The sequence below is a fragment of the Arthrobacter sp. zg-Y919 genome, assembly GCF_030142045.1.
GTDB lineage: Bacteria > Actinomycetota > Actinomycetes > Actinomycetales > Micrococcaceae > Arthrobacter_B.
The window spans coordinates 2570690-2627435 of sequence record NZ_CP126242.1; the positions used below are offsets into that span (position 1 = coordinate 2570690).

At 66.8% G+C, this 56746-nt stretch carries 54 protein-coding genes and 1 tRNA gene (2 of these 55 cut by a window edge); 23 read left to right on the forward strand and 32 right to left on the reverse strand.

Annotated features, from left to right (window positions below):
- Window positions 1–613: the 5' portion of a histidine phosphatase family protein gene (locus tag QNO10_RS12105; RefSeq protein ID WP_229946991.1), read on the reverse strand. The gene continues 50 nt to the left of window position 1, outside the view; 613 of the gene's 663 nt are visible here — the first part of the coding sequence; it begins with the start codon at window positions 611–613; the stop codon falls past the left edge of the window.
- 160 nt (window positions 614–773) lie between these two features.
- Here QNO10_RS12105 and QNO10_RS12110 point away from each other — a divergent pair, with 160 nt between their 5' ends.
- The 3 genes from QNO10_RS12110 to QNO10_RS12120 all read left to right on the forward strand — a co-directional run bounded on the left by QNO10_RS12110 (window position 774) and on the right by QNO10_RS12120 (window position 4182).
- Entirely contained in the window at window positions 774–1313 is a 540-nt protein-coding gene (locus QNO10_RS12110; RefSeq protein WP_229947397.1) for a YceI family protein, read from the forward strand.
- Between the two features lie 190 nt (window positions 1314–1503).
- Window positions 1504–2187, forward strand: coding sequence for a hypothetical protein (locus QNO10_RS12115; protein ID WP_229947445.1), 684 nt, complete (start codon window positions 1504–1506; stop codon window positions 2185–2187).
- Between the two features lie 366 nt (window positions 2188–2553).
- Complete coding sequence (locus tag QNO10_RS12120) at window positions 2554–4182, forward strand: hypothetical protein (protein ID WP_229946989.1); 1629 nt, start codon at window positions 2554–2556, stop codon at window positions 4180–4182.
- An 11-nt stretch (window positions 4183–4193) separates the two neighbouring features.
- Here the strand turns inward: QNO10_RS12120 and QNO10_RS12125 are convergent, their stop codons facing one another.
- Window positions 4194–4952: a redox-sensing transcriptional repressor Rex gene (locus QNO10_RS12125; RefSeq protein WP_229946987.1), complete on the reverse strand. Its 759-nt coding sequence runs from the start codon at window positions 4950–4952 to the stop codon at window positions 4194–4196.
- The gene (locus tag QNO10_RS12130; protein WP_229946984.1) at window positions 4952–5203 is read right to left on the reverse strand and encodes a glutaredoxin family protein; all 252 of its coding nucleotides are present in this window, start codon (window positions 5201–5203) and stop codon (window positions 4952–4954) included. The genes QNO10_RS12125 and QNO10_RS12130 overlap by 1 nt, the downstream gene beginning before the upstream one ends.
- 66 nt (window positions 5204–5269) lie before the next feature.
- On the opposite strand from QNO10_RS12130, the gene QNO10_RS12135 reads away from it, so the two are divergent.
- Window positions 5270–6082, forward strand: a complete 813-nt coding sequence (locus QNO10_RS12135; RefSeq protein ID WP_229946981.1) for an HAD family hydrolase — start codon at window positions 5270–5272, stop codon at window positions 6080–6082.
- A 117-nt stretch (window positions 6083–6199) separates the two neighbouring features.
- Here the strand turns inward: QNO10_RS12135 and QNO10_RS12140 are convergent, their stop codons facing one another.
- The 5 genes from QNO10_RS12140 to QNO10_RS12160 all read right to left on the reverse strand — a co-directional run bounded on the left by QNO10_RS12140 (window position 6200) and on the right by QNO10_RS12160 (window position 10058).
- Window positions 6200–6298, reverse strand: a complete 99-nt coding sequence (locus tag QNO10_RS12140; protein ID WP_003792170.1) for a 30S ribosomal protein bS22 — start codon at window positions 6296–6298, stop codon at window positions 6200–6202.
- 189 nt (window positions 6299–6487) lie between these two features.
- Complete coding sequence (locus tag QNO10_RS12145) at window positions 6488–6700, reverse strand: helix-turn-helix domain-containing protein (protein ID WP_227912631.1); 213 nt, start codon at window positions 6698–6700, stop codon at window positions 6488–6490.
- A gap of 195 nt (window positions 6701–6895) precedes the next feature.
- Window positions 6896–8236, reverse strand: a complete 1341-nt coding sequence (gene gdhA / locus QNO10_RS12150) for an NADP-specific glutamate dehydrogenase (RefSeq protein ID WP_229946976.1) — start codon at window positions 8234–8236, stop codon at window positions 6896–6898.
- Between the two features lie 105 nt (window positions 8237–8341).
- Window positions 8342–8827 (reverse strand): ArsR/SmtB family transcription factor, encoded by a 486-nt coding sequence (locus tag QNO10_RS12155; RefSeq protein ID WP_229946974.1) that lies wholly within the window; start codon window positions 8825–8827, stop codon window positions 8342–8344.
- A gap of 52 nt (window positions 8828–8879) precedes the next feature.
- Entirely contained in the window at window positions 8880–10058 is a 1179-nt protein-coding gene (locus tag QNO10_RS12160; RefSeq protein WP_229946972.1) for an acetoin utilization protein AcuC, read from the reverse strand.
- A 141-nt stretch (window positions 10059–10199) separates the two neighbouring features.
- Between QNO10_RS12160 and QNO10_RS12165 the strand changes: the two genes are divergently transcribed.
- Complete coding sequence (locus tag QNO10_RS12165; protein ID WP_229946969.1) at window positions 10200–11627, forward strand: TrkH family potassium uptake protein; 1428 nt, start codon at window positions 10200–10202, stop codon at window positions 11625–11627.
- The gene (locus QNO10_RS12170) at window positions 11620–12288 is read left to right on the forward strand and encodes a potassium channel family protein (RefSeq protein WP_229946965.1); all 669 of its coding nucleotides are present in this window, start codon (window positions 11620–11622) and stop codon (window positions 12286–12288) included. The genes QNO10_RS12165 and QNO10_RS12170 overlap by 8 nt, the downstream gene beginning before the upstream one ends.
- A 264-nt stretch (window positions 12289–12552) precedes the next feature.
- Here the strand turns inward: QNO10_RS12170 and proC are convergent, their stop codons facing one another.
- From proC to trhO, 7 genes are all read right to left on the reverse strand, one after another.
- Complete coding sequence (proC, locus tag QNO10_RS12175; protein WP_229946963.1) at window positions 12553–13398, reverse strand: pyrroline-5-carboxylate reductase; 846 nt, start codon at window positions 13396–13398, stop codon at window positions 12553–12555.
- A gap of 57 nt (window positions 13399–13455) precedes the next feature.
- Window positions 13456–14301 (reverse strand): sugar phosphate isomerase/epimerase family protein, encoded by an 846-nt coding sequence (locus tag QNO10_RS12180; protein WP_229946961.1) that lies wholly within the window; start codon window positions 14299–14301, stop codon window positions 13456–13458.
- A gap of 1 nt (window position 14302) precedes the next feature.
- Window positions 14303–15313, reverse strand: a complete 1011-nt coding sequence (locus tag QNO10_RS12185) for a Ppx/GppA family phosphatase (protein ID WP_229946959.1) — start codon at window positions 15311–15313, stop codon at window positions 14303–14305.
- A 25-nt stretch (window positions 15314–15338) separates the two neighbouring features.
- A complete protein-coding gene (topA, locus tag QNO10_RS12190; RefSeq protein WP_229946957.1) occupies window positions 15339–18071 on the reverse strand; it encodes a type I DNA topoisomerase in 2733 nt (910 codons plus the stop codon).
- A gap of 169 nt (window positions 18072–18240) precedes the next feature.
- A complete protein-coding gene (locus tag QNO10_RS12195; RefSeq protein ID WP_229946954.1) occupies window positions 18241–19857 on the reverse strand; it encodes a DUF7059 domain-containing protein in 1617 nt (538 codons plus the stop codon).
- 73 nt (window positions 19858–19930) lie between these two features.
- Window positions 19931–21766, reverse strand: a complete 1836-nt coding sequence (locus QNO10_RS12200) for an FAD-binding protein (protein WP_229946952.1) — start codon at window positions 21764–21766, stop codon at window positions 19931–19933.
- Window positions 21767–21934: 168 nt separating this feature from the next.
- Window positions 21935–22828, reverse strand: a complete 894-nt coding sequence (gene trhO, locus QNO10_RS12205; RefSeq protein ID WP_229946950.1) for an oxygen-dependent tRNA uridine(34) hydroxylase TrhO — start codon at window positions 22826–22828, stop codon at window positions 21935–21937.
- 83 nt (window positions 22829–22911) lie between these two features.
- Here trhO and QNO10_RS12210 point away from each other — a divergent pair, with 83 nt between their 5' ends.
- Both QNO10_RS12210 and QNO10_RS12215 read left to right on the forward strand, forming a co-directional pair.
- Entirely contained in the window at window positions 22912–23565 is a 654-nt protein-coding gene (locus QNO10_RS12210) for a GNAT family N-acetyltransferase (protein WP_229946948.1), read from the forward strand.
- A 93-nt stretch (window positions 23566–23658) separates the two neighbouring features.
- Window positions 23659–25998: a DEAD/DEAH box helicase gene (locus QNO10_RS12215; protein ID WP_229946947.1), complete on the forward strand. Its 2340-nt coding sequence runs from the start codon at window positions 23659–23661 to the stop codon at window positions 25996–25998.
- Window positions 25999–26081: 83 nt separating this feature from the next.
- Here QNO10_RS12215 and QNO10_RS12220 read toward each other — a convergent pair whose 3' ends face one another.
- The 7 genes from QNO10_RS12220 to QNO10_RS12255 all read right to left on the reverse strand — a co-directional run bounded on the left by QNO10_RS12220 (window position 26082) and on the right by QNO10_RS12255 (window position 32324).
- Window positions 26082–26573 carry a hypothetical protein gene (locus QNO10_RS12220; RefSeq protein ID WP_229946946.1) on the reverse strand — a complete coding sequence of 164 codons (492 nt, stop codon included), beginning with the start codon at window positions 26571–26573 and terminating at the stop codon, window positions 26082–26084.
- 76 nt (window positions 26574–26649) lie between these two features.
- Complete coding sequence (locus QNO10_RS12225; protein WP_229946944.1) at window positions 26650–27048, reverse strand: TadE family type IV pilus minor pilin; 399 nt, start codon at window positions 27046–27048, stop codon at window positions 26650–26652.
- A 23-nt stretch (window positions 27049–27071) separates the two neighbouring features.
- Window positions 27072–27716, reverse strand: coding sequence for a DUF4244 domain-containing protein (locus tag QNO10_RS14625; RefSeq protein WP_502864952.1), 645 nt, complete (start codon window positions 27714–27716; stop codon window positions 27072–27074).
- 857 nt (window positions 27717–28573) lie between these two features.
- A complete protein-coding gene (locus QNO10_RS12240; RefSeq protein WP_229946942.1) occupies window positions 28574–29368 on the reverse strand; it encodes a hypothetical protein in 795 nt (264 codons plus the stop codon).
- 121 nt (window positions 29369–29489) lie between these two features.
- Entirely contained in the window at window positions 29490–30692 is a 1203-nt protein-coding gene (locus tag QNO10_RS12245; RefSeq protein WP_283995859.1) for a TadA family conjugal transfer-associated ATPase, read from the reverse strand.
- A complete protein-coding gene (ssd, locus tag QNO10_RS12250; RefSeq protein ID WP_229946939.1) occupies window positions 30689–31894 on the reverse strand; it encodes a septum site-determining protein Ssd in 1206 nt (401 codons plus the stop codon). The genes QNO10_RS12245 and ssd overlap by 4 nt, the downstream gene beginning before the upstream one ends.
- Before the next feature lie 157 nt (window positions 31895–32051).
- Window positions 32052–32324: a hypothetical protein gene (locus QNO10_RS12255; protein ID WP_229946933.1), complete on the reverse strand. Its 273-nt coding sequence runs from the start codon at window positions 32322–32324 to the stop codon at window positions 32052–32054.
- Window positions 32325–32442: 118 nt separating this feature from the next.
- Here QNO10_RS12255 and QNO10_RS12260 point away from each other — a divergent pair, with 118 nt between their 5' ends.
- Entirely contained in the window at window positions 32443–34155 is a 1713-nt protein-coding gene (locus tag QNO10_RS12260; protein ID WP_229946931.1) for a bifunctional 3'-5' exonuclease/DNA polymerase, read from the forward strand.
- Window positions 34156–34174: 19 nt separating this feature from the next.
- Here the strand turns inward: QNO10_RS12260 and QNO10_RS12265 are convergent, their stop codons facing one another.
- The 3 genes from QNO10_RS12265 to QNO10_RS12275 are packed head-to-tail and all read right to left on the reverse strand — an operon-like array spanning window position 34175 to window position 36993.
- Window positions 34175–34858, reverse strand: a complete 684-nt coding sequence (locus QNO10_RS12265) for an NUDIX hydrolase (protein WP_229946928.1) — start codon at window positions 34856–34858, stop codon at window positions 34175–34177.
- On the reverse strand, window positions 34855–35652 hold the full coding sequence (nth, locus tag QNO10_RS12270; RefSeq protein WP_229946926.1) for an endonuclease III: 798 nt from the start codon (window positions 35650–35652) through the stop codon (window positions 34855–34857). The genes QNO10_RS12265 and nth overlap by 4 nt, the downstream gene beginning before the upstream one ends.
- Before the next feature lie 54 nt (window positions 35653–35706).
- Entirely contained in the window at window positions 35707–36993 is a 1287-nt protein-coding gene (locus QNO10_RS12275; protein WP_229946922.1) for a hypothetical protein, read from the reverse strand.
- Between the two features lie 300 nt (window positions 36994–37293).
- Here QNO10_RS12275 and acs point away from each other — a divergent pair, with 300 nt between their 5' ends.
- On the forward strand, window positions 37294–39282 hold the full coding sequence (gene acs / locus QNO10_RS12280) for an acetate--CoA ligase (RefSeq protein ID WP_229946919.1): 1989 nt from the start codon (window positions 37294–37296) through the stop codon (window positions 39280–39282).
- A gap of 73 nt (window positions 39283–39355) precedes the next feature.
- Here the strand turns inward: acs and QNO10_RS12285 are convergent, their stop codons facing one another.
- Complete coding sequence (locus tag QNO10_RS12285) at window positions 39356–39778, reverse strand: organic hydroperoxide resistance protein (RefSeq protein ID WP_229946917.1); 423 nt, start codon at window positions 39776–39778, stop codon at window positions 39356–39358.
- Between the two features lie 154 nt (window positions 39779–39932).
- Between QNO10_RS12285 and QNO10_RS12290 the strand changes: the two genes are divergently transcribed.
- From QNO10_RS12290 to QNO10_RS12305, 4 genes are all read left to right on the forward strand, one after another.
- Window positions 39933–40490: a TetR/AcrR family transcriptional regulator gene (locus tag QNO10_RS12290; protein ID WP_229946913.1), complete on the forward strand. Its 558-nt coding sequence runs from the start codon at window positions 39933–39935 to the stop codon at window positions 40488–40490.
- A 91-nt stretch (window positions 40491–40581) separates the two neighbouring features.
- The gene (locus QNO10_RS12295) at window positions 40582–41916 is read left to right on the forward strand and encodes an MFS transporter (RefSeq protein ID WP_229946911.1); all 1335 of its coding nucleotides are present in this window, start codon (window positions 40582–40584) and stop codon (window positions 41914–41916) included.
- A gap of 19 nt (window positions 41917–41935) precedes the next feature.
- Window positions 41936–42397, forward strand: coding sequence for a type II 3-dehydroquinate dehydratase (gene aroQ / locus QNO10_RS12300; protein WP_229946908.1), 462 nt, complete (start codon window positions 41936–41938; stop codon window positions 42395–42397).
- A 1-nt stretch (window position 42398) separates the two neighbouring features.
- Entirely contained in the window at window positions 42399–43379 is a 981-nt protein-coding gene (locus QNO10_RS12305) for a DUF2332 domain-containing protein (RefSeq protein WP_229946905.1), read from the forward strand.
- Between the two features lie 116 nt (window positions 43380–43495).
- On the opposite strand, the gene QNO10_RS12310 is transcribed toward QNO10_RS12305, so the two are convergent.
- Window positions 43496–44677 carry a MarP family serine protease gene (locus QNO10_RS12310; protein ID WP_229946902.1) on the reverse strand — a complete coding sequence of 394 codons (1182 nt, stop codon included), beginning with the start codon at window positions 44675–44677 and terminating at the stop codon, window positions 43496–43498.
- Between the two features lie 222 nt (window positions 44678–44899).
- Here QNO10_RS12310 and QNO10_RS12315 point away from each other — a divergent pair, with 222 nt between their 5' ends.
- Entirely contained in the window at window positions 44900–45577 is a 678-nt protein-coding gene (locus QNO10_RS12315; RefSeq protein WP_146360700.1) for a Crp/Fnr family transcriptional regulator, read from the forward strand.
- Window positions 45578–45668: 91 nt separating this feature from the next.
- Here QNO10_RS12315 and QNO10_RS12320 read toward each other — a convergent pair whose 3' ends face one another.
- From QNO10_RS12320 to sp36, 3 genes are read right to left on the reverse strand one after another with little or no spacing between them, the layout of a single operon-like run.
- Window positions 45669–46580, reverse strand: coding sequence for an NUDIX hydrolase (locus QNO10_RS12320; RefSeq protein ID WP_229946898.1), 912 nt, complete (start codon window positions 46578–46580; stop codon window positions 45669–45671).
- Window positions 46573–47055 carry a RidA family protein gene (locus QNO10_RS12325; RefSeq protein WP_229946880.1) on the reverse strand — a complete coding sequence of 161 codons (483 nt, stop codon included), beginning with the start codon at window positions 47053–47055 and terminating at the stop codon, window positions 46573–46575. Before QNO10_RS12325 ends, QNO10_RS12320 begins: the two co-directional genes overlap by 8 nt.
- Window positions 47052–47252 carry a Sp36 family protein gene (gene sp36 / locus QNO10_RS12330; protein WP_442860227.1) on the reverse strand — a complete coding sequence of 67 codons (201 nt, stop codon included), beginning with the start codon at window positions 47250–47252 and terminating at the stop codon, window positions 47052–47054. The genes QNO10_RS12325 and sp36 overlap by 4 nt, the downstream gene beginning before the upstream one ends.
- Here sp36 and QNO10_RS12335 point away from each other — a divergent pair.
- From QNO10_RS12335 to QNO10_RS12345, 3 genes are all read left to right on the forward strand, one after another.
- The gene (locus QNO10_RS12335) at window positions 47246–49531 is read left to right on the forward strand and encodes a transglycosylase domain-containing protein (RefSeq protein ID WP_229946875.1); all 2286 of its coding nucleotides are present in this window, start codon (window positions 47246–47248) and stop codon (window positions 49529–49531) included. The two genes, sp36 and QNO10_RS12335, sit on opposite strands and share 7 nt — an antisense overlap.
- Window positions 49532–49587: 56 nt before the next feature.
- Window positions 49588–50493, forward strand: coding sequence for a metallophosphoesterase (locus tag QNO10_RS12340; protein WP_229946896.1), 906 nt, complete (start codon window positions 49588–49590; stop codon window positions 50491–50493).
- A gap of 141 nt (window positions 50494–50634) precedes the next feature.
- Window positions 50635–50711 (forward strand) — tRNA-Pro (locus QNO10_RS12345).
- A gap of 70 nt (window positions 50712–50781) precedes the next feature.
- Here the strand turns inward: QNO10_RS12345 and QNO10_RS12350 are convergent.
- A complete protein-coding gene (locus tag QNO10_RS12350; RefSeq protein WP_229946873.1) occupies window positions 50782–51696 on the reverse strand; it encodes a phosphoribosylaminoimidazolesuccinocarboxamide synthase in 915 nt (304 codons plus the stop codon).
- Window positions 51693–53036 (reverse strand): phosphoribosylamine--glycine ligase, encoded by a 1344-nt coding sequence (gene purD / locus QNO10_RS12355; RefSeq protein ID WP_229946870.1) that lies wholly within the window; start codon window positions 53034–53036, stop codon window positions 51693–51695. Before purD ends, QNO10_RS12350 begins: the two co-directional genes overlap by 4 nt.
- Window positions 53037–53316: 280 nt before the next feature.
- On the opposite strand from purD, the gene QNO10_RS12360 reads away from it, so the two are divergent.
- The 5 genes from QNO10_RS12360 to purM all read left to right on the forward strand — a co-directional run.
- Window positions 53317–54321, forward strand: a complete 1005-nt coding sequence (locus QNO10_RS12360) for an asparaginase (protein WP_229946868.1) — start codon at window positions 53317–53319, stop codon at window positions 54319–54321.
- A gap of 4 nt (window positions 54322–54325) precedes the next feature.
- On the forward strand, window positions 54326–54691 hold the full coding sequence (locus QNO10_RS12365; RefSeq protein ID WP_229946865.1) for a sterol carrier family protein: 366 nt from the start codon (window positions 54326–54328) through the stop codon (window positions 54689–54691).
- A 76-nt stretch (window positions 54692–54767) separates the two neighbouring features.
- Window positions 54768–55088: a hypothetical protein gene (locus QNO10_RS12370; RefSeq protein ID WP_229946863.1), complete on the forward strand. Its 321-nt coding sequence runs from the start codon at window positions 54768–54770 to the stop codon at window positions 55086–55088.
- A gap of 50 nt (window positions 55089–55138) precedes the next feature.
- Window positions 55139–56698: an amidophosphoribosyltransferase gene (gene purF, locus QNO10_RS12375; RefSeq protein ID WP_229946860.1), complete on the forward strand. Its 1560-nt coding sequence runs from the start codon at window positions 55139–55141 to the stop codon at window positions 56696–56698.
- On the forward strand, window positions 56695–56746 hold the beginning of the coding sequence (gene purM, locus QNO10_RS12380; RefSeq protein ID WP_229946858.1) for a phosphoribosylformylglycinamidine cyclo-ligase. 1064 nt of this gene lie beyond the right edge of the window; the window shows 52 of its 1116 coding nt (coding positions 1–52); it begins with the start codon at window positions 56695–56697; its stop codon lies beyond the right edge, outside the window. The genes purF and purM overlap by 4 nt, the downstream gene beginning before the upstream one ends.

The window sequence follows — 56746 nt, forward strand, 5'->3', positions numbered from 1 at the left end:
CGGCGTAGCGCACGCCGGTGAGCACGGCGCCGTCGAACTCCAGGGTGGTGATGGAGGTCAGGGTGCACTCACGCTGGCGCGGATCGTGCCAGAGCTTCTTGCCCTCGGCGGCAAGCCGGGTCACCCAGATGGGCAGCTGGTGGCTGACGAGGACCGCTTCGGCATTGTCCCCGCCGAGTTCCACGGCGCGCATCCGTGCGTCGTCGACGGCAGACATTACGCGGGCAACCTGCTTCGCGTAGGGCTCCCCCCAGGAGGGACGCATGGGGTTGCGCAGGAGCGGCCAGTAACGGGGATTGCGCAGCTTGCTCTTGATGCGGGACATCCCTTCAAAACGGTTTTCCGCTTCGATGATCCGCTCATCCGTAGCAATCTGCAGGTTCAGTGCAGCAGCCAAAGGAGCAGCAGTTTCCTGGGCCCGGGTCAGGGGCGAGGCCACGAGGTAGACCAGGTTGGCCCCTTTGCTGCGCTCTTCTGTGAAGTGTTCCGCCACCCGGTCCGCCATCTGGCGTCCGAGGTCGGACAGGTGGAACTCCGGAAGGCGTCCGTACAGGACCTTGTCCGGATTGAAGACTTCACCGTGGCGCACGAGGTGTATGGATGAGCGGGACATGTGTCCCAGTTTCGCAGAGTTGGAGCCAGCAGCTAAATTCCGGAAGCCCACCTCGGGCATTTCACTTGAACCTTTAACCAAACCGTGCAACACTGTATGCAAATGCATGAAACGTGCCGTCGGGGTCCCCCTCCGGCACCGCTACCAGAAGGAGCTCTCCATGATCCCCAGCGGCCTCACCACCGGAACCTGGAATTTCGACGCATCGCACAGTGAAGTTGGCTTCACTGTCCGTCACGCGGGCATCAGCAAGGTCCGCGGCCAGTTCGAAAAGGTAGCGGCAACCCTGACCGTCGGCGAGACCATTGCGGAAACCACCGTCACTGCAGTGATGGCTGCTGACTCCTTCAACTCCAACGACGCCAACCGCGACGCCCACGTCAAGAGCGCGGACTTCTTCGACGCCGAACAGTTCCCGGAGGTGACCTTCACTGCCACGGGCATTGAAGCCTCAGGCTCCACCTACAAGGTCACGGGCGACCTGACGATCAAGGGCATCACCCGCTCCGTGGTCCTGGACACCGAATTCAACGGTGTGGCCGTGGACCCGTTCGGCGCCACCCGCTCGGGCTTCTCCGCCAGCACAGTCATCAGCCGGAAGGACTTCGACCTGACCTGGAACGCTGCCCTGGAAACCGGCGGCGTCCTGGTGGGCGACAAGGTCACCATCAACGTTGATGCGGCGTTCGTAGCAGCGTAGCCAACCCTGGGCAGCCCCGGACCGACTGGTCCGGGGCTGCTTTTTTTCCACCTAGTTTCCCGGAGCCCTGACTCACCCGTGCCTGCCGCGATACGCTGAACACCCGGCTGCGGAGGCGCCCACGGCCAGGTTCGACGCCGGTGGCGCACCCGCCCAGCCGCCTCACGACACCAACACTGAGCAGGCGGACATGACTACACCCGAGAACACACCCGAGCCAGGCCCCGGGCAGAACTACCCGACCAATCCGACCGGCCCCCTGGGCTCCGGTGGACCCATGGGCCCCGGCACCGGACCCGGCACGGGACCCGGCGCTCGTCCCGAGCCCCAGTACGGCCAGTATGCTCCAGGGCCAGACCCCTACGGCCAGCAGGCGGCCCAGCCCGCCTATGCCTATCAGCCTGGAGCAGCCAAACCGGCAAAGGGACCGGCCCCGCGCGAAGTAATCACCGGCTTCTGGCTCATTATCGCTGCGGGCGTCTTGAGCTTTATCAATAACGTCATCACCTCGTTCAGCCTGCCTTCCCTCATGACTTCCGAGGAGCAGGAGGCCTTCTCCGGTGTAGGCGTAGACGAACAGAGCCTGAACTCCTTCCTGGTTTCCTTCGGCATTGTCGTAGCGCTGATGGGCCTGGGCGTTTACGTGCTGATTGCGTTCTTTGTCCGGCGGGGAAAGAACTGGGCCCGCGTCCTGGGAACCGTATTCGCCGCCTTTTCATTGATTGGGATCTTCACCATGCTGGGCGCCTACTTCACGTCGCCGCTGAGCTTGATCTCCCTCGCTTCCAGCCTGGCTGGTATTGCAGGGATTGTGATGCTTTACCTGAAGCCGTCCAACCCGTACTTCCGCACGGCACCGCTGTACCCGTACTGAGTCGACCGCGCAGAAAATGCCCGAAAGTCCCGCCGGTCTCCGGCGGGACTTTCCGCTTACCGGACCAGGTTCGGCACTGGAGGGGTCACACGCGGGTCCAGCCCGCGTAGCGTTGTTTTCTCGCCCGGCGGTGCTTTGATTCGCATGACTGCCGGAGGGTGCCGTTCCGCCGTGAAGGGGATGACCGTGGCAGCACTGCTTCCGAACCCGCAACAACAAAAATCAGGCACGCCGTTGCAGTATCCAGAGCAGTTGACCGAACCGCCGGGATCCGGCCCACCCCTCCCGGATCCGCCGCCCTATCCGCCGTCCGCCGCCGCGGACATCCCATCGGTTATTGCCCCGGGCCGCACTGCTGGCACCCGGATGGCAGCCAGGCACGTTTCGGGCACCGCCCGCGGGGAGCACGCCGTCTATCTTTGGCTCCGGGCCGGTTGGGTGGGCTTCTTCCTCTGGGTTGGAACGGCAATACGCGGCGTCTATGCCTGGCTCCGGACAGGGGTGCAGGGAGTCTATGCCTGGCTGCGCGTCGGCATGCAGGGCCTTTATGGGTGGCTGCGCATCGGCGGGCAGGGCCTTTATGGGTGGCTGCGCTCCGGCATACTCAGCGCTTATCGCAGGGTCCGGGCGGGAGGGCAGGCTGCATCTGAATTCGCACGGACCCGAGCGCACGTAGCGGCCCGCAGCGTGCGGGCGGGGACCGACCGTGTCCTCTCCGGTGCACAGACCGCTTCAGCCCGGGTCCACACCGGAGCGAGAACCACGTCCCGCCGGGCGGTGGCAGGCGCCCACGCTGTCTCCACGCAGGTCCAGACCGGTGCACACGCCGTCTCCACCGGGGTCCAAACCGGTGCACGCGCCGTGTCCACCGGAGCCCGGACGGGCGCCCACGCCGTCTCCACCGGGGCTCAAACAGCCGCGCAAGCCGTCTCCAACGGGGTCCAAACCGGTGCACGCGCCGTGTCCACCGGAGCCCGGACGGGTGCCCACGTTGTATCCACGCAGGTCCAGACGGGCGCCCACGCCGTCTCGACCCGGGCTCAGGCCGGTGCGCGCGCCGTCTCAACCGGGGTCCAAACCGGCGCACGTGCCGTGTCCACCGGAGCCCGGACGGGTGCCCACGCCGTCTCCACGCAGGTCCAGGCAGGAGCACACGCCGTCTCCAACGGGGCTCAAACCGCCGCCCACGCTGTCTCGACCCGGGCTCAGGCCGGAGCCCACGCAGTGTCCAACGGGGCTCAAACCGCCGCGCACGCCGTCTCCAAGGGGGTCCAAACGGGAGCAAGCGCCATCTCCACTCAGGTCCAGGCCGGTGCGCACGCAGTGTCCACCCGGGTCCAGGCCGGCGCCCACGCAGTCTCCACGGCCGCCCACGCCGCGGCTGTCCGTGTCCGTCTCGGAGCCATCCGGGTTGGCGCTGCTGTGCATTCCGCGGCCGTCCGGGTCCGGTCGTTGGCTCATGCCGCTTACGTTTGGGTCCGGGCAGGGGTCCGGGCCGTACAGCGCCGGCTGCCTGCGAACACCGGCAACCCGGTGCCCTCGATCGCGACAGCGTGTACCTTCGTCGCAGGCGCCGGACTGGTGAACCTTGGAAACACTGTCTCAGTCGTTTCGCGTATGCCCGTGCCGGACGCGTTGCCGTCGTCCATTGCCCTTCTCCAGCGGTACGGAGTGACGGGAGCCCAATACGGCAAGGTCCTGGTGGGCATTCAGATTGCTTATGCCCTGGTGGTCCTGGGAATCGCGCTCCTGCTTGCCGTCACTCTCCGCGACAGACGCCGCTGGGCACGGATAGTCACCGCGGTATTGGCGGGCACAGCACTGTTCTACGCCTTGAATGCAGGCACGGGAATGCAGGCCGCTGCGGCCGCCTTGGGAGCGGCAGGAGCGGCCATTACCTTCACGAAGGGGGCGGCTCCCTGGTTCCGCCCACGGCAACGCCTCCAGCCGCTTCCCGTGGACCCGGTCCAGGCCGATTCACCCCAGGACGCTTGAGCGGAGCCCTCCTAGCGGGGCAGGCGGGCGCGGGCTGCGATGTCCGAGACCTGGGAGCGCTGTGCGTGGTAGGCAAGGATCTGCAGTTCGGTTGCCATGTCGACCTTCCGGATCTGGACATTCTCCGGGGCCTGGAGCACCACCGGGGCAAAGCTGAGAATACTGGTGATACCGGATGCCACCAGCCGGTCACAGAGATCCTGGGCAACTTCGGCGGGCACCGAAAGTACCGCCATGTTCGTCTTCGTCTTCGTCAGCACCGTTTCAAGGGACTCCACCGGGCTGATCTTCAACCAACCGACTTCCTGGCCGATCACCATCGGGTCCGCGTCGAACAGTGCCACTACTTCGAATCCCCGGGAGCCGAAACCGGGGTACCCGGCCAGGGCACGGCCCAGGTTGCCGGCACCTACTATGGCCACGCGCCAGTTCTGGGTCAGGCCAAGCGCCGCGGAAATCTGCCCGCTCAAATACAGCACGTCGTACCCCACGCCGCGGGTTCCGTAGGACCCGAGGTAGGACAGATCCTTCCGCAGCTTGGGGGAATTCACGCCGGCCGCTTCGGCCAGTTCGTCCGATGACACCCGCTCGACGCCGTCGGAGAGTAAGGCGGACAGCGCGCGCAGGTAAATGGTCAGACGGGCCAGCGACGCCGGCGGTATATGCCGCTGGGCACCGGTCCCGGACGACGGCGTTCGGGGTGGCTGGGTGCTGTTTTCGGTTTCCCGTTCCGGCGCGGTGCGCTCCGAACCGGCTCCTTCGGGTGCCATCACGCTCCCAACAGGCGCCGCAGCCGGGTTTCGTCGATTGTCCAGAAGTCCCGCTGAACTCCGTCAATGAACAACACCGGGATCTCCTCCCCAAAGCGCGCGGCAAGATCCGGGTGATCTTCGGCGCTGCGCTCCTGCCAGACCATTCCGAGCTCCTCCCCCACACGGTTGAGCACCAGCCGTGCGTCCTCACACAGGTGGCATCCCTGTCGGGTAAGAAGGACAACTTCCGGTCCGGCGGATTCACTCATAGGTCCAAAGTATCCCCAATATGACGGATTTCCGCGCTCGGACCGGGTTTTGCGTAGACTCGGACCATGCCCCGAGCCACTGCAGTGCGAGCCTCCGGAACTCCGGACGCAGAGGGCAAACCCGGAGAAGCTGCGTTTTTCGACGTCGACAATACGCTGATGCGCGGCGCGAGCCTGTTCCACGTGGGCCGGAAGATGTACCAGCGAAAAGTCTTCACGATCCGTGAGGCGGCCGGATTCGCACGCAAGCAGCTGAGGTTCATGCTGCAGGGCGAGAACCTCAAGGATGTCCACTCGGTCCGGGACGCCGCGTTGGCCTTCGCCACCGGGCTCTCTTCGGAGGATGTGCGCACGTTGGGCGAAGAGGTCTATGACGAAATGATCGTGTCAAAGATCTGGCCCGGCACCCGCGCCCTCACCCAACAGCATATGAAATCCGGCCGGCCCGTCTGGCTGGTGACCGGGACCCCGATCGAAGTGGCGTCCGTGATCGCCAGCCGGCTGGAGCTCACCGGTGCCCTCGGCACGGTCAGTGAGGTTACGGACGGCATGTACACCGGACGGCTGGTAGGCGAGTTCCTACACGGACCGGCCAAGGCCGCCGGTGTCCGGGCGCTGGCCGAAAAGGAAGGCCTGGACCTGCAAAGCTGCTGGGCCTACAGCGATTCGTACAACGATGTGCCGCTGCTCAGCCTGGTGGGGCATCCGGTGGCGATCAATCCGGATGGACGGCTGCGCCGGCATGCCCGTGAGCGCAACTGGCCCGTCTACGACTTCCGGTCCGGGCGGAGGGCGGCCACGCTGGGCCTGAAGTCCGCTTCAGCTGCAGGTGCCGCCTACGGCCTGTGGCGGGGATTCACCTGGGTCCGGGCACGCTGACAACAGGGACGCATTCTTAAATACCGGAGCCCGCCTATCCGTGAGGACTGGCGGGCTCTGCCGTAGCGGGACCGGGCGTACAGCCGGGGCCCGCTGGCAACGGTCGCTGAGAAGAAGTTACTTCTTATTGCGACGCTGGTGACGGGTCTTGCGAAGCAGCTTGCGGTGCTTCTTCTTGGCCATACGCTTGCGGCGCTTCTTGATTACTGAACCCACAGAGTCCTCACAAACTTATTAGGAGTCACCGGCGCCCATCCCCTGCTGCCGTGGGCACAGGGGCTGCATGCCGGTAGTTACTGGCGACGATTAAAACGTTCCTTAACAGGGTACAGCTTCGGCGCTGTGGAAATTGACAGCTTCCAACCCGCAGGAATCAAGGGACGCTGCTGCTGCCCCTCCAGAGGTTTAAGCGGTGTCCGAACGCCGGTCGATGACGGCGTCCCGGAGCACTTTCTGAACGGCCGATTCCGGCACACGGTAGGACCGTCCGAAGCGGACCGCCGGCAGTTCGCCGGAGTGGACCAGCCGGTAAACGGTCATTTTGGAGACGCGCATGACGTCGGCGACTTCCGACACCGTCAGAAACCGCACATCCGAGAAGTTTCCCTCGTCTGCCATTTATTCCCGTTCCTTTGCTCATTGCCGCCGCTCCCGCAGCATGGCAGTTAGGAGCACCTGGCTGAAGGACATCGCGTCACCGGCCTCCTGCGACGTGCGTCACTTATGGCCCCGTATGGTCCCTACTGTAGTGGCAGGAGTAACCATAGTGGAAGTTCTTTCTGCCGCTGCAGGCCCGGCAGGGCAAGGCAGCCCCTAAATCACGCCCAGGGCGAGCATCGCATCGGCAACTTTGACGAAGCCGCCGATATTGGCACCCACCACGTAGTCCCCCGGCGAACCATATTCCTCAGCCGTCCGGGCACACCGCTCATGGATATTGACCATGATTTCGCTGAGCCGGCGTTCCGTATGGTCGAAGGACCAGGAATCCCGGCTGGCGTTCTGCTGCATCTCGAGGGCGGAGGTGGCGACGCCGCCGGCGTTGGCGGCCTTGCCCGGTCCGAACAGCACTCCGGCGCTTTGGAACGCGTTGATGGCAGCGGGTGTACAGGGCATGTTCGCCCCTTCCGCAACCGCCCGCACCCCGGACTTGATCAGTGCCAGCGCATCCGCCTCGTCCAGTTCGTTCTGGGTGGCGCAGGGAAGCGCGACGCCGGCCCCCGCGTCCCAGATGGACCCGCCTGCCACATAGTGCACGGAGTGCCCACGGCGTTCGGCGTACTCCGAGATCCGGCCCCGCTCCACTTCCTTGATCTGCCGCAGCAGCGGAACGTCGATGCCCTTTTCATCCACCACGTAGCCCGAGGAATCCGAGCAGGCCACCACTGTGGCGCCGAGCATCTGCGCCTTGTCAATGCCGTTGATGGCCACGTTCCCGGAGCCGGAGACGATCACCCGCTGCCCGTCCAGGCTCATGCCCTTCGTCTTCAGCATTTCCTCGACAAACATCACGGCGCCGTAGCCGGTGGCCTCGGGACGGACCAGGGACCCGCCCCAGCTGACGCCCTTACCGGTGAGCACGCCGGATTCATAGCGGTTCGTAATGCGTTTGTACTGCCCGAAGAGGAATCCGATTTCGCGTCCGCCGACGCCGATGTCCCCGGCCGGAACATCCGTGTACTCGCCGATGTGCCGGTACAGCTCCGTCATGAAGGACTGGCAGAAACGCATCACCTCGGCGTCGGACTTTCCGCGCGGGTCGAAATCCGAGCCGCCTTTACCTCCGCCGATGGGCATGCCCGTCAGGGCGTTCTTGAAGATCTGCTCGAAGCCAAGGAACTTGATGATGCCCAGATACACGGAAGGGTGGAACCTCAGTCCACCCTTATAGGGGCCCAGAGCGGAGTTGAACTCCACCCGGAAACCCCGGTTGATCTGTACCTGGCCTTTGTCGTCCACCCAGGGCACCCGGAAAATGATCTGCCGTTCGGGTTCGCAGATCCGCTGCAGGATGGCCGCTTCGGCAAATTCGGGGTGCTTGCGCAGCACCGGTGCCAGGGAGTCGAAGACTTCCACCACGGCCTGGTGGAATTCCGTCTCGCCGGGATTCCGGCGGAAGACGTCGTCGCGTACGCGCGTCAGGACACGTTCCATGTGCTGCTCCTCAAGGGTTTGGGTTCCCCCTTCAGGACTACGCTAGCCCCGCCGGTACCCGGGAGGCGATGCATGACCGGACCTATGCAGCTGCAGACCGTATTCCTAGGGCCGGCGGCGGCGGAATTTGGGCAGCTGCCCGAACAGGTCCGCCGCACGTTCGGCGGCACGTCCCACCGTGCGGCCGAGGTTCTGCACGCCGGCGTCCACGGGCAGGGGCCGGGTCTCGACGGCGCCAGGCACCAGGGTGCCGGCGGCGACGGCAGCCGCGGTGGCGAGCGGAGGGCCGGCGGAAACGGAAGCCAGCCGGGGCGCGGACTCCGTGAAGGACGGGAGGTCGAACGCCCGCAGCCACAGGACCAGTTCCTCCAGCGGTGCGGTTTCCAGGGAGTAGTAGCGGCGCTGGCCGTCGGCGCGCATGGAGACGAGGCCTGCTTCGCGCAGCACCTTGAGGTGTTTGGAGACCGTGGGCTGACTGACCTCGAGCTCCTCCACCAGTGTCCCTACGGACTTGTCGCCGGTACGTAGAGCGCCGAGGATCTCACGCCGCGTACCTTCCGCGATTACTGCAAACACATCGTCAAAGACCATGGGAATTACCCTATCCGCATATGCGACCGGGAGCATCCCGGCCACACGGGGATCAGTCGAACCACGGGTCGAGCCCGTGCAGCGGGAAAAGCTCCTTGCGGGTGGCCATGACCGTCCGGTCGATTTCGTCGTTCGGGTCGTAGCCCACTTCCCAGGACCGCCACCAGAGGTCGGCACCGTCACCCAGGGTCTCGCCACACTTCACGCCGTGCTTTTCCAGCACATAGTCCCGCCAGGCCGAAGGCAGCGGGGTGGAGGGACGGACCCGCCCGTTGGCAGCCACGGACATCAGCAGGGCCCAGGACCGCGGAACCACGGAGGCCACGTTGTAGCCGCCCCCGCCGGTGGCTATCCAGCGGCCTTCGCACAGCCGTCCTGCCAGGTCACTGATCGTGAGGGCAGCCTGCCGCTGGGCCTCCACGGAAAGCCGCAGGCTGGTCATCGGATCGTCCTTGTGGCTGTCGCAGCCGTGCTGGCTGACGATGACTTCCGGGGCGAAGGCCTCGGTCAGCTGGGGAACCACCGCATGGAACGCCCTCAGCCAGCCGGCGTCGGAGGTGCGTGCCGGCACGGCAACGTTGACAGCAGTACCTTCGGCCTCCTTGCCGCCGGTCTCATTGGCAAACCCCGTCCCGGGAAACAGGGTCAGCCCGCTTTCATGGATGGAAATGGTCATGACCCGCGGGTCGTCCCAGAATATGTTCTGTGTTCCGTCGCCGTGGTGGGCGTCGACGTCGATGTACACCACCCGCTGCACCCCGTTGGCGAGGAGCCGCGCGACGGCGGCCGCGGCGTCGTTGTACACGCAGAATCCGGACGCTTTCTCGTAGCCGGCGTGATGCATGCCGCCGGCGAAGTTCACTGCGTGCGTCGCCTTGCCGGACAGGATGGCGTCCGCCGCGGCCAGGGAGCCGCCGACCAGCCGGGCACTGGCCTCGTGCATGCCGGCGAAGGCAGGGGTGTCCTCCGTGCCCAGTCCCAGCAGTGTGTTGCAGTTCGAGGGGTCGGCACCGGCGGCCTGCACGGCACTGATGTATTCGTAACCATGGACGGTCAGGAGGTCCGCCGCAGAGGCAACATAGGGCTCGGTCAAACGGACGCCTTCGAGCTCGAAGAGCCCCAGTTCGCGTGCCAGCCGGGCCGTCAGATCCAGGCGTGCCGGGCTCATCGGATGCCCTTTGCCAAAGTCGTAAGCCAGCATGGATTCATCCCAGACAATGCACGTCGGCATAATAGGAAGGCTTAGCCCGGAACTGATCATGCAGACAGGCTACGTGATGCGGGCGCTACTCTGATATTGGTGTCCGCGCCCCTCAGCCGGATAAGTGCTACTACTGTGCGGAACCACCGCGGAAAAGAACTGGAACCATCCATGGCATTCCCCCGGCAATCCATGCTCGAGAAGGAGCATAGCGGTCCCGCCATTGTTGCCGGGATCCGCGGCGCCGTGGGCGGAATCCGTGGCGCCGTGGGCGGAGTGGTCAGCGGCCGGCCGGCCCGGCTGGCGCTTTTCGTCTTTAGTCTCGTCATCCTGCTTTTCACCGCTTTGCTGAGCCTTCCGGCGGCGTCCAGCAGCGGCGAAGTCACGCCGCTGCACGACGCCTTCTTTACTGCTGTTTCGGCGGTCTGCGTCACCGGCCTGACGGTGGTTTCCACGGCCACGTACTGGTCTACGTTCGGGCAGGTGCTGATCCTGATCGCCATCCAGGTCGGCGGCCTGGGCATCCTGACCCTGGCCTCGCTGCTGGCCCTGGCCGTGAACAAGCGCCTCGGCGTCCGCGGCAAGCTCATGGCGCAGGAAGGCATGAACACCGGCCGCCTCGGCGAAGTGGGCCACCTGCTGCGCATTGTCTTCAGCACCGCCGTCGTGATTGAGCTGGCCCTGGCCCTGGTCATGGCACCGCGTTTCATGATCCTGGGCGAGTCCCCCGGCCAGGCGGTGTGGCACGCGGTCTTCTATTCCATTTCCGCGTTCAACAACGCCGGTTTCACGCCGCACTCCGACGGTCTGGTGCCGTACGAGGAGGACCTGTGGATCCTGGTGCCGCTCATGTTCGGCGTCTTCATCGGGTCCCTCGGTTTCCCCGTCATCATGGTCCTCCTGCAGACCCGTGCCATGGTCAGCAAATGGAACCTGCACACCAAGCTCACGGTGCTGGTATCCAGCATCCTGCTGGTGGCCGGAGCCGTACTCTGGGGCGCCTTCGAGTGGTTCAACAGCAGCACCATCGGGGACCTGTCCGTGGGGGACAAAATCATCCACTCCATCTTTGCCTCGGTCATGACCCGGTCCGGCGGCTTCAACCTCGTCTCCATGACGGACCTGGACTCCAGCACCCTGCTCATCACCGACATGCTGATGTTCGCCGGCGGCGGCTCCGCCTCCACGGCCGGCGGTATCAAGGTCACCACCATCGCCGTCCTGTTCCTGGCCGTGGTCGCCGAAGCCCGCGGCGACGCCGATGTCCGGGCCTTCGGCCGCACCATCCCCCAAGGCGCCATGCGGGTGGCCATCTCGGTGACCATCCTGGGTGCCACCCTCGTCGCCGTCGCCACCTCCGCGCTCCTGGTCATCACCGATGAATCCCTGGAGCCGGTCCTGTTCGAGGTCATTTCGGCCTTCGCCACAGTGGGACTGAGCACCGGGCTCAGCGAGGCCCTGCCGCCGTCGGGCAAATATGTCCTGTCAATGCTGATGTTCGCCGGACGCGTGGGCACCATTACTCTTGCCGCGGCCCTGGCCGTGCGGCACCGCAACACCCTCTACCACTACCCCGAAGAAAGGCCGATCATTGGCTGACAGACCCCCACACAACGCACCGGTCCTGGTTATCGGGCTGGGCCGCTTCGGTGCGGCCACCGCCGAGCAGCTGGTCCGGCAGGGCCGCGAGGTCCTGGCCGTGGAACGCGATCCGGAACTCGTGCAGAAGGCCTCGGGCATCCTCACGCACGTGATCCAGGCCGACGCGACCAATATCGAGGCGCTCAAGCAGCTCGGCGCCGAAGACTTCTCCGCCGCCGTCGTGGGCGTGGGAACCTCGATCGAATCCAGCGTGCTGATCACCGTGAACCTCGTGGACCTGGGCATCGAGCACCTGTGGGTCAAGGCCATCACCCCGGCACACGGCAAGATCCTCACCCGCATCGGCGCGAACCACGTGATCTATCCGGAGGCCGACGCCGGCCGGCGGGCAGCGCACCTGGTGGGCGGGCGGATGCTGGACTTCATCGAGTTCGACGACGGTTTCGCGATCGTGAAGATGTACCCGCCCAAGGAGACGCAGGGCTTCACCCTGGGTGAGTCCAATGTGCGTGCCAAGTACGGCGTCACCGTGGTGGGCGTGAAGTCCCCGGGCGAGGACTTCACCTACGCTCAGCCGGACACCAAGGTCTCCAGCCGGGACACGCTGATCGTGTCCGGGCACGTGGATCTGCTGGAACGGTTTGCGGCGCGGCCGTAGGGTTTCGGCTCCGGGGCTTTCCGGGTCGCCTGTGGGTCGCCTCCAGGTGTGGCTCCGGCGGCAACGAAATTCCTCGCTCGCAGAGCTCGCTTGGAATATTAAAGCCGCCTCCGCCACGCCTTACGGCGATTCGCACCTGGACGCTTCGTCAGCAGCGGCGAGACGGAGCTGGTGCGGTCAGCCGCCGTCGGCCAGACGCAATAGCGCGCGGGACGGGTGCTACGCCCGGCTGGACGCAAGAGTGGGCCGGTTAGGTCCGTATGCCTACGCGGTCAGCTGCTCGGTGATTTCCTGTGCCCGGGCCGCAGCCGCACGGGCGCCGGATTCGATAATGCCCGGCAGGTTGAGTTCGTCGAAGGTGCGGATGGCCGCTTCGGTGGTGCCGTTCGGGCTGGTCACGCTGCGCCGGAGGGTGGGAGCGTCGGCGTCGGGCTCGGCCAGCATGTATCCGGCTCCGGCCACCGTCTCGCGGGCCAGCAGGGCCGAGAGGTCCGGGTCCAGGCCCAGTTCCACGCCGGCACGGGCCATGGCCTCGGCCATGTAGAACGCGTACGCGGGGCCGGAGCCGCTGACGGCGGAAACGGCGTCGACCTGTTCCTCGGGTACCTCCACCACGGTGCCCGTTGCCGAGAGGATCCGGCGAGCCAGGTCCATGGCTTCCGGTCCCGCAGAGTGTCCGGCGGAAATGGACGTGACGCCGCGGCCCAGGCGGGACGGGGTGTTCGGCATCGAGCGGATCACGGGCTGGCCTTCGGGCAGCAGCGATTCCATCAGGGCCAGCGGTACGGCTGCCGCCACGCTGAGCACCACGGCGCCGCGGGGCAGGTCCGCCGCGATTTCCCGCAGCAGGTCCGCAACTCCCACGGGCTTGACGCCTACGATGACGAGGTCGGCACCGGCCACCGCTTTCCGGTTGGCCTCCGGGTCCGCGTTCCCGGCCAGGACGGTAATCCCGTGGGCTGCGCGGAGTTCTTCGGCCCGCTCGGTGCGCCGGACGGTGGCGGTAACCTGCCCGGGCTCAAGGCCGCCAGCGAGGATCCCGCCAAGGATCGCTTCGTTCATCGAGCCGCAGCCAAGGAAAGTCAGTCGGGGATTCTGTGCCGTGTCCATGATTTCGATTCTGTCATGCTGTGCATGCGGATGGTCCGGCGGGCCTGCCAGGACCCTTTACTGGACGTCGCGGCCCGACAGCACAGCCTTGGGCCGCAGATGCTCCCGTGCGAATTCCAGGGTCTGCTTCAGCTGCTCCTCGCGCTCCCCCGCTCCCCGTGCCTTCCGGGTGCTGACCTCCACGGCCACCACCCCGCTGAAACCGGAATCAACCAGGTAGGAGAGCGCCTCGCCGCACCGCTGGGTGCCTTCACCCGGAAGCAGGTGTTCGTCCTTGCCGTTCGGGGTGCCGTCGGTCAGGTGGACGTGGCGGAGCCGTGGCCCGAGCTTGCGGATCTGTTCAAAGGAATCCATGCCGGCGATGGCGGCATGGGAAAAGTCCCAGGTGATGTTTTCGTAGGGTTGCGGCACCGGGTCCCAGTGCGGCAGGTAGGCCTTCGCCTCACGTCCGCGGACCCGCCACGGGTACATGTTCTCCACCGCAATGGTGACCCCGTACTGTTCAGCGATGTCCTCCACGCCCTCGGCGAAGTTCTCCGCGTAACCGGTCTGCCAGCGGAACGGCGGGTGCGTGACGACGGTGGAGGCTCCCACCTCAGCAGCCATCGCCGCGGACAACTCAATCTTCGTCCAGGCCTTGCCCCAGACCTGCTGGGTCAGGAGCAGGGTGGGAGCGTGGATGGCGAGGATCGGCTGCTGATACCGGTCGCTCAGGTCCTTCAAGGCATCCGGGTCCTGGCTGACCTGGCTGTTGGTCACCATGACTTCCACGCCGTCATACCCCAGGTCATGGGCCATGGCGAAGGTGTCGTGAACGGACAGTGGGTACACGGAGGAACTGGACAGCGCCACCGGGATGGCGGCGGAATGTCCGGTCTGCGGCTCTGATAGGGACGTCGACATGTCAGCTTCCATTGAGGGAGGGACCCGCTTCCACGAGGAATTCTTCCCCCTCGACGGGACCGCGGGGCAGGTCACCGGTTGTCTCAAAACGCAGGGTATCGAATCGGCGCAGGATCAAGCCCTCACGCAGCGCCCAGGGGCAGATCTTCAGGACCGGCACGTCGAAGGCCTCCATGGCAGCCTGCGCCACCAGGGCTCCCGCAAGCATCTGCGGAGCCCGCAGCGCCGAGACGCCGTCCAGGTCGGCGCGGTCCCGTGCACTCATGGCGCCCAGCCGCTTGGTCCAGAGGGAAAGGTCCTCCAGGGTCAGCACGCGGGGCACGAACGGACCGGCGGCCGACGGCGCGGCGCCGGCAATGCGGGCCAGGGAACGGAAGGTCTTGGACGTGCCCGTGACGAGGTCCGGCCGGCCAAAGGCAGCAAACTCCCCGGCTACTTCCTCCACCATGCCGCGGATGTACTTGCGCAGCTTCTTGATGCTCTTGGGCGTGGGTGGGTCCCCGGGGAGCCAGTCCCGGGTCAGCCGCCCCGCACCCAGCGGCAGGGAGCGGGCGATTTCCGGAAGCTCGTCCTGGCCCAGGGCCATTTCGAAGGAGCCTCCGCCAATGTCCAGGTCCAGAATGGAGCCGGCACCCCAGCCGTACCAGCGGCGGGCGGCAAGGAACGTCATTGCGGCTTCGTCCCCGCCGGAGAGTTCCTCCAGCCGCACCGGGGTTTCCCGGTGTACCCGGGCCAGCACCTCGGCGCCGTTGGCCGATTCCCGGATCGCCGACGTCGAGAACGCGAGCAGGTCCTGGGCACCGTGGCGGCGGGCGAAATCCCAGGCTTCGTTGATGAAGCCGATCAGCTCGTCCTGCCCGGCCCGGCTTACCCCGCCGTCGGCGTCCAAATACGACACCAGCTGCAGCGGCCGCTTGTGCGAGGCAAAAGGAGCCGGGCGGGCACCGGGGTGCGCGTCCACCAGCAGGAGGTGGACGGTGTTGGACCCGATGTCGAGGACGCCTAGGCGCATGGTTCCATTATCGCTCTACCGGCTCCTACTTCTTTGCCGCGGCTTTACGGGGTGCAGCACGCTTCTTCACGGGTTTCTTGGCCGGACCCTTCTCGCGCTTCTCCGCCAGCAGTTCGATTGCCTGCTCGCGGGTCAGCTCCTCGATGGCCGTGGAACGCGGCACCGTGATGTTGGTGATGCCGTCCGTGATGTACGGGCCGAAGCGGCCGTCCTTGACCACAATCGGCTTCTCCGAAACGGGGTCGGCACCGAACTCCGCCAGCGGCGCCGCCGCCTGCCGGCCGCCGCGCTGCTTGGGCTGGGAGTAGATCTCCAGCGCCTGCTCCAGCGTGATCGTGAAGATTTCCTCTTCGGAACCGATGGAGCGCGAGTCCGTTCCCTTCTTCAGGTACGGACCGAACCGGCCGTTCTGCACCGTGATTTCGTTGCCCTCGGCGTCGGTACCCAGGACGCGCGGCAGCTTCATCAGCTTCAGCGCTTCGTCCAGGGTCACGGTTTCCACGCTCATGGACTTGAACAGCGAACCGGTGCGCGGCTTGGCCTTCACCGGCTTCTTCGGTGGCTTGGGCTTGCCGTTCTTGTAGTACTCCACCGGCTGGTTCGCCAGCTCTTCCTCGGTGATCTCCGGAATCAGTTCGATCACGTAGGGACCATAGCGGCCGTTGCGGGCCACGATCGTCCGGCCGGTCTCGGGATCGGTGCCGAGCACGCGCTCCTCGGGGGCGGCGGTCTCCATCAGTTCCAGGGCCTTGGCGGCGGTGAGCTCGTCAGGGGCCAGATCCTCGGGGACGTTCGCCCGCTCGGGCTCGGTCCCTTCGGGGGCGTCGGCGGGCAGCGGCCGCTCCAGGTACGGGCCGAACTTGCCCACGCGCAGCACGATGCCGTCGGCAATCTCGATGGAGTTGATCGCCTTGGCATCGATCTCGCCAAGGTCGTTCACGATGGTGTGGAGGCCGGTTTCCACCCGGTCGCCGTAGTAGAACTGGTTCAGCCACTCCACACGGCCGGCTTCGCCGCGGGAAATGCGGTCCAGGTCCTCTTCGAGCTCGGCAGTGAAGTCGTAATCCACGTAGTCCGTGAAGTGTTCCTCCAGCAGGCGGACCACGGAGAACGCGATCCAGCTCGGCACCAGCGCCTGTCCGCGGCTGGTGACATAGCCGCGGTCCATGATGGTGGAGATGGTGGCAGCGTAGGTGGAGGGGCGGCCGATGCCGAGTTCTTCGAGCATCTTCACCAGCGACGCTTCAGTGAACCGGGGCGGCGGGGAGGTCTCATGGCCGCCGGCGGCGATGTCCGCAGCGGTCAGGGCGTCCTGGGCCTTCAGCACCGGCAGGCGGGCGCCTTCGGTGCCCTCGGCCTCGTCGTCCTCGCGGACGGCGTCGCGGCCCTCCTCGTAGGCAGCCATGAAGCCGCGGAAGGTGATGACGGTACCGGAGGCCGAGAACTCGGCGTCGCGGCCGTCAGTGGACACCCCGCCGATGCGCACGGAAGCGGTGGAACCCTTGGCGTCGGCCATCTGGGAGGCGACGGTGCGCTTCCAGATCAGCTCGTAAAGCCGGAACTCGTCGCCGCGCAGCGACGACGCGACCTGCGCCGGGGTCCGGAAGGAGTCGCCGGCGGGGCGGATGGCCTCGTGCGCTTCCTGGGCGTTCTTGGACTTGCCCTTGTACACGCGGCGGGCTTCGGGGACGTATTCGGGACCGTAAAGCTCCGAAGCCTGGCGGCGGGCCGCGTTGATGGCCTGGTCCGACAGCGCCGGGGAATCCGTACGCATATAGGTGATGTAACCGTTTTCATACAGCCGCTGGGCCACCTGCATGGTCACCCGCGAGGAGAAGCGCAGCTTGCGGCCGGCCTCCTGCTGCAGGGTGGAGGTGGTGAACGGGGCGGCCGGACGGCGGGTGTACGGCTTGGTGTCCACGGAACGGACGCTGAACGCGGCCGATTCCAGGCCGGCGGCAAGCGATACGGCCGCCGCTTCGTCCAGGTGCACGGCGGTCTTGGACTTCAGCTCACCGCGGTCGGTGAAATCCTTGCCGGTGGCCACGCGGGCGCCGTCGACGGCGACCAGGCGGGCCTTGAATTTCTCGGCGGCTTCGGTGGCGAAGGTTCCCACCAGGTCCCAGTACGACGCCGCGCGGAACGCCATGCGCTCCCGCTCGCGTTCCACCACGAGGCGGGTGGCGACGGACTGCACGCGCCCGGCGGACAGGCCGCGGGCGACCTTGCGCCAGAGCACCGGGGAAATCTCGTACCCGTACAACCGGTCAAGGATGCGCCGGGTTTCCTGGGCGTCCACCATGGCCACGTCAACGTCGCGCATTTCCAGCAGGGCACGCTGGATGGCTTCGCGGGTGATTTCCGGGAAGGTCAGCCGGTGGACCGGGACCTTGGGCTTGAGCACCTGCAGCAGGTGCCACGCAATGGCTTCACCTTCGCGGTCACCGTCAGTTGCGAGATAGAGCTCATCGGCGTCCTTCAGTGCGGCCTTGAGCTCAGCCACCTTCTTCCGCTTATCTGCGGACACCACGTAATACGGCTCGAAGTCGTTGTCGAGGTCGACGGCGAACTTGCCGACACCCGTCTTCTTCAGCTCGGCGGGCAGATCGGAGGGCTGCGGAAGATCGCGGATGTGACCCATCGATGCCGTCACCTCGAAGCCTTCGCCCAAGTACCCGGCGATGGTCTTGCCCTTGGCCGGAGACTCGACAATTACAAGCTTCTTGCCGGTCTTCTTGTCCGTTGCCTTAACTGGCACTGTTCTCCTACGTAACAAAGGTGGTTCAAATGAGTTTAGGGGCGCTTCGTTCCGGCGCTTTGGTGCATCCGCAGTCCGGTTCATCCACAGACAGTATGCGCGATGCCCCAGCACTAGGGTAACTGGAAAGCACCGCAGGCACTGACCTGCCCGGGGACAGGTGCGCCGCCTACCAGCGGTCCGGAACGAGGAACCCGTCCAACACCAGATTACGCACTTCCGCGATCAGCTCCCGGCCAAACTCAGGATCCGGACGGTCCAGCAGGGCGGCCAGCGCCGAGATGATCTGCCCCGCGGACAGTTCGCCGTCGCACGCGGACACGAATCCGGTGAGCTCAGTGCTCATGAGGTTGGTGCGCCGCAGCCCGGCACCCTGGCGGAGCAGGATCACCCCGGGATGCTCGGCTCCGGGACGCTGGTGGCGCTCCTCCGTGACGTCGTCGGCCACCAGGAGGTGCACGTCGGTGAGGTCGCCGCGGGCGCTGACCCAGTCGAACCGGCGGACAGCGGCGTCGAGGTGCGGCCCCATGGGCTGCTCGATGGGATGGGTGATCTCTTCGAACCGGCGCAGCGGCTCAGCCCCGGGCTTCCGTCGCCGGCGCAGCCAGAATGAGCCGAATCCCACAGTCCCGACACTCCGGGAGGCGAAGTCCTCCAGGTAGCCGGCGTACGCCGCAGCGTACTCTTCACGGTCGCGGCCCTGCGCGGAGTCACGGAGCCACATTTCGGCGTATTCGGACGGGGTGAGGGTCTCCCGCTGGATGACCCAGGCATCCGTCCCCTCCGGAAGCCACTCTTCGACCCGGGCTGACCAGTCCTGCTCCCGGTCCTCCGGGATCTCCCAGTTGCCCAGCATCTGCGCGGTGCCGCCCGGGCGCAGGACGTCCTGCAGTCCGGAGACCAGCGCGGCAACAATGCCGTCCCCGGCCAGGCCGCCGTCACGGTAGGTGTACCGGTCGCTGTCCTCACCGGTGCGCGGGGTGATGACGAACGGCGGGTTGGAGACCACGAGGTCGAATTTCTCCTCCGCCACCGGTTCCAGCAGGCTTCCCAGCCGAAGGGTGAAGCGTTCCCCGGGCTGGTCCGGATCGATGTCCAGCTGCGACGAGTTGAGCATCAGGTTGAACCGGGTGAAGGCGAGCGCACGCTCGGAAACATCGGTGGCCGTGACGTGGTCCGCGTGCCGGAGCAGGTGGAAAGTCTGGATACCGCAGCCGGTCCCGAGGTCCAGGGCGCGGCCCACGGGTGCGCGCACGGTGAGCTGGGCCAGGCTCAGGGAGGCCTGCCCGATACCCAGGACATGGTCGCGGCGGAGCACTCCGGGGCGCTGGTGGCTGCCCAAGTCGCTGGCCACCCAAAGGTCGCCGTCCGGGTTCCCGTCGGACCCTGTGCCGCCGTCGTCCGTGCCGTAGGGGCGAAGGTCCACCGCGGCGCGGAAGGTGCCGAACACGCGGCCGCGTTCAATCAGCCCGAGTTCCAGTAGGCCTTCCGTGCCTGTGCGGGGCAGCGCGCCGTCGAGTTCGGCGCGCTCCGCCGTTTCGCCCAGAAGCCAGAGCTGGACGGGAACGGCCACCCGGCGGGGGGAGGCAGCCTCGGCTTCCGCCCGGCAGGCCAGCAGCGCAGGGACCAACTGGTCGCGCTGCAGGGCCGCCGATGCGTCCTCTCCGAGGAATTCGGCCACACCGTTCACGGTGTATCCGGCCTCCTCCAGATCGGCGGCGAGCGCCTTGAGGAGCCAGGTGTCGCGGCTGCGGGGTGCGGAAGGAACGAAAGAGAAATCACTCACATCCACAGTCTATGGCCGGGTAATCAGTGGTCTGTACCGCACCCCGTTCCGACTCCCCGAGGCATGGTGCGGCCTACCCTGCCGTGGCCTGCACCGGCAGCTCGGCAGGAGCCGCGGCGGCCACCGCGGGTGCGGCGGCGGTTCCGGCCGCTGCGGCACCGTAGGCGGCGGCGTGCCGGGCGGCGCGGTAGCCGAAGACAACCGCCGGGGCTATGGTTGCCCCGGCCCCGGGGTAGGTGCGGCCCATGACCGACGCAGTGGTGTTTCCCGCCGCGTACAGGCCCGGGATGACGCTGCCGTCCTCGCGGAGCACGCGGGCATCGGCATCCGTCACCAGTCCACCCTTGGTTCCCAGGTCACCCGGGTACAGGCGTACGGCGGAAAACGGTCCCTGCTCCAACGGGCCCAGATTCGGATTCGGCTTCACCCGTGGGTCGCTGTAGTAGTTGTCATACACGGTGTCGCCCCGGTGGAAATCTTCATCGATTCCGGTCCGGGCAAAACCGTTGAACCGTTCCACGGTGGCTTCGAGCGCGGCCGGCGGAACACCCATCTTTCCGGCGAGGCCGGCCAGTGTGCCGTCCCGGACAAGCAGGCCCTGGCGCTGCCACTCCCGGCGCCCCTGCAGCAGGGCATTAAACAGGTAGCGGCGGGCATGGCGGGATTCGAACACCAGCCACGCGGGATCCCCCGGCACTTTCTTGTTGTTCTCCAGCATGTGGTGGCCGAAGTCCACATAGGATTCCGACTCGTTCAGGAACCGTTTGCCCGCCGCGTCGACCACCAGGGAGAAGGGCATGGACCGTTCCGCGAGCGTAAAGGTGACCTTGCCCTTGGGCCCGACGGCGGTGGGACCCCACCACGCGTCATCCATCAGTGCCAGCGCACCGCCGCGGGCAGCCACGATGTCGATAGCCTGGCCCAGATCACCTTCCGGCGCCGAGGAATACTCCTTTTCCAGGCCCTGGTACTTTTCCCGCCATGCCGCGTTCCGGGCAAATCCTCCGGCACCCAGGACGACGCCGCGGCGGGCTTTGATCCTCACATCCCGGCCCTGCCGGCGGACGACGGCGCCCAGCACCGCGCCGTCGTCGTCCTGGATCAGGTCCGTCAGCGGCGCGGAAAGCCAGACGGGGGTCTGCTGGTTGCGGACGATGTACATCAGCGAGGATGAGAGGGCACCGCCCAGACCGTACAGGCGTTTGCCCCGGAGCAGGCCGCCAAGGGTGCGGAAGACAAAACGCGCTCCGCGGACGAAGCCGCTCGGCGTGGACCAGGCCCGGGAGAGCTCCCAGACATCGTCGGTGGCCAGCGGAGCGGGGATGCCCGACGCGGCTGCTCGGGACTGCTTAAACCAGGGGCCCAGCAGCTTGGTGTCGAAGGCCCTGACCTCCAGGGAACGCCCCACCATGCCGCCGGGCCGGTCCGGGTAATAGTCGGGGTAGTCCTTGGAACGCATCCACTGCACGCCGAGTCCGCCCAGGAACGTCACGACCTCGGGGATGGACTGCAGGAAGGCGAGTTTGCGTTCGCGTGAGGAGACGGGGCCGACGTCGGCAATCACCTCCTCCATATAGGTGAGGGCATTCTGCAGGCTGTCCTGCACCCCCGCCTTTTTCATCAGGGGGTTGTCCGGCATCCACAGGCCACCGCCGGAAATGGCCGTGGTGCCGCCCCAGAGCCGGGTGCTTTCCACCACCAGCACGTCCAGGCCGTCGTCGGCTGCCGTGATGGCCGCCGTTAGCGCGGCCGCTCCCGATCCAACCACGAGGACGTCGACTATCCGGTCCCACTCCCCGGCTGCCGCCGATCCGGCGCCGGGGTCCGCTTCCGTGTCGGGGACCTGCCTGTCTGGCCCGTTCCCGACTGCTCCTCCTGCGGCATCCAGCGCTGTGTCAACCGTTTCCATGTTCCCCCGCCTTCGGGCCAGGCCGAGCCCGGTGCGCCGGCTGTCACCGGGCCCGGGCCGGACTCCTCACGGGCATCGCCGCCCGTGCGGGGGATGCTAACAACGCCGGTTGGGGAAGTACATGGGAAGTACACAGGCAGTGCATAGGCGCCCAAGTGGTTCCGGGTGTCAGCCGTCGCAGCCGTCGGGGCAGCGGAGTGTGGCGGGGTCGGAGGCGCAGTCCGCGCAGTAGAGGGTCAATTTCCGGCACGAGGGGTTGGAGCAGTTCTCGAACTTGCTCGTGGGCGCGTGGCAGCGGACGCACTCGCCGATGGTCACGGCGTCGTCCGTGAACTCGGTATGCATCCGCTTGTCGAAGACATACAGCGAGCCTTCCCACAGGCCCTTGTCTCCGTAGGTTTCCCCGTAGCGGACAATGCCGCCCTTCATTTGGTAGACCTCGGAGAACCCGCGGTTCACCATCAGGCTGGAGAGCACCTCGCAGCGGATGCCGCCGGTGCAGTACGTGACGACGGGCTTGTCCTTGAGGTCGTCGTATTTGCCGGATTCAAGTTCCTTGATGAAGTCGTGGGTGGTGGCTACATCGGGGACCACGGCGCCCTTGAACTTGCCGATCTGCGCTTCGAAGGCATTGCGCCCGTCGAAGAAGACCACTTCCTCACCGGCTTTTTCCTTCTCTTCAACCAGCTGGTGGAGTTCCTCGGGGCGCAGGTGGGTTCCGCCGCCGACCACACCGTTCTCGTCGACCTTCAGTTCGCCCGGTGCGCCGAAGCTCACAATTTCGTCGCGGACCTTCACGCTCAGCCGCGGGAAGTCCTCCGCCGACCCTTCGGAATACTTGATGTCCATCTTCTTGAATGGAGGGTATTCCCGGGTCGCTTTGACGTAGGCCTTGATGGCGTCGAGCTCCCCGCCGACGGTGCCGTTAATGCCGTCCTTGGAGATCAGGATCCGCCCGCGCAGGCCCAGCTTTTCGCAGAGGGCGCGCTGCCAGAGGCGGATCGCGTCCGGGTCCGGAAGAGGAGTGAAAGCGTAATACAGTGCAATTCGGTTCAATGCCACTAGACAAGGGTAGACCGAGCCGGTGGACCGCTTTTCATCTCCCATCCATACCGTTCCCCTCGGACGGCCGCTAATGTGCATCTATGAGAGCGCTGGATGACGATTTACTTGAGACCTGGGTCTCCGGGTGGGCACAGGCGAGGGGCTACCAGACCCGCCACGAGGGGCGTTTCCCTGCGGCCCTGCTGCACGACCGGACCAATGACTGGGAGTATTTCGCGCTGGAGCCCTCCCCCGACGAGTTCGCAGCCCTCGCCTCCTCCGCACGGCACAGTCCCTCCCGGCTGTTCACCATCGTGACGACCCGGGTCCGTGAAATGCACGGGGCAGCCTCGGTGTACGGGCTGCAGATCCGTTCAACCGATGAAGTGCTGATGGTCGCGGAAATGGAGGGCCAGGACATCGAGGCCCCCGTGCTGCCGTGGGACACCTTCAACGCCGAAAGCACCCATGAGGACCGGGTGGGTGCCGTGACCGTGTTCGACGACGGTCAGCCGATAGCCCAGGGGCGAATGGCCGTTGTGGACGGCTACGCAGTGTTTGACCGGATCATCACCGAGCCGGGCTACCGACGGCGCGGGCTGGGCAGCTACGTGATGCGGGCCTTGACCGCCCAGGCGCTGGAGGACGACGCCGAGTCCGGGCTGCTCATCGCGTCCCTCGACGGCCAGGAACTCTACCGGTACCTGGGCTGGGAGTCCCTGGCGGCCGTGGTGATGTTCGAGCCCCGGCTCTGATTTTCCCTGTGGGTTTCCCCGGCGGTTTCCCGGGCTGGTTTCCCCCGCAGTGAACATGCGCCGCCGCGGATTTCCGGATGGGACAATGAGCACGTGGCTCTTCATGATTCCCTGATTCCGCTGCTCGGCGGCGGCGCCGAGCCCGAGCAGCTGATGCACGTGCATCAGATTCCTGCGCGCCTGGCCGTCACTGCGCCATGGCCCGCCTGGGCACACCCCGACGTCGTTGCCGCCTATCAGGGGCTCGGCATCCAGGAGCCGTGGGCCCACCAGATGGAAGCCGCCGAAGCTGCGCACGCCGGCCAGCACACGATCATCGCCACCGGCACCGCATCCGGCAAGTCACTGGCCTACCAGCTGCCCGTCCTCGATGCCATCCACCGCACCTCCCTGGATGACCGCGCCACCCTCGAGCCCTCCGGCGCCGTCGCCCTGTACCTGGCACCCACCAAAGCACTGGCCGCTGATCAGCTGGCCGCCGTGAAATCGCTGCGCCTTCCCACCGTCCGCGCCGAGACGTACGACGGCGACACGGACACCGGTGCCCGCCGCTGGATCCGGGACCACGCCAATCTCGTGCTCGCGAATCCGGACATGCTGCACTTCGGGGTGCTGCCGAACCACGCGTGGTGGGCCCGGTTCTTCCGTCGCCTGAAATACGTGATCATCGACGAGGCGCACAGCTACCGCGGGGTCTTCGGCTCCAATGTCGCGAACCTGCTCCGGCGGCTGCGGCGGATCTGCCGGTATTACGGTGCCGATCCGGTGTTCATTGGCGCCTCTGCCACGTCCGCCGAACCCTCGGAGTCCTTCAGCCGGCTCATTGGCGCGCCGGTCACCGCCGTGACGCACGACCGTTCGCCGCACGGATCCACGACGGTGGCCCTGTGGGAGCCGCAGCTGACCGAGCTCAAGGGAGAGAACGGCGCCCGTTCGCGGCGCACGGTCGTGGCGGAGACCGCCGATCTGCTGGCCAACCTGGTGGCGGCACAGGTACGCACCATTGCCTTCATCAAGTCCCGCCGTGGGGCCGAAACGATTGCGACCATTACCCGGCGGCTGCTGGATGAGGTGCATCCTTCGCTTCCGGACCGGGTGGCGGCGTACCGTTCCGGCTATTTGCCGGAGGAACGCCGGGAGCTGGAACGGCGGCTGCGCAGCGGCGAGCTACTGGGCATCGCCAGTACCTCCGCCCTGGAGCTGGGCATCGACATTTCCGGCCTGGACGCGGTGCTGGTGGCCGGGTGGCCCGGTACCCGCGCCTCGTTGTTCCAGCAGATCGGCCGGGCCGGACGGTCGGGGCAGGACGCCCTGGCGGCCTTCGTGGCCAGCGACGATCCGCTCGACACCTATCTGGTGCATCATCCGGAAGCCATCTTTGATATTTCCGTGGAGGCGACGGTCTTTGATCCGTCCAACCCGTATGTCCTCGGACCGCACCTGTGCGCTGCCGCGGCGGAGCTGCCGTTGACTCCCGATGAGCGGGAGCTGTTCGGCACCACTGCCGGCGGGCTGCTGGAGCAGTTGGTGGACCAGGGCTATCTGCGGCGCCGGCCCTCCGGCTGGTTCTGGACGCACCCGGAAAGCGCCGCGTCCATGGTCAACCTGCGGGCGGCAGGCGGTGGTCCGATCAATATTGTGGAGACGGATACGGGCATGCTGCTGGGCACCATGGACTCTCCGCAGGCGCAGTACCAGGCGCACACCGGGGCGGTTTACGTTCATCAGGGACAGACGTTCCTGGTGGACGAGCTCAATGAAGCCGACCACTGCGCCATGGTGACCCGGACCAACCCGGAGTTCTACACCCAGGCCCGGGACATCACCCAGGTCGAGGTGCTGGAAACCGACCGGACCTCGGAGTGGAACGGCATCCAGGTCTGCTTCGGCACGGTCAAGGTGACGACGCAGGTGGTGTCCTACCAGCGCAAGGCCCTGATCTCGAACGAAATCCTCGGCGAGGAACCGTTGGAGCTGGAAGCCAAGGAGCTGTTCACCAAGGCCGTCTGGTTCGTCATCGACGAGAAGTTCCTGGTCTCGGCCGGACTGGCGCCTGCCGATTTCCCCGGTTCCCTGCATGCCGCAGAACACGCGTCCATCGGGATGCTGCCGCTGGTGGCGACCAGCGACCGGTGGGACATCGGCGGGGTGTCCACGGCCCTGCATGCCGATACCGAGAAGCCGACCATCTTCGTCTACGACGGGCATCCCGGCGGTGCCGGCTTCGCCGAGCGCGGTTATGAGGCTGCCCGGATCTGGCTCACCGCGACCCGCGATGCCATCCGGGCCTGCGAGTGCGACGGCGGCTGCCCCTCCTGCGTGCAGTCCCCCAAATGCGGCAACAAGAACAACCCGCTGGATAAGAAGGGTGCCGTCACGCTCCTGGACGTGCTGTTGGATCATGCGCCGGACGCGCTGGTGCTGACCCCCTAGCCTCGGCTTCCTGGCGCCGAGGGCCGGGAACTCGCCACCTCTGGCGCCGGCGTCCTGGCCCTGGCTTCCTCCGTGCAGTTTTCTTAGCCGGGAGGCCCGGCACGTGCCGTGGCCGTGGCGGGATACGGCAGTGCAGGAACCCGCACCTGCGCTTCCACGGTGAGGATTCCCGCTTCGGGGTCCGCGGTGCACTTCCGCAGTGCTGCGTTGTTCCTTGCAGCCACTTCCCCCGCCACCCCGCAGGCGCCCCCTGGACCGGGACCGGCAGCGGCGTCGGATGCGGACCCGGCGACGGGTCCGGACCTTTGGCCCGTTGGCTGCAGACCACGCAGGGCATCGGCGCCGGCGAGCGCCGCCAGATCCGCAGCGGTGGCGGCCTGGACAGCACCCACCGATGCCTGCACCAGTACCAAGGCAGCTACCGAGAACCCCAGCAAGATGAGGCAGATACCGATCGCGGCAATCGTTCCGGCACCCCTGTCCTTCGTGTCGGAACTCCTGATCGTCGGGTCGGTGCCGTGCCGGTCGGTGTCATGTAGGTCAGTGCCGCGTCGGTCGGTGCCGCTGACGTCCATGCAGCTCCGGACACTCCGCGGGCGACAATCAGACCTAACCGTCGCCTGGCCCGTTGTGCGGGGCGGCGGGACGGTTTCAGCGCTCAGGTCTGGCCCCATCAGGCAGACCCCCATCCCCGGGAAAGGCGACGGCGTCGGCGGAGAGTTCCAGCGGCAGCAGGCTCAGCACTGGAAGGGACAAAGCCCTGCGGACCTCCACTACTGTCCACTGATCCTCTTCCGAAAGCACCAACTGAGCCGGGCTGCCCGCCAACCGCTCCACGGCAGCCTCTGCTGCTTCCCGGTCCGCACGCATGATCTCCCTTGCTGCTGCCCGGGCTGCCTCCTCCAGCCGCAGCTGTGTAACTCCCGCTGCAATGCCCGTTAACCCGCCTACAAGCACCAGCACAATGGCCGGCAGCGCCACGGCGAACTCTGCGGTGACGGCGCCCCGGTCCCGCCCACCCCTCGGATCCCCCGCGGCGGTTCCCGGCATCGCCATTCCTTTCATCCGTCCTTTCATCCGAGGGTCAGCGCGGACCGGATCAGGGACACCAGCATCGACCGGACTTCATCGCTTCCCAAGACCACAGCAAGGAGCCCGGCAAAGGCCACGGCAGCCAACGTGGCGATTGCATATTCCGCTGTAGCCATTCCCGCTTCCCGGTCGGACCAGGCCGGAGCGGAAAGCTCCGCGGCGGTAGTTCGGCGCCTTACAGCGGGTTTTGCCGCCAGGCCTGCTGCAGGGTCATCTTCCGGGTGTCCTCCTGAGCCGCCTTCGCGGGGAGAACCCATGACCGGTTTAACCAGCGTGAGCCTCCGGGTAACAGGAGCAGCCCGCCCGGACAGGCTGTGCAGTCCGTGGCGTCCGTCAGTCAAAGGATTGGGGCAGATACTGCGGACAGCGGCATTTTCGTCGGTCCGCAGAGCCGCACCGACCGGCGCAATGCTGACCGCGGACCCCGCCATGCCGGCGGAATCCACACCGTCGGAGCGCCCAGCAACGCCGGAGGAGGCAACGTTTCTCTCGGGCATCACAACGGCACCAGATCCAACGCTGCCAGCGGGCTTCCCACCGGCGTCACCGGGGACGGCAAGCGGCAGAAGGTGATGAGGCATGGCCGGGGACGGACGGCTGGAGATGGATGCGGGGATCGGTGCCATGGTATTTCCTCCTAGTGGAAAGTTTCTGAGGAACTCGATCCTGTTGCTGACCGGTTCGCGATAGATGCTCATGGTGTGCTGTTTGGAACAACCGGGCGCCGGCAGAGGGCTGTGGAGGAGGACACCGTTTCCTCCCCGCCGGCCGGGGCCCAGTGCCCTGCTGGAAACCCGTCATAAACCGCCGGGCAGCAGCGACAGCAGCAGCGGCACCACCGTCAGCGCGACGAAAGCGGGAAGGGAACACAATCCGAGCGGCACGACAAGACGCACCCCAAGAGCTGCCGCCCGGCGCCTACTCTCGGCTTGTCTGCGCCGTCGAAGGGAGTCGGCCTGTGAATAGAGGACGGCAGCTGACGGGGCTCCGATGGTTGCCGTAAAGCGCAGCGCCGGCCCAAGGGCCTCGAGCGCCGAGGAGGGTTGCACGAAGGGACCTGTCTGCGCGGAGGGACCTCTCTGCCCAGCCGGCACCGTTCCCGGCGAAGCCTTGGTCTGTCCCGGGGAGCGCTTGGTCCCCCGCTGCTTTATCCGGGCGGTCCGCTGTCCGGACGCGCCGCCGCCAGCTGAAAGCTGCCATGCGGTTTCCCAGGGAACACCGAGCTCCAGTGCCCCCAAAAGACGGGTAAGGTCCCGGCGGGTTGCCGGGTCCACCCCGTCGGCCAGTATCGCCAGCGCGGAGGTCAGAGGTTGCCCGGCTTCCAACATTGCCGCTATGAGGTCAAGCATCAGGGCGGGATCGCTGATCCAACCGCTCTGAGAATGTATAGAAGCCCTGCTGCGTTCCCGCGGCACCGGGCGCCTGCCCTCCGGCAGCAGGAGAAGTGCCGCCGCAGCCAGACACACAAAGACCACCAGGCCGCTCACCCCGGCCCCACCGAGGAGGGGCTTTGTGCCTCCCGCACCAGTCTCGCGGACCAGAGCCGCCCGGCCAACCAGAAGCCGCCGCCCGCCACGGCTGCCGCCCATCCCAGTGGTGTGGCCGCGAGTACGTGAAGCGGGTTGCCTCCCAGCAGGTAGCCCAGCAGCATTCCGCCCGCAGGAAGCCACGTCAGCAGCCGCACGGTTGCGCGGGGACCAGCAAGGGCCGCGTCGCGGTCGGCGGACGCATCCCGGGCGGCATCCAGTTGTCCGGCATAACGGGCGAGTACTGCAGACAGCGGGGCACCGCTGCGTTCGGACACCCGGATGCATACGGCAAGTCCTGCCCACAGCTCACGGAGCAGCTGCTCATGTGGCGAGCGGGCGTGGGAACGGGGAGGTGCAGGTCCGGACTGCCCGGCGCGACCCGATTGGCTTGCGGCGGCCAGAACAGGAACAGGACTGAACCCCATGGAAGCAGTGGCCGCTGCCGCCTGCAGCACGGGAGTGAACGGGTGAACAACGCCTCCGTTAGCGCTTTCCGCATCGTAAAGTGTGGCCGCGTCGGCCCAGATGCGGTGCGCCGGCCGTCCCGCCGCGAGGAGCCCAGCCAATTCGCGGACCAGCAGGGCAGGGGCGTCCCCCTCCACCCCGGCCCGGTTCCGCAGCCGCGACAAGGGCCGGGGCGATTGGCGCGGGCGCCGGTCCCCTGGAGGAATCAGCACCCGTCTTCGATCCGGCACCGTCCAAAACAGCACTGCCACTGCAAGCAGCACCGAGGCCGTCAGCCCGTCCATAGTTCCGCCGCCCTACCCACCACAGCCAATCGAGCGAATGGAACAGCCGGTGAAGCCAGTGAAGAGACCGTCGAAGCCGTAGTCAATGGAGCCACCACCGGACGGGTACGTGTCGCCATGGTCAGGCAGCCCCGTCCACACCATGTGCCGCCAATCGGCGCTCCAGTTCCGCCCACCCAGCACGCCGCTGATAACCGGTACCTGTTCGGACGAGCGCCGGAATGGCTGTCAGCCGGCCGCCCGCCATGCCCAGGACGGCAACTTCGGAAACAATGCGGCCACCCGCAGCACGGTTCAGGTGGACCACCACGTCCAAGGCAGCCGCCGCCTGCAGCTCCACAGCGTCCGGCGTCATCCCGGCGAGCGCGCCTAGAGCGGCCAGCCGGGCAGGGACGTCCGCTGCCGAGTTGGCATGGATGGTTCCACCCGCACCGTCGTGCCCGGTATTCAGGGCAGCCAGCAACTCCCGCACCTCTGCTCCGCGGCACTCCCCCACCACCAACCGGTCCGGGCGCATGCGCAGCGCCTGCCGGACCAGTTCCGCCTGGTCCAGAATCCCCGTGCCCTCCACATTTCCGTGTCTGCTCTGCAACCCGACCACGTGCGGGTGCACCGGGTTCAGTTCCGCGGCGTCCTCGACCAGCACCACCCTCTCCTGAGGCCCGCTCAGGGACAGCAAGGCTGAAAGCAATGTTGTCTTCCCGGTACCGGTTGCCCCGCTGACCAGCAAGTTCAGACGCTGGCGAACAATGTTCCGCAGTACGGTTTCGCACTGCTCGTCCAGGGTTCCGCCGCGCGCCAGCTCGCCAAGGGTGAAGGTCCGGTTCCGGTGGATACGGATCGACAGGAGCGTTGAACCCGTGGAAACGGGAGCAAGGACGGCGTGTACCCGGTAGCCCTGCAGCTGGACGTCGACGCAGGGGCAGGAATCGTCAAGCCGCCGCCCGCCGGCAATCACCAGCCGGGTGGCCAGCGCCTGTACATCGGAGTCCGCTGCGAAGCGCACCCCGGTCAGTTCCAGTCCCCGCCCGGCGTCCACCCAGACCCGGTCCGGTCCGTTCACCAGAATGTCGCTGACCCCGGGCAGCGCTGCCAGCGGCTGCAGGACGCCCAGTCCCTGGACTTCCGCTCGGACCCGGTCGACCGCGTGCAGGGCTCCCTCCGATCCCAGCAGCCGCCCGCTGGCCTGCACCGCCGCTGCGAGCCGCGCGCCGGTGACTGGCTCGGGATGGGCCAGCATCCGGTCCCGCACCCGCGCCAGCAACGGATCGGGGCCAATGGCCGGTGCGTAGCTGCCGGGAAAGGTGCCTCCGGTGGCACTCACGGGTGTGCCCCGGCTGGACGGGGCAGAACCTGGTCCAGTATCCGTCGGACGCCGCGCCTGATCCCGGGCCGCCCCAGACAGGACAGCACCCGCCCGGTGTCCATGGCCCGGTCCATCCCCTTCAATGAGGGAACATACCCCGCCAACGGGAGCCCGAGGGCCTCAGCGGTCCGCAGCTCATCAAGTCCGTCGCCGAGAGAACCACGGACCACAACTTGGACGGGAACCGGCCCCAGATACGGCAGCAGCGTACGTGCGGCCAAGATACCGGCGGCCCTGCCCGGAACCACCAGAAGCACCTGGTCACAGAACGGCAGCAGGCAATCCGGACCCATTGCACGGCCAAGATCCACCAGAGTCAGTCCATACCCGCTACGGGCCGCGTCCATGACCGCCCGGATCACCCCTACATCCGGGGAAGGTTGACCGCCGCCCCGTGCCAGCAAGGAAAAACCTGCCAGCGCCGGCAGCCCTGCTGCCAGCTGCACCGGGTTCAGGCTGCCGCTCAATTCCACCAGGTCCGGCCAGCGGATGCCCTCCAGCTCCCCGGCCCCCAGCACCCATTCGAGGCCGGCACCCCATGGATCCCCTTCCACGAGCAGCACGGGTTCGCCCCGGTCCGCCGCTCCGGCGCTCAGCCAACACGCGACGGCGGAAGCCCCGGCCCCGCCGCAGCCGCCCAGCACGCCCAGCACCACCCCGCCGGAAACACTCCGCTGCCTGCTCAAGTAACCGGCGAGCCACCCCGCGGCGGCGGGCAGGATGGCCACCCGCGCCGCAGAACTCGCAGCAGCAACATCCCAAATGCCGGTGTCCGGTGCCAGCCCCACCACAATGACCTCGGTTTTCCCTGCCCCCGGAGGTAAAGCACCCGGACTGGAAGCCGCCCGGACTCCCGGAATGCCGCGCTCGCCGCCCCCACGCTCGGCCAGTGACCGCACATGGTCACTGCCCAGCAGCAGCACCTCAGGTTCCAGTGCCAGGGCATCTGCGACGCCCGCGGCCACGGAGATTTCAACACCGGCTGCGGCAGCCAGGCGTGCCACTTCGTCCCGCAGCCCTTGGTCTTCGGCTACCAGCACCACGACGGCGCCCTCGCCAGGCATAGTCCCGCGCAACCGTCTGCCGCGCCTGCCGTCAGGCTCCGGCAGCGGCCCGGCGCGTCCCGACGCATAGGCTTGGGTGCCTTGTTCCTCGTTCATGCGCCCACCCTTCCGGGCGGGCTGCCTATCCATACATCCACAGCGCGGTCACTGGGGAAACCGACCAACCGTCAAGGACGTGTGGAGGGGAAGCTTCCGTGCAGAAGTCCTCTTTCAGTCCTACCGGGACTGCAGGGATTTATCGCCCCGGAGGACGCTAGGCCTTCTCCCCGAGACCCGGGGACACCGGGATGTAGTCGATCTTGTTACCGCCGCCGAAGGCCTTTTTCGGCACCCGGGAGAACCCCTTGGCGTCCAGGCCGTTTTTCGCCCGGAAAACTGCCAGCGCGTCGTCGTACGCCTGGTTAAGGACGGCACCGGACACCACTTCGCTGGTGCCGTCGGTGAACGTGATGCTGACGGAAATGGAGCCGGGGAAATGCCGGTCCATCCGGATGAAGCCGTCGGTGTCCTGCATAAGAGTGATCAAGTGGTTCCGCCTTTGGTGATGGTGAACCTCCAGTCTTCCCTATCCGGGCCGGCGGCGCGTGCGGAAGGCACGCAGCGCCCGTCCCCGGCCCGGGCCGCTTCCGGGTGAGAATAGAAGCATGTACATCGTCCTCGCCCCCGGCATCGGCGCTGCGCAGGCGGAGGACGAGACCTGGACCCTGCAGGAAACCGACGACGCCGGCGCGCCGTCCGCACCCGCCGTCGTCGTGACCCGCGACCGGCTGCCTGCCGCCGTCCGGCACTACGAGCAAACACCCGTCCGCTGGGTCTGGGAGACGGCGCGCGGCGTGTATTCACGGTTGCTGGCGGACGGAATCACCGTGGAACGCTGCCATGACCTCGCGCTGGTACGGGGCATCCTGCGGTTTGCCGAGTCGGTGCCCCCGACCCCGTACATCGAAAAGCTGCGTACGGCGGAAGAGCCCACCGACGCCGCACCCCGGCAGCTGCTGCCGGTCCGGCATTCCCCCGACCAGACCTCGATCTTCGATACCCTCGACGCCCCCGCCGGGACGGCAGGCGGACCGCAGCAGAGCACGGCCGCGGAACTCGCCGCCGAACTCGCGGACCAGCTGGACGCGGTGGCCCGGTCTGCATCCCCGGCGAAACTGAACCTGCTGGCCGTCGCGGAGTCCACGGGCGGGATGATCGCGGTGGAAATGGAAAACTCCGGCATTCCGTGGCGCCGGGACATCCATGAGGCCATGCTCGCCGAGGAGCTCGGCCCCCGCCCGCCCGAAGGCCAGCGGCCGGAGAAACTCGAGCAGCTCGTGGCGGAGCTGCGCCGGCTGCTGGGTAACCCCGGCTTCAACCCGGATTCCCCGCAGGAGCTCCTGCGCGCCCTGCACCGTGCCGGCATCGAGGTACGCAGCACCCGCTCCTGGGAGCTGCAGCAACATCACCATCCGGCCATCGAGCCGCTGCTGCAGTACAAGAAATTGTCCCGGCTCCTGACCGCCAACGGCTGGGCGTGGCTGGACGCCTGGGTGGACCGCGGCCGTTTCCGCCCCGAATACGTGGTGGGCGGCGTAGTGTCCGGGCGCTGGGCCTCGCGCGGCGGAGGCGCACTGCAGATCCCCAAGACCGTGCGGGACGCTGTCCGCCCGGATCCGGGCCACCGGCTGATCGTGGCCGACGCCGCGCAGCTGGAACCCCGCGTCCTCGCCGCCCTGGGGCAGGACTCCGCACTGGCCGCGGCGGCCCGCGGCAAGGACCTCTACCAAGGCATCGCCGACCGGAATTTCGAGGGTGACCGGGCGAAGGCCAAACTGGCGATGCTCGGAGCAATGTACGGCGCCACCAGCGGCGAATCCGGCCGGCTGATGCCGGTGCTGACCCGCGCCTACCCGCAGGCCATCGGCGTCGTGGAACGCGGCGCCCGGGCAGGTGAAGCAGGACAGGTGGTCAGCAGCCATCTGGGCCGCAGCTCGCCGCCGGTGTCGGAACGCTGGCTCCGCGCCCAGCAAAGCACGAGCGCCGAGGAACAGCGCCGGGCAGACTCCCTCGCCCGCGCCCAGGGCCGGTTCACGCGTAACTTCGTGGTGCAGGCGACGGCGGCGGAATGGGCCCTGTGCTGGCTGGCGGACATACGACGGCGGCTGCGGGCGGCGTCGTCGGCCTCCCCCGCGGGGGAACTGGTGTTTTTCCTGCACGACGAGGTGATGCTCCACGTTCCCGCCGGACGGGTCGAAGAGGTCAGCACCCTGGTGACCGAGGCAGCGGCTGCCGCCACGAGACTGCTGTTCGGGGATATCCCGCTGGAGTTCCCGGTGGTTGCGGTTGCCGTGGACTCCTACGCGGACGCCAAGTAGCTCCGGCTCAGAGATCCGGCTAGAGCTTGGGAACGATTTCCCGGCCCTCATCCCACGGCTGGGTCCAGCCCAGCTCGTCGAGCAGGCTCGAAAGGATAATGCCGGTGAATCCCCACACCAGCACCCCGTTGACCAGGAAGGCAGGGGTCCGGGGAGCACCCTTACGGCCCGGCAGGACGGCAGTGCGGCGGTTCTCCGGGTTAAGCAGGTCCGCCACCGGGACCCGGAACACCGACGCGGACTCGCCGTAGTCGACGACGTCCACCGGCGTCGGTTTATCCCACCAGCCCAGGACGGGGGTGACCAGGAAGTTGCTGACCGGCAGCCCTACCGGCGGCAGCGCACCGAGGACCCGGACACCGGCGGGATCCAGTCCGGTCTCTTCCTCCGCTTCGCGCAGGGCAGCGGCCACCACCGAGGCGTCCGAGGCATCCACGGACCCGCCGGGGAAGGCGACCTGGCCGGGATGGTCGTTGAGCGTGGCTGCACGTTCAACCAGCAGCACGTCGACGTCGCCGGGGACGGCCTCGGCAGAGAAGTCAGCGGGCCGGCTGTCCAGGACGCCGAAGAGGATCAGCACCGCCGCCGCACGCGCCGTGGCGGGGTCCACGCTGCTGCGCAGCTGGTCAATGTGGACGTTGAACTGCGTCGTGCCGGCGGCAGCCCCGGCGGCCAGCGCTTCAAGGTCCGTGAGAACGCTCATGCTTCCAGTCCGAAGCCCGCGGCCCGCAGCTGCGCACGGGTTTCCGCGGCCATCATCCGGGCATGCAGTTCCTCGCGTCCTGGGGCGAGCTCATACTTCAGCAGTTTCCGGGCCTTCACGGGATCAGTCTCTCCCTCCCCGTAGGACGGGCACAGCTGCGCGACGGGGCAGGCCCCGCAGGCGGGCTTCTTGGCATGGCAGACACGGCGGCCATGGAACACCACCCGGTTGGAGAGCGGCGTCCAGTCCCGGGGCTCGAACAGCGCCGCGACCTCTTCCTCGACCTTGACCGGGTCCGTGGCGGTGGTCCAGCCGAACCGGCGGGAGAGACGCCCAAAGTGCGTGTCGACAGTGATACCGGGAATGCCGAAGGCATTGCCGAGCACCACGTTCGCGGTCTTGCGCCCGACGCCGGGCAGGGTGACCAGGTCTTCGAGCCGGTCCGGCACCTGGCCGTCAAACTCATCCACCAACCGGGTCGACAAGGCTTTTACACTCGCGGATTTGGCCCGGAAGAATCCGGTAGGCCGGATGATCTCCTGCAGAGTCTCCTCGTCGGCCTCGGCCATTGCCTTGGCATCCGGATAACGGGCAAACAGGGTGGGCGTGACGGCGTTGACCCGGATGTCAGTGGTCTGAGCCGAAAGCACAGTGGCCACCAGCAGCTCGAACGCGTTGGTGAAGTCCAGTTCGGCAACGGCGTAGGGGTAGGCCTCGCCGAGCAGCCGGTTAATGCGCCGCGCCCTCCGTTTCAATGCGAGGAGGGACGGGTCGCTGCCGGTTGCCTTTGCCACTTATTGGTGTCCTTCTGCTGGCGGTCGTGCTGCTGGTGGCCGGGGGCCGAAAATCTACTGGTCGGCGTCGACGCGTTCGATGTTGCTCAGGTCGCGCAGCACACCAATGCGTCCCGTGCGCTTGTCCTGGACGAGGAATTCGTCGCCGCGGTCCTCCAGCCCCAGTTCCCAGTCACCCGGGTGGAACATAAACAGCGGCAGGCCGGTCCGCTCGTCGACAATCTGGCGGGGTGTGCCAACGGCGAACCAGAAGGCCTCCACAACGGGCTCGGACTCGTTGCGCGTGGCGGTAATCGGCTCCGCCGGGGTGGATTCCATTTCGTGGGCACCGGAGGCTTCGACACCGCTGGCACCCGCATCGCGGACGACGGGGTTCACGGTGGTGGCGGCCAGGGGCTCTTCGGCGTGCAGGCCGGAGGCCGCCGCGGCAGTGGGCTGGGCCTGCGTTGCCGGAGCTGCGTGCGTTGCGGGGGCAGCGTGCGTCGCGGGGGCCGCGGCGGACTGGGCCTGCGTGGCGGGGGCAGCGGCGGAGGCCTCGGGAGAAGAAGCGCCGACGACGGCGGTGCCGCCCGCGCCGGCAAGTCCGGCGGACGCGCCCTGGTGCGGTGCACCGTGCACAGTGGTGCGGGCGTCCGCCTCGCTGCGGCGCAGCGGGTTCGGGAAGCGGCGGGCGCTGCCTGCATTGTCCGTGCCGGTCGGCTCCGGCTTCGGACGCGCCGGACGCGGCCGGAGCGGCACGGCGTTACGGGCCGTCAGCGCGGCGGCGGCTTCGGGGCGGTCCTTGAATTCCCGGGCGAAGAACGGCAGGTGCGGAGCCAGGGTGGTGGACACCACCAGGCCCAGGGAGCCGATCAGGGCGACCATCGGGCCGACACTGAAGTCCGTCACCGTCTGGAGGAAGAAGAAGGCGAGGGCCAGCACCGCGGTCACGGAGGCGAACTGGTCCAGGGACAGGGAGCCGACGCGCGGCTTCATGCCCGGGGCGAGCCGGCGGCCGGCAAACAGGCCTGCGACCACCAGGGGCAGCAGGATTCCGATGCCGATGAAGAACAGGGAGAACGCGCTCCAGAGGTTGAAGTCCTCTTCGAACCCGAGGCGGGTCACCGTGAAGAAGGGCAGGATGCTGCCCACGAGCATCACGAGAACGGAACCGATCACGGCAATGTCACGCAGGCCGAACGGGCCGGCGAGGGCCTCCTGGCCGGCGGCACCGGGGTGCGCCTCCTGGCCGGCGGCACTGGGGTGCGCCTGCACGCCCTTGTCCGATGCGGAGGGGTGTCCACCGGTTTCGGAAGATCCGGCCATGGCGCGGGCCTCATTCTCAACAGGGGGGTTGTTCATACTGATCTCCATTCACGACTCCCGTCGCTGCACCGCACAGGTGCGCCGCAGAACGGTAGGCCGCATCTACGGTCCGTAGGCGGTTGCTTCCTCCTGACAGCCTAATCATGGACGGCGGGGCAGACTAGCCGGGCGGCGGCGCGTCCCGTAGGGAGTGACATACCGCTCACCGCATAATCGAGCCGTTTTGCATCCGATTAAGTGACCCCGGACACACTGGTCGAAATCCGGCGATAGGGTGGTTGGCAACCATGCACGATCTTTTGGTGCTGGATTTCAGCGACGTGAAAGGGTTCAACCATGTCTGATCAGTCCCCTGCAAAGAAGCACGGAGACGCCTTCGAGAACCTGCTGCATGAACACCGGAGCTTCCCGCCGAGCACCGAGTTCGCGGCATCGGCGGTGGCCCAGCCGTCCTTGTATGAGGAAGCGGCAGCGGAGGGTCACGAGTTCTGGGCCCGTCAAGCCAGGAACATCCTCAGCTGGGAACAGGATTTCACCCAGACCCTCGATTGGACGGATGCACCGTTCGCCAAGTGGTTCGTGGGCGGCAAGCTGAACGCCGCATACAACGCCCTGGACCGGCACGTCGAAGAGGGCCGCGGCGACCGGGTGGCCATCCACTTCGAGGGCGAACCCGGGGATACCCGGACCTATACCTACGCGCAGCTGACCGAGGAAGTAAAAAAGGCGGCGAACGCCTTCGAGTCCCTGGGCGTCAGCAAGGGTGACCGCGTAGCGGTGTACCTGCCGATGATCCCGGAAGCGTTAATCACCATGCTGGCCTGCGCCCGGATCGGGGCAGTGCACTCGGTCGTCTTCGGCGGTTTCTCCGCCGAGGCGCTGCGCAGCCGGATCGACGACGCCGAAGCGAAGCTTGTGGTCACTGCGGACGGTTCCTACCGCCGCGGCAAGCCCACCGCCCTGAAGCCGGCAGTGGACGAAGCACTGGCCAAAGACGGCCACACCGTGCAGAACGTCCTCGTGGTCCGCCGCAACAGCGAACCCGTTCAGTGGAACGATGGACTGGACCGGTGGTGGCACGACGTCGTTGACTCGGCAGACGCCGAACACACCGCCGTGGGCCACGACTCCGAGCACCCGCTGTTCATCCTCTACACCTCCGGAACCACAGGTAAGCCCAAGGGCATCCTGCACACCACGGGCGGTTTCCTCACCCAGACGGCGTTCACCCACCTGAACACCTTCGATCTGCACCCGGAGACGGACGTGTACTGGTGCACCGCGGACATCGGCTGGGTCACGGGCCACAGCTACGTCGCCTACGCCCCGCTGGTTAACGGAGCCACGCAGCTGATTTACGAAGGCACCCCGGACACCCCGCACCAGGGCCGCTGGTGGGAACTGGTGGAGAAGTACAAGGTCTCGATCCTGTACACCGCGCCCACCGCGATCCGCACCTGCATGAAGTGGGGCCGCGACATCCCGCAGAAGTACAACCTCGACTCCATCCGGGTACTTGGGTCCGTGGGTGAACCCATCAACCCCGAGGCATGGATGTGGTACCGGCAGGTCATCGGTGCCAACGGCGGCAAGAAGGAACATCCCGCACCCATCGTGGACACCTGGTGGCAGACCGAGACGGGCGCGCACATGATCGCCCCGATGCCGGGAGTGACGGCCACCAAGCCGGGCTCGGCCCAGGTTGCCGTGCCGGGCATCTCGGTGGACGTGGTCGACGAGATGGGCGAATCGGTACCCAACGGATCCGGCGGCTTCCTCGTCGTGAAGGAACCCTGGCCGTCCATGCTGCGCGGCATCTGGGGAGACCCGGAACGCTTCAAGCAGACCTACTGGTCCCGGTTCGACAACATGTACTTCGCCGGCGACGGCGCCAAGAGGGACGAGGACGGCGACATCTGGCTCCTGGGCCGGGTGGACGACGTCATGAACGTCTCCGGGCACCGGCTGTCCACCACGGAAATCGAGTCGGCCCTGGTCAGCCACCCGTCCGTGGCCGAAGCCGCCGTCGTCGGGGCTGCGGACGAAACCACCGGCGAGGCCGTGGTGGCCTTCGTCATCCTGCGCGGTAGTGCGAAGGACGACGACGACATTGTCACGACCCTGCGGAACCATGTGGGCAAGGAGATCGGCCCGATCGCCAAGCCGCGGCACATCCTGGTGGTTCCCGAACTGCCCAAGACCCGCAGCGGCAAAATCATGCGCCGCCTGCTCAAGGACGTCGCCGAAGGACGCGAAGCAGGCGATTCCAGCACGCTCGCGGACAACACGGTGATGCAGCAGATCGCGGCTTCCCTCAAGAAGTAGTCCGCCACCAACGACGGCAGGTGCCCTCCCCCGGAGCGGGGAGGACACCTGCCGTCGTTGGTGTCTGCGGGCGCTAGCCGACGGTGACGTCCAGGTCCACCTCGATGTTGCCGCGGGTGGCATTGGAGTACGGGCAGACCTGGTGGGCGGCCTGGGTCAGCTTCTCCGCAGTGGCTTCGTCGACGCCGGACATCTCCACGTGCAGTTCAACGCCCAGCTTGAAGCCGCCGTCGTCGTTCTTGTAGATGCTGACATCGGCGGTCACGGCGGCATCGGAGATCGGCGCCTTCTCCGCGCGGGCAATCATCTTCAGGGCGGAGAGGAAGCAGGCGGCGTATCCGGTGGCAAAGAGCTGCTCCGGGTTCGTTCCCTCGCCGGAACCGCCCATTTCGGTGGGAGTGGACAGGTTCACTTCGAGCTTGCCGTCGCTGGTGCGGGCCTCGCCGTTGCGTCCGTCGCCGGTTGCGGTGGCAGCTGCGGTGTACAAAGCGCTCATGGGAACTCCTTCAATGGGGAAGCCTTCGGTGGGGGGAAAGCATGTAGGATTCAAGGTAGACGAACTAGTACGTCTACTGCAAACGGATGACGTCTGCGGCAGCTGCGGATGCCGCCGCAGAACCCTGGTGAAGCAAGGAAACAGGAGAACACCAATGTCAGCGCAAACCGTGCGGGAGCGGATCCTGGAACAGGCTTCCGCCCTGTTTTATACCGAAGGCATCCGTGCGGTCAGCGCGGACAGGGTCATCGCTGCTGCCGGGACCGCGAAGGTGACCTTCTACCGTTACTTCCGCTCCAAAGATGACCTGGTGATTGCCTATCTGCAGGAGCAGTCCGCCCTGATGCGGGCGCGCGCAGCTGATCTGGATCCCGATCCCTGCGCAGGACTGCGCCAGTTCGCCGAAGCCATGGGGGTGGAGGCCTGCTCCGCAGGCTTCCGGGGGTGTCCCTTCATCAATGCTGCCGCGGAATACACGGATCCCGGCCACCCCGTCCGTGCCGTCGTTTCTGAACACCGCGCCTGGCTGCATTCCCTGGTAACCCAACGGCTGCAGCAGCTCGGCATCAGGGATACCGAAGCCCTCGCAGACCAGCTCCTGATGCTCCGGGACGGCGCCATGGTCCACGGCTATGTCACGGACGGCACCTCCGTCGGGCAGGCACTGGCGACGGCCGGCAAGGCTCTGATCCTCCCCCACCTCCCGAAATAAACGCACACGCCGCAGGCCGCCGATAAGCCCGGATGTGATGTTGGACTCACCGGCTTGGTGAAACCGGACCCGGATAGGACAATTCCTTGTCGTGTCTACTTCACCCGCAGCGGCCGCACCGGCCGCCCCCTCCCCTGAGTCTTCCAAGATGGCCCGCAAAGTAGCGGGTGCCTCTTTCATCGGCACTGCCCTGGAGTCCTACGACTTTTATGTTTTCGGCACCGCCGCTGCGCTGATCCTTAACCGGATCTTCTTTCCCGACGTGGACGCCGCGACAGGCATCCTCCTGTCCTTCCTGACGCTGGGCATGGGCTTCATCGCCCGGCCCCTGGGTGCCATCATCTTCGGCCATATCGGTGACCGGGTAGGCCGCAAGACGTCCCTCATCGGAACCATCGTGCTGATGGGTGTGGCCACCGGCGCCGTCGGCCTGCTGCCGGACTACAACACCATCGGCATCTGGGCGCCGCTGCTCCTGGTGCTGCTGCGCCTGCTCCAGGGACTTGCCGTCGGCGGTGAATGGGGCGGTTCCATCCTCATCGCCACCGAACACGCCGCTCCCCGCAAGCGCGCCCTCTACGCCGCCATCCCACAGATCGGCTCCCCGGTGGGCACCATCCTGGTCACCGGCATCTTCCTCCTGCTGACCCAGGTCTCGGATGAGACCCTGGCCGCCGGCGTCTGGCGCATTCCGTTCCTGCTCGCCTTCCCGTTTATGGGCATCGCGTTGTATATGCGTCTGGCCATCGACGAAACCCCGGTGTTCAAGGGTGTGGCCAAGGCCCACCAGATCACCCGGGTTCCGCTGCTGGAGGTGCTCCGCACCCAGTGGCTTGCCGTCCTGGTGGCGGCCTCGGCCGCGCTGCTGGGCATCGGTTCCTACTTCCTGATGACCACGTACACCCAGTCCTACGGCATCTCCGTCCTGGGCCTGTCCGAGTCCACTGTCCTAAACGCAGCATTGGTCGGTTCCGTGCTGCAGCTGGCGACCATCCCGGCGTTCGGCTTCCTGGCCAACCGGATCGGTTCGGCGCGGATGGTGCTGGCCGGCGCCGTCGCCACGCTGCTGATTTCCTTCCCGCTGTACTTCATCATCAGCAACGCCACCACGCCGGTCTACATCCTGACCATCCTGATCGGCGGCATCGCCCCGACCGCTGCCTGGGCTGCCCTGGGCGGGCTGATGGCCGATCTGTTCCCCGCCCGCACGGGGTTCACCGCCATGTCCCTGGCCTACAGCATTGCCGGCATCCTCTCCGGGTTCACCCCCTCCATTACCCAGGCATTCTCCACGGCAACCGACGGCGCCTGGTGGCATCCCGGCGTCGTCCTGGCCCTGATGTCCGTGATCACCATCGCCGGAGCGCTGGCCGCGCAGCGGATGACCCGGCGCAACACGGAGGCAACTGTGCCGGCAGAGGTATGACCTCCGGCATAGTTAAGCCATGACTACCACCGGCACGCGCAAGCTCCTGATCCTCAACGGACCCAACCTGAACCTGTTGGGCACCCGTGAACCGGCGATCTACGGCAGCTCCACGCTGGCCGATGTTGAGGCTGTGGCGGCAGCTGCCGCCACAGCCCGGGGCTGGACGGTGGACTGCGTCCAGTCCAACCATGAAGGGCACCTGATCGACGCCATCCATGCCGCGCGCGGTACGGCGGACGGCATCGTCATCAATCCCGGCGCCTACAGCCACACATCGGTGGCCATTCCCGACGCGCTGTCCGGAGTGGAGCTGCCGGTGGTGGAAGTGCATTTGAGCAATATCCACCGGCGCGAGGAGTTCCGCCACCACTCGTTCGTTTCCGCAGTGGCGCAGGCCGTGATCTGCGGCGCGGGAATCAGCGGCTACCGGATGGCGGTGGAGTACCTGATCGAGTCCGCGGAGCCCACCGGGAAATAACATGGACTCCACTGCGGACCGGTATGGACGTTTTGCCCGGGTTGAGGCCCGGGGATCGTCAACTGTCTACGAACAGTGGACCGAGGGCATCAGCACGGACCCGGAGGTGCTGGAGCTCATCGACGGGCTTCCGGAACACAAACGGCAACCCAACCTCGTCCTGGCGGCCGCCCGCAGCTGCGGCGCCGACGTGGGACCCTACCCGCAGTTCAGATCCTTCCTGAAGGAGCGCTGGGACGAGATCCGGTCCGTCATCCTGCGCCGGAGCACGCAGACCAATGAGCCCGGGCGCTGCGCTGCGCTCCTCCCCCTGCTCGCCCAAATCGCCCGTACCGAGGGGCGCCCGCTGGCGCTGATCGAAGTCGGCGCCTCTGCGGGGCTGTGCCTGTATCCGGACCACTATGGGTACCGGTACGACGGCGGTGCGGTCATCAACGATCCGGGCCGCGCGGACCTGGTCCTGGACTGCGTAACCACCGGCAACCCGCCGCTGCCACAGGCCTGTCCCGAGATCATCCACCGGGCCGGGGTTGATTTATCCCCGCTGGACCCCGCCGATCCCGGAGACGTGGACTGGCTGGATGCCTTGATCTGGCCGGGCATGGAGGACCGCAGGGTCCGCCTGCGCGCCGCGGCCGACACCGCGGCCGGGTCCCCCGCCCGGATAGTCCAGGGCGACCTGAATGCAGAGATAGCCGGCCTGATCGACGCCGCGCCTGCGGAGGCAGCCGTGGTGGTGTTCCACACGGCTGTCCTGGCCTACGTTCCGAAGGCGGACCGGGAGGTTTTCGGGGACACCGTATCCGCTTACCTCGGTGTTCCTGGACGCCCCGTGCATTGGCTCTCCAACGAAGGCCCCGGGGTGATGCCGGGACCGGAGGCAACGGAAGCCGGAACGGAGCCGGGACTGTTCCTGCTGCGGCACAACGGCAGGGCCGTGGCCCGGACCGGGCCGCACGGGCAGTCGCTCGACTGGCTCTAGCCGGTCATTTGCGTCCCGTGCGCAGCCCGGTCTCAGGTCCGGGCGAAGCGTCCCGTGCCGCGGCCGGGTCTCAGGTCCGGGCCGGCCCGCGGCCGGGCGTTAGTCCCGGAGCCGACCTATTTACTGGTGCACTGGCCGGCTGAAACCGGGCTGCTGTAACCGGGCGCTGCATCCACCACGGGGCCCACCTCGGCCAGCGACAGTGCGTAGCCGATGGGCTGGTCGCTGGTGGTCTTGGCAAAAATGACCCCGGCCAGCCGGCCGTCGACGTCGAGCAGCGGACCGCCGGAATTACCCTGCTGCACATTTGCGGCCAGGGTGTAGACCTCGAGCACCTCGGGTGAAGACCCGTAGATGTCCCGGACGGAAACGTCGGAAAGCCCCTCGACGCTGGCGGCCTGCAGCCGGAAGGGCCCGCCTGCCGGGTAACCGGCGAACGCGGCAGTTGCGCCGGGAGCCAGCGGCTCCCCCACCGGAATGGGGTCGGCGTCGAGGTCGTCCACTGCCAGGACCGCCAGGTCCCGTGCGGGATCGAAATAGACCACCCGGCCCGGCAGCACGGTGCCGTCGGGCACTTCCACCACGGGCTCATTCACGCCGGCGACTACGTGCGCGTTGGTGACCACACGGTCATCCGCCACCACGAAACCGGAACCGGTCTGGTTCTGTCCGCACTGGTAGGCCGTACCGGTGATCTTCAGCACCGATGCGGATGCGGTCTGGAGTGCCGGGGAACTCACTTCGGCACTGGGTGGTGCAACGGCCCGCGGTGCAGCGCTGTCGAGGATGGTCGGCAGCCCTTCGGAGACGGTGAAGGACCGGATCTGGGCGCTCCATGTCTTCACCTGCTCGGGAGTGGCATCGTCAATGGCGGTGAGCACCTTGGATGCGGCAATCTGCTGGGACAGGAACGGCACGCCCAGGGTCGTGACGCTGAAGGCGAGCATGGCCATGACCAGGGCGGCAACCACCAGGTTCGCGGCACCGCCGAGCACCCGGTCCAGGAACCGCAGCGGCGGGAAATTCATCCAGCGGCGGATCATGCCGCCCAGCGCAGCTCCGGCGGCATGCCCTACCAGCACCAGGACTACCGCTGTGGCGATCACCGCCGTCAGCCGCCAGCCGTTGTCCGGAACCCAGCCGGTCACCAGCGGAATGGCGAAGAAAGCCGCCACGGCGCCGGCCACGAAGCCGACTATTCCGCCGAGGGTTACCACCAGTCCGTTGCGCAGCCCTGCAACCAGGTAGAAGAGCAGGACGAGGAGCAGGATGATGTCCAGAAGTGTCAATCCGAGCACTAAGAGCTCCAAGTGTGTCAATCGGGTGGCGGGCGGTGGAAGACCGCTGCAAGGAACGAGTTTATCCGGACAACCTTCAGAAGCCGGTATAAGCCCTGGCCTGGCCGGCTGTGGCCTTTCCCTCTTTTTCACCCCTGCAGGTGAACAAACGTGCTTCAGGTGTCATAGGTGCGTGACGTACGGCAAGATAATAGGTAGAGACCACTATTTACAGGAGATTTCATGGATATCGAGGTATTGCGCCGCGCGCCGTTGTTCGCCTCTCTGGGAGACGACGTCTTCGCCGCCCTGACCGAAGAGCTCACTGAGGTCGACCTCTCACGCGGCGCCTCCGTCTTCCGCGAAGGCGATCAGGGCGACCAGCTCTATTTCATCGTCTCCGGCAAGATCAAGCTTGGCCGCTCCGCCCCGGATGGCCGGGAGAACCTGCTGGCCATCCTCGGCCCCGGCGAACTGTTCGGCGAGATGGCGCTGTTTGACCCGTCCCCGCGCAACGCCACGGCCACCGCCGTTTCCGAGACCCGGCTTGCCGGCCTGCGCCACGAGAACCTGCGGGCCCTGATCGAAACGCGGCCCGAGGTTTCCGTGCAGCTGCTGCAGGCACTGGCCCGCCGCCTGCGCCGCACCAACGAGTCCCTCGCGGACCTCGTTTTCTCCGACGTTCCCGGCCGCGTCGCCAAGGCCCTGCTGGACCTTGCGGACCGCTTCGGCCGCCCCGCGACCGATGGCATCCTGGTGGCACACGAGCTCACGCAGGAAGAGCTGGCCCAGCTGGTCGGCGCTTCCCGCGAGACCGTGAACAAGGCCCTGGCCGAGTTTGTCCAGCGTGGCTGGCTGCGCCTCGAAGCCCGCGCGGTTGTCATTCTTGACGTCCAGCGGCTGCGCCAGCGCTCCCGCTAAACCACGAAGAAAACCAATAAAGGCGGCGCCGGTCCCGGGGACCGGCGCCGCCTTTATTGTGCACAAATGTGCAACGGGGGTCCTTTGACCCCTAGCGTCCGTGCTGCGAAGAACCTTCGGCGCCGCTGGCGGGGCGCACCGCTACACACGGTTCGCCGTCCACTTCGACCAGCTCAGGGCGGTACACCGCCGCAGGCCGGCGGCTGGAGAGATACGCGATGCAGCCGCGGGCCGAGGCGACCTTTTCCAGCGTGAGTTCGACGGCGGGGACCACCAGCTCGCCCAGGGTCAGTCCGGTGGTGTCCGGCTGGCCGATTTCGTCGCCTAGAGCAGTGGTGTCCCGCGCTGCAATAACTTCCGCTGCCGGTTTCCAGTCCGCCCAGACGCCCTTGCCCTCCAGCAGTGTCGCGTCCTGCCCGGTCGGCTGGACCGCCGCAAAATAGCGGGTGTCAAAGCGGCGCAGGGCAAAATCCGCGCTGTGCCAGTTGGACAGCGGACGCAGCAGGTCCGTCCTCAAGCCGAGGCCACGGCGGCCCAGCAATTCCAGGAAGGAGGCATCCTGGGTTGCAACCGCGGTCCTTGCCGCCATCCACTCCGGACCCCGGTTGCCTTCCAGCAGCGATGATTCGTCGGGACCCGCCAGAAGGATGCCCGTTTCCTCGAACAGCTCACGGATGGCCGCCACCACATGGCGGCGCGCCAGCCGGGCATCGTCCGCGCCCATTGTCTTGGCCCATACGGCCGGCGCGGGACCGTACCAGGCGACCGTCGCGTCGTCGTTCTCTTCGATGCTCCCGCCCGGGAAGGCCACCTTCCCCAAAGGGGACTCGCCGCGCCGGTAGGACAGATAGGTTTCCGTGCCGCGCGGTGAGTCGCGGAGCAGCACGACTGACGACGCCAGCCGCGGTTTGCGGGGCGTCCGGTCCGGACGTTCAAACCAGCTTTGAGCCGCCACCCGCTGTGAGGGGGCTACGGGGAAAAGCCGGACGGTCGGGTTAGGCAAATTCAACGATCATTTCTACTTCAACCGGGGCGTCCAGTGGCAGTACCGCAACGCCGACGGCGGAGCGGGCGTGGCTTCCAGCCGTCCCGAAGACCTTACCCAGGAGTTCGGATGCGCCGTTGATGACGGCAGGCTGGCCGGTGAATGAAGGGTCGGAGGCGACGTAGCCCACTACCTTCACCACCCGGCTGACGCGGTCAAGATCACCAATCTGCGCCTTCACCGCGGCCAGTGCATTGACGGCGCAGATGGCTGCATAGGAAGCAGCCTCTTCGGCGCCCACCCCGGCCCCCACCTTGCCCGTGGCCGGCAGGACCCCGTCGACGAACGGCAGCTGGCCGGACGTGTACACCAGGTTTCCGGTGATTACAGCCGGGACGTACACCGCCACCGGAGATGCGACGGCCGGAAGGGCCAGCCCCAGTTCCCGGAGCCGGATTTCAACGGCCGATACTGCACCGGGGGCGGAAGTCACTGGCTTTTTTCACGTTTCATGTAGGCAACGGAACCGTTTCCGTTGGGCCCTGCAGCGATCTGCACCAGCTCCCATCCTTCTTCGCCGTGCATATTAAGGACTTGCCCGGGTGTGTGCAGTGGAAGAGGCGTAATGAAGTATTCCCATTTGGTCATAAGGGAAAGCCTAACGTGCTTGTAGACTGTCTCGCATGGCAGCACGCAAATCACCGTTCTTTGACACGGCGACCACCCTCGGAAAGCTCGTCGCGTTCTTCGGCATCAGTGCTCTTTGCGGAGTCCTGGCAGCCGGTCTCCTGGTTCCGGTAGCCGCAGCAGCCGGCACCGCCGCCTCCGGCTCGATCCAGTTCTTCGACCAGCTCCCTTCGGAGCTGCAGCGTGGTGCCCTCGCCACCCCCACGAAGATCTTCGCCAACGACGGCGCCGTGATCGCGACGGTGTATGACGAGAACCGCCAGCCGGTGACCCTCGACCAGGTGTCTCCGAACATGGTGGACGCGATGCTGGCCATCGAAGACGACCGGTTCTACGACCACGGCGGCGTGGACCTCCAGGGCATCATGGGCGCCCTGGTCTCCAACGCAACCAGCGACAGCACGCGCGGCGCCTCAACCATCACGCAGCAATATGTAAACAACGTCATCATTGATACCAACCTGCAGAACAACGAGGAAGTTGTTTTCAGCGGTGGAAAATCCGTGGGTGACAAGCTGCGCGAAATGAAGCTTGCCATTGCCGTGGAAAAAGAGCTGAGCAAGGACGAAATCCTTGAAGGTTACTTCAATATCGTCCCCTTCAGCGGCACCACCTACGGCGTGCAGGCCGCGGCCCGCTACTTCTTCAACGTCGACGCCAAGGACCTGAACGTGGCGCAGTCCGCACTGCTGGCCGGCGTCGTCAACGGCCCCACCTTCTACAGCCCGGAACTGAACCCGGAGCGCGCCCTGGAGCGCCGCAATCTGGTCCTCCAGGCCATGCTGGACAAGGGCCGCATCACCCAGGAGGAGTTTGACGCTTCCGTCGTCACCGAGCTGGGGCTGCAGATCACCCCCGTCCCCAGCGGCTGCGTTGGAGCCGAGCAGGCCCCCTACTTCTGTGACTACGTGATGCAGCTGGTCCTCAACGACGAAAACTTCGGCGCCACGCCGGAGGACCGCAAGAAGCTGCTCTACCGCGGCGGGCTGACCATCAAGACCACCCTGAACTCAACGTTCCAGAACGCCGCACAGACGGCCGTAAATGAGACTGCCAACCCGGACACCACCGACGCCGAAATCGGCCACTCGATGGTCAGCATGGAACCCGGCACCGGCAAGATCCTCACCATGGCCCAAAACACCCGGTTCACGCCGGAGTTGGCGGACGGCAACTCGGTCCAGAACTTCAACGTCGATGCCTACCTGAACGGTGACCCGAACAAGTACATCAACGGCCTGGGCGGCTTCCAGCCCGGTTCCACCTACAAACCGTTCACGGTTGCCGCCTGGCTGGACGCGGGGAAGACGCTGAACACAACACTGAACGGCAGCAAGCGGACCTACCCGGCAGGTACCCGCTGGAATGCCAGCTGCTACCAGGGCGGCGCCTATGTGAGCACGGATCCCTGGACGCCCATTAACTACGGCGACAAGAACTACAAGAACACGACCGTCCTGGATGGTCTCGCACAGTCCTACAACACCATCACCCTGTCCGAGGCCCGCGAGCTGGACCTCTGCAAGTACCAGGAGATGGCCTTCGCCGCCGGCGTGCATAAGGGCAAGAGCGCCGAGGGCGAAGTGGAGATGCTTTCCGTGGATCCCCCCTCCACCTTCGGCGGCGGCGACGACGTTTCGCCGCTGTCCATGGCCACCGGGTTCGCCACGTTCGCCGCGGAGGGCCTCAAATGCGAACCGATCGCCCTTGAATCGGTGACCGGAGCTGACGGTGCCACCTACAAGGTGCCCGAGAAGTCCTGCGAGCAGGTGATGCGCAAGGAGGTTGCCCAGGGTGTCAACATGGCCACCCAGCGGGTGATGACCAACGGATCCGGCATCAACCTGCAGGTCGGCGTGCCCACAGCAGGCAAGACCGGCACCAATGACTTCCGCTCCCAGACCTGGTTCATGGGCTACAGCACCGGCATGGTGACAGCCTCCTGGCTCGGCAACTGGAAAGCCAACAACACCACCATGTCGGACAAACTGATCGGTGGACGGATCTATCCCGAAATTGACGGTTCTCTTATCGCAGGTCCCTCGTGGAAGAACTTTATCCAGCGGATTGCGGGCCAGTACGACGCCAAGCCGTTTACCAATCCGCCCGCCAGCATGATCGGCGGCGATTCGTCTCCCCGCGCCACGCCGCCGGCGTCCCCGGCAGCGTCGCCGGCCGCATCCCCGCCAGCAGAAGCGCCGGCTTCCCCGCCTGCTTCCCCGCCGGCGCCCCCCGCCGCGGGCCCGACGCCGCCGGAGGGCGGCGGCGGGGGGAACGGCTAGTGGCTGATTCTCCCCTTGCGTCCGCCGGACGGAAGGCTGCCTGGCTGGCCGGCGGTATGGCCGGAACCGGGGCTGCGGCCCTTGCCTACGGCGTCCTGATTGAACGGAACCGCTTCGGTGTCCGGGAGGAAACGGTCCGCGTCCTTCCGGCCGGAAGCCCGTCCCTGCGCGTCCTGCACCTATCGGACATCCACTTTGTTCCCGGCCAGGACCGCAAGGTCCGCTGGCTGCAGGGCCTTGCGGATCTGGAGCCGGACCTCGTGGTCAACACGGGCGACAACCTGAGCCACTCCCAGGCCGTTCCCGCGGTGCTTGAGGCGTTGAAGCCCGTGCTGCGGTTCCCGGGTGTTTTTGTCCCGGGGTCCAATGATTACTACGCGCCGGTCTTGAAGAGCCCGTTTACCTATTTCACCGGGCCGTCGAAGCACACTCGCGAGCCGAAGGAACTCCCTTGGACCACACTGTTCGGGTCGTTCCAGGACGCTGGCTGGCAGGATCTGACGAATACCAGCAGCACTTTGGACCTGCCGGGCCTGCGGTTGAATTTTTCCGGCGTTGATGACCCGCATCTGCAGCGCGACAGGTACCCGGGCTTTGCCGGAGACGACGTGCCGGCGGACAACACCGCTGCTGCGGGAACCAGTGCAGCCCCCGAAGTGAAGATCGGCGTCGCACATGCTCCCTACCAGCGGGTGCTCAACCAGTTCACCGGCGGTGGAGCCGACATCATCCTCGCCGGGCATACCCATGGCGGGCAGGTCTGCATCCCCGGCTACGGCGCATTGGTCAGCAACTGCGACCTGCCGACGTGGCAGGCCCGCGGCCTGACCTCATGGGCGCACGCCGGACGGCGGGTGCCCTTGAACGTATCGGCCGGCATCGGCACGTCCCGGTTCGCCCCGGTGCGCTTTGCCTGCCGCCCCGAAGCGGTCCTGCTGACGCTGGCAGCCCGCGACTCCTGAGCCCCGTTCCGGGCCGGAAACCGGCCCGGAACGGGCGTCCGGTGGCCCTGCCGGGGGTCCGTTTCGCGGAATCCGGGATTCTCTAGTATCCTTGTAAAGTTGCTTCGCGAGGTGGTCAAACATCTTGGAAAGCAGTGGTTACGGGGTGTGGCGCAGCTTGGTAGCGCGCGTCGTTCGGGACGACGAGGTCGCAGGTTCAAATCCTGTCACCCCGACCAGCAAGTGTCCGGTCAGAGAAATCTGACCGGACACTTTTGCGTTAAGCACCCGGTGCGGTGCCGGGCTGGATTAGGCGAAGGTCTTCCCGGTGAGCCGCTCATAGGCCTCCACGTACCGGGCCCGGGTGCGTTCGACGACGTCGGCCGGCAGGAGCGGCGGAGCGGCATCGGAATGCCTGTCCCAACCCGATGCCGGGGAGGTCAGCCAGTCCCGTACGTACTGCTTATCGAAAGACGGCTGGGCCTTCCCCGGCGAGTACAGCGCCGCGTCCCAGAAACGGGACGAGTCCGGGGTCAGTACCTCATCCCCCAGGGTGACGGCACCGGTCAGCGGGTCCCTCCCGAACTCCACCTTGGTGTCGGCAAGGATGATCCCGCGTTCCCGGGCAACGGCTTCGGCCCGGGTGTAGATCTGCAGCGTCAGCGAACGCAGCTCTTCCGCGGTGCCGGCGCCCACCGTGTCCACCACCGCTTCATAGGTGATGTTCTCGTCGTGTTCGCCCTGCTCTGCCTTGGCCGAAGGGGTAAAGATCGCCGGTTCAATCCGGGACCCATCCTGGAGCCCGTCCGGGAGCGGCAGCCCGCAGACGGTCCCGGCTGCCGTGTACTCGGTCAGCCCGGAACCGGTGAGGTAGCCGCGGGCGATGCACTCGACCGGGAACATCTCCAGCTTCCTGCAGATCATTGCCCGCCCCGCGACCGCCCCGGGAACGCCCTCGTTCGCGGAGATCACATGGTTCGGGATGTCCCCGAGCTGGTCAAACCACCACAGGCTGAGCTGGGTCAGGATCCTGCCCTTGTCCGGGATGGTGCTGCCCAGGACATGGTCATAGGCACTGATCCGGTCGCTGGCCACCACAAGCACACGGTCACCGGCGCCCTCCGCGCCCGCTGGAACGTACAGGTCCCGGACCTTACCGGAATAGATATGCCGCCAGCCCGGCAGCCGGGGCGCGCCGCCGGCCGGGCTGTCCGTCCCGCTCACGCCAGTTCCCCCTCATGGGCAACATCGGGTTCCGGCGCTGCCCCGCCGCCGTCCCCTCCCGCGCTGCCTTCCGGCACCCGGACTTCGCCGCGGGCGGCCTTGAGGGCAATATCTGTGCGGTGCTGGGACCCTTCCAACCGGATGAGGTCGACGCCGGCGTAGGCGCGGCTCCTCGCCTCTTCCAAATCCGTGCCCAGCCCGACGACGGCCAGCACCCGGCCCCCGGCGCTGCGCACCTTGTCCTTCTTCAGCCTGGTGCCGGCGTGCAGAACATGTACACCTTCCAGCCGTCCGGCTTTCTTCAAGCCGCGCACCCGGTCCCCGGTCCGCGGGCTGTCCGGATAGTTTTCGGCGGCCACCACCACGGCGACGGCGGGCCGGGGGTCCCATTTGAGCTGTTCCATGGCGTCGAGGCTGCCTGTGGCCGCCGCCATCAGGAGTCCGCCGAGCGGGGTCTTCAACCGGGCCAGCACCGCCTGCGTCTCGGGATCCCCGAAGCGGGCATTGAATTCGATGACCCGCACCCCGCGCGTGGTCAGGGCCAGCCCGCAGTAGAGGACGCCGACAAAGGGAGTGCCGCGGGATGCCATTTCGTCGATGGTCGGCTGCGCGACCCGGCGGACCACTTCCTGCACCAACCCGGCCGGAGCCCAGTCCAGCGGCGAATAGGCGCCCATGCCCCCGGTGTTCGGGCCGGCGTCGTCGTTGAAGATCCGTTTGAAATCCTGGGCAGGAGCCAGCGGCACCACATGCCGGCCGTCGGACAGTACGAAGAGCGAAACTTCGGGGCCGTCCAGGAATTCCTCGATGACGACGCTGCCGCCGGCGTCGAAGCAGGCCCGGGCGTGGTCGAGGGCTTCATCCCGGTCCGAGGTCACCACCACGCCCTTACCCGCGGCAAGCCCGTCGTCCTTGACCACGTACGGGATGCCGAAAGTGTCCAGCGCGTCCGAGGCCTCCTCGAGGGAGCTGGCTACCCGCGCCATGGCGGTGGGCACGTTGGCCGCTGCCATGACCTGCTTGGCGAAGGCCTTGGAGGCTTCGAGCTGTGCGGCAGCCTGCGACGGGCCGAAGACTGCGAACCCCGCTTCGCGCAGGGCATCTGCCACTCCGGCGGCAAGCGGCGCTTCCGGGCCGATGACCACCAGATCGGAGCCGAGGCTGCGGGCCAGTTCCGTGACCGCAGCGGGGTCATTGGCGTCAACGGCGTGGACCGGGACCAGCTGGGCAATGCCCGCATTGCCGGGGGCTGCGTGGACCTCGCGGACGTAGGGATCGGCCAGGAGTGCTCGGACAAGGGCATGTTCGCGGCCGCCTGGGCCAACAACGAGAACCTTCACAGTAGATCAGGGTACTTGCTGCGGTGGACTGCCTGAAGTATCCACCCAACATGACGCGGCGGCCACACGGCAGGGTTTCGCCGGGCGCTGCCTCTTTCCCCTCTGCCTCTACCTGTAAGGCCCGGTTCCATTGCAGGTAACCGGACGCGGCTCGATAGTGGAACTGCGGCCACTGCAGCGCAGGACGTGCGCCGCGGAGCAGCGGGGGGCAACGAGATCGACGGCGGTGCCGGGGCCGTCATCGCCGGTTCGCCCCCCGCACCCCTTTAGACTGAATACCATGAACGCAACTTTTACCGCGTCCGACGCCGTTGAACTGGCAGTACTCGAGCGCAACGGCTTTATTGAATCCCGGCACATCGGCTCCGCCGTCGTGATGGCCGCTGACGGATCGGTGGTCACGGAACTGGGTGACATCACCACGCCGATTTTCCCGCGCTCCACGCTCAAGCCCTTTCAGGCTGTCGCCGCCATGCAGTCGGGGGTCCCGCTGCGCGGACCGCAGGTGGCCCTGGCAGCCGCCAGCCACGTCGGGTCCCGTGAACACACCGACGTCGTCCGCGGCATGCTGGCCGCCGCCGGCGTGACCGAGGAGCACCTGCAGTGCCCGGCGGATTGGCCGCAGGACACCGAGGCCCGCAACGAACTGATCCGCGGGGGCAAGGGGCCGCAGCGGATCGCCTTCAACTGCTCCGGAAAGCACGCCGCCTTCCTCTGGGCCTGCACCGAGAACAACTGGGACCATGCCACCTACCTGGACCCGCGGCATCCGCTGCAGCGCAGGATCGCCGAGGTAATCGAAGAATTCACCGGTGAGACCGTGAAGCACTGGGCCGTGGACGGCTGCGGCGCACCGCTGGCTGCTGTGTCCCTCACCGGACTGGCCCGCGGGATCGGACGGCTGTCCAAGGCGCCGTCCGGCAAGCACGGCAACGCCCGCGCGGCGACGGTTGCCACGGCCATGCTTGACTACCCGTGGGCTGTCCACGGCCACGGCCGCGAGAACTCCATCGTGATGGAAGACCTGGGCATCATCGCCAAGAACGGTGCCGAAGGTGTCCTGGTGCTGGGCACCGACACGGGCGTCTCGGTGGCCTTGAAAATGCTTGACGGCAACACGCGCGCCGCATCCCTGGTGGGACTGACGCTGCTGGCCGCCAGCGGCGCCGTCGATCCCGTGGCGGTCGAGAAGGTGCTGGACAAGATCATGCAGCCGGTGCTCGGCGGTGGCGTCCCGGTGGGGAGCCTGCGCCTGGGCGCACCCGTCACCGCACTGCTGGGCTAGCAGGGTGGCACGGCGCCGGATTTCCGGAGAAGACGGCCGGGCCGCGCTGCAGGCAGTGGCCGCCGGAAGAACGGACCGGGGCACCACGGCTATGGCGGTGCGTTATTCGCTGGAGGAACTTGCCGAACGCGCACCCGGCAACAGTGTGGAGGTCCGGGTCCCGCCGTTCGGCGTCACCCAGTGCGTGGCCGGCCCCCGGCATACCCGCGGCACTCCCCCGAATGTCATCGAGACCGACGGCGCCACCTGGCTCGCGCTGGTCACGGGCGCGCAGTCCTGGACCGATGCCGTCGCAGCGGGCAAGGTGGCGGCCTCGGGGCTGCGCGCGGACCTGGCGGGCGTGCTGCCGCTCTTCGGCAGCGGTTCCTAGGCAGCAGGCTTTTCCGCTGTCCCGTGTGGGAACGGCAACGGGTCGGACGGGCCCGTCCGAACGGTAGAATCGACCTATGGTTTCCGAGCAGCACAGCCCTGAACGCCGCGAGATTACGGTCCGCCGCGCCCCCCGCTTCGTCCCTTTCCTGGCCCTGGGCGTGGTCGCCGGGTTCATTGCTGCCCTCTTCGTCGCCTACGGCGGAGCCGAGAACCCCGGCTTCACCCGTGAAGCGACCCTCGGGTTCTTCACCATGATGTTCGCCCTCCCCGGACTGCTGCTGGGAGCCCTGACCGCCCTCATCCTCGATTGGATCAGCGTCCGCAGGGCGCGCCGCTCCATGGTGGAAAGCGTGGATTCCACTGAGGCCCAGGGCCCGGGACAGGCGTCGTCGTAACGGTTGGGCACACTGCCTCCGCGGCAGCCGCAACGTGAGAGAATGCTCACATGGCACGCGGAGACGGACAGCTTTCCCATGATCTACTCCCCGGCGAAAAAGGCCCGCAGGATGCGTGCGGTGTCTTCGGAGTCTGGGCCCCCGGCGAAGAGGTAGCAAAACTTACCTATTACGGGCTCTACGCACTACAGCACCGCGGACAGGAATCCGCCGGCATTGCCACCAGCGACGGCAACCGCATCAGCGTGTACAAGGACATGGGACTGGTGTCCCAGGTCTTCGACGAAACCACGCTCAATACACTTGTCGGGCACATTGCGGTGGGGCACTGCAGGTACTCGACCACCGGCGCCTCGCACTGGGCCAACGCGCAGCCCACCCTCGGAGCCACCGCCAGCGGCACCGTGGCCCTGGCCCACAACGGCAACCTCACCAACTCGGCGGAGCTGTACGAGCAGATCCTCGAACGCGAGGGCCGGCCCCGTGCCGGTGAAATCGCCCAGGGCAACACCTCCGACACGGCTTTGGTCACCGCGCTGCTCAACGGCAGCGACGGACGGTCCCTGGAGGACACCGCCATGGAACTGCTGCCGAAGCTCCACGGCGCGTTTTCCTTCGTGTTTATGGACGAGGGCACCCTGTACGCCGCCCGGGACACCTTTGGGGTCCGCCCGCTCGTGCTGGGACGCCTGGAACGCGGCTGGGTGGTGGCATCCGAAGCGTCCGCCCTCGCCACAGTCGGCGCCAGCTTCATCCGCGAGATCAAACCGGGGGAATTCATCGCGATCGACGAATCCGGTGTGCGCAGCCGCACCTTCGGAGAGCCGACGCCGGCGGGCTGCGTCTTTGAATACGTCTACCTTGCCCGCCCCGACGCCACAATCGCCGGCCGTTCGGTCTATGAATCCCGCGTCGAGATGGGCCGCCAGCTGGCGCGGGAAAACTCGGTCGAGGCGGATATCGTCATCCCGGTCCCCGAGTCCGGCACCCCGGCAGCGGTGGGCTACGCGGAGGAGTCCGGGATCCCCTTCGCGCACGGTTTCGTCAAGAACTCCTATGTGGGGCGTACATTCATCCAGCCCAGCCAGACCCTCCGCCAGCTCGGCATCAAGCTCAAGCTGAATGCGTTGGAATCCGTGATCCGCGGCAAACGGGTGATCGTGGTGGATGACTCGATCGTGCGCGGCAATACCCAGCGGGCCATCGTACGCATGCTGCACGAGGCCGGGGCCGTCGAGGTCCACGTCAAGATTTCCTCTCCCCCGGTCAAGTGGCCCTGTTTTTACGGGATCGACTTCGCCTCACGTGCCGAACTGATCGCGAACGGCGCCGCGGTGGAGGAAATCTGTGCTTCCATCGGCGCCGACAGCCTGGCGTACATTTCCGAGGACGGGATGATCAACGCGACCATGCAGCCGCGGGAACGGCTGTGTACAGCCTGCTTCACGGGAAGCTACCCGATCGCCCTGCCGTCAGCGGACCGCCTCGGCAAGAGCCTGCTGGAGCCCTCCAATCCTGCGGAGGACAGCGGAGCCACCGGATGTGATCCGGGTCCTGACAGCGAGTTCGAGAACCTGCTTACCGATACCGAAAAGAAAGAGGCCGTATGAACGCCCCCGACACCTCCATCACCTACGCCTCCGCAGGGGTGGATGTCG

Excerpts from the sequence above, each read along its gene's own strand:
- QNO10_RS12125 (WP_229946987.1), bottom strand. The coding sequence starts at position 4,952 with ATGGCACCCGAAGGAGCCGGTTCGGAGCGCACCGCGCCGGAACGGGAA.
- QNO10_RS12315 (WP_146360700.1), top strand. The coding sequence starts at position 44,900 with ATGGATATCGAGGTATTGCGCCGCGCGCCGTTGTTCGCCTCTCTGGGA.
- QNO10_RS12210 (WP_229946948.1), top strand. The coding sequence starts at position 22,912 with ATGAGAGCGCTGGATGACGATTTACTTGAGACCTGGGTCTCCGGGTGG.
- QNO10_RS14625 (WP_502864952.1), bottom strand. The coding sequence starts at position 27,716 with ATGGCACCGATCCCCGCATCCATCTCCAGCCGTCCGTCCCCGGCCATG.
- QNO10_RS12285 (WP_229946917.1), bottom strand. The coding sequence starts at position 39,778 with ATGAGCGCTTTGTACACCGCAGCTGCCACCGCAACCGGCGACGGACGC.
- QNO10_RS12115 (WP_229947445.1), top strand. The coding sequence starts at position 1,504 with ATGACTACACCCGAGAACACACCCGAGCCAGGCCCCGGGCAGAACTAC.
- QNO10_RS12130 (WP_229946984.1), bottom strand. The coding sequence starts at position 5,203 with ATGAGTGAATCCGCCGGACCGGAAGTTGTCCTTCTTACCCGACAGGGA.
- QNO10_RS12305 (WP_229946905.1), top strand. The coding sequence starts at position 42,399 with ATGGACTCCACTGCGGACCGGTATGGACGTTTTGCCCGGGTTGAGGCC.
- gdhA (WP_229946976.1), bottom strand. The coding sequence starts at position 8,236 with ATGGAACGTGTCCTGACGCGCGTACGCGACGACGTCTTCCGCCGGAAT.
- QNO10_RS12225 (WP_229946944.1), bottom strand. The coding sequence starts at position 27,048 with ATGCCGGGAACCGCCGCGGGGGATCCGAGGGGTGGGCGGGACCGGGGC.
- QNO10_RS12165 (WP_229946969.1), top strand. The coding sequence starts at position 10,200 with ATGGCATTCCCCCGGCAATCCATGCTCGAGAAGGAGCATAGCGGTCCC.
- QNO10_RS12275 (WP_229946922.1), bottom strand. The coding sequence starts at position 36,993 with ATGAACAACCCCCCTGTTGAGAATGAGGCCCGCGCCATGGCCGGATCT.
- QNO10_RS12120 (WP_229946989.1), top strand. The coding sequence starts at position 2,554 with ATGGCAGCCAGGCACGTTTCGGGCACCGCCCGCGGGGAGCACGCCGTC.
- QNO10_RS12155 (WP_229946974.1), bottom strand. The coding sequence starts at position 8,827 with ATGGTCTTTGACGATGTGTTTGCAGTAATCGCGGAAGGTACGCGGCGT.
- QNO10_RS12160 (WP_229946972.1), bottom strand. The coding sequence starts at position 10,058 with ATGCCGACGTGCATTGTCTGGGATGAATCCATGCTGGCTTACGACTTT.
- QNO10_RS12265 (WP_229946928.1), bottom strand. The coding sequence starts at position 34,858 with ATGAGCGTTCTCACGGACCTTGAAGCGCTGGCCGCCGGGGCTGCCGCC.
- acs (WP_229946919.1), top strand. The coding sequence starts at position 37,294 with ATGTCTGATCAGTCCCCTGCAAAGAAGCACGGAGACGCCTTCGAGAAC.
- QNO10_RS12220 (WP_229946946.1), bottom strand. The coding sequence starts at position 26,573 with ATGGACGTCAGCGGCACCGACCGACGCGGCACTGACCTACATGACACC.
- QNO10_RS12240 (WP_229946942.1), bottom strand. The coding sequence starts at position 29,368 with ATGGACGGGCTGACGGCCTCGGTGCTGCTTGCAGTGGCAGTGCTGTTT.
- QNO10_RS12335 (WP_229946875.1), top strand. The coding sequence starts at position 47,246 with ATGGCAGCACGCAAATCACCGTTCTTTGACACGGCGACCACCCTCGGA.
- QNO10_RS12135 (WP_229946981.1), top strand. The coding sequence starts at position 5,270 with ATGCCCCGAGCCACTGCAGTGCGAGCCTCCGGAACTCCGGACGCAGAG.
- proC (WP_229946963.1), bottom strand. The coding sequence starts at position 13,398 with ATGGACACGGCACAGAATCCCCGACTGACTTTCCTTGGCTGCGGCTCG.
- ssd (WP_229946939.1), bottom strand. The coding sequence starts at position 31,894 with ATGAACGAGGAACAAGGCACCCAAGCCTATGCGTCGGGACGCGCCGGG.
- purF (WP_229946860.1), top strand. The coding sequence starts at position 55,139 with ATGGCACGCGGAGACGGACAGCTTTCCCATGATCTACTCCCCGGCGAA.
- QNO10_RS12200 (WP_229946952.1), bottom strand. The coding sequence starts at position 21,766 with ATGGAAACGGTTGACACAGCGCTGGATGCCGCAGGAGGAGCAGTCGGG.
- QNO10_RS12185 (WP_229946959.1), bottom strand. The coding sequence starts at position 15,313 with ATGCGCCTAGGCGTCCTCGACATCGGGTCCAACACCGTCCACCTCCTG.
- QNO10_RS12110 (WP_229947397.1), top strand. The coding sequence starts at position 774 with ATGATCCCCAGCGGCCTCACCACCGGAACCTGGAATTTCGACGCATCG.
- QNO10_RS12180 (WP_229946961.1), bottom strand. The coding sequence starts at position 14,301 with ATGTCGACGTCCCTATCAGAGCCGCAGACCGGACATTCCGCCGCCATC.
- QNO10_RS12260 (WP_229946931.1), top strand. The coding sequence starts at position 32,443 with ATGTACATCGTCCTCGCCCCCGGCATCGGCGCTGCGCAGGCGGAGGAC.
- aroQ (WP_229946908.1), top strand. The coding sequence starts at position 41,936 with ATGACTACCACCGGCACGCGCAAGCTCCTGATCCTCAACGGACCCAAC.
- QNO10_RS12145 (WP_227912631.1), bottom strand. The coding sequence starts at position 6,700 with ATGGCAGACGAGGGAAACTTCTCGGATGTGCGGTTTCTGACGGTGTCG.
- QNO10_RS12340 (WP_229946896.1), top strand. The coding sequence starts at position 49,588 with ATGGCCGGAACCGGGGCTGCGGCCCTTGCCTACGGCGTCCTGATTGAA.
- QNO10_RS12290 (WP_229946913.1), top strand. The coding sequence starts at position 39,933 with ATGTCAGCGCAAACCGTGCGGGAGCGGATCCTGGAACAGGCTTCCGCC.
- QNO10_RS12370 (WP_229946863.1), top strand. The coding sequence starts at position 54,768 with ATGGTTTCCGAGCAGCACAGCCCTGAACGCCGCGAGATTACGGTCCGC.
- QNO10_RS12360 (WP_229946868.1), top strand. The coding sequence starts at position 53,317 with ATGAACGCAACTTTTACCGCGTCCGACGCCGTTGAACTGGCAGTACTC.